We start from the raw sequence: 56,907 nt of genomic DNA, 5'->3' as shown, positions 1-56,907 counted from the left end.
TTCCTGGCCATCAAGGTGGTGGGCGCGGCCTACCTGTTCTACATCGCCTGGCAACTGTGGCGCGCACCTGTGAGCGAGGCCGTGGTGGCAAGCGATCACCCAGGCGGCACTTGGCGCCTGGCGCGCCAGGAGTTCTGGGTGGCGGCCGGCAACCCCAAGGCCATCCTGATCTTCACCGCCTTCCTGCCGCAGTTCGTCTCGGTCGGTAGCAGCACCCCGGTGAGTGAGCAGTTCCTTTGGCTGGGTGTGTTGTTCCTGCTGCTGGAATGGGCGGCCATTGCCATCTACTCAGGCCTGGGCGCCTACATGCAGCGCTGGTTCAGCCAGCCCGGCCCACGCCGGATGTTCAACCGGGTCAGCGCTTCCTTGCTGGGTTGCGCGGGCCTCGGTCTGCTGGCTGCGCGCCGCTAGAACTGCCAGCGCACGCCCAGGTTAACGCCGCTGGCTTCCTGCTGGCGGCTGTCCAGGTTGGCGGTGTACTGCACGCCGCCATGCAGGCTCAGCGCTTCGTTGACCTGCGCGACCACACCGCTTTCCAGTTGCACTGAGGTATAGCGGTAATCGGTCTTGATCTTGTCTGCGTCATCGAAGCTCAAGGTGTCGCGCCCACCGTCGCCGTGCCACAGGTTGACCTGCGCATAGGGCTGCAACAGGCGCCCGCTGCTCCCCGTGAACGCACCCTCCAGGCGCAGGCCCAAGCGGCCGGTCAGCTCGACCTGGGCGTCATGACGGATGCGCGAGACGCTGTCGCTGGCGCTGTCCAGCGTGACCTTTTGCGCAATCAGTTGAGCTTGCGGTTCCACGCGCCAGCGCTCGGACAGGGTGATGGGGTAGCCCGATTCCAGTGAAGCTGTCCAGGCGTGGCCGTCGAGGTTCAGCGTGTCGCCACGCTCGGAGCGGGCGCGGCCATCCAGGCGGGTGTATTGCAACACCGCGTCCAGGTACGCGCCCTGTGGCCCGACCAGCGTCCAGTAGGTGCCCACGCTGTCGCCATCGAGTTTCAGGTCGCCCACGCTGCGGTCGTGAACGGCCAGGGCAAACCCTTTGACGTCGGCGTCCAGGCGGCTATGGCTTACGTAGATACCGACATGCTGGCGGTAACCGTTCTCGCCAACCTTGGCATACAGGTCCTGGCCCACCTTGAAACCGTACAGGTCGCCATCCAGGCTCGGGCTGACCGTGCCGCTCCATTGCTGGCGCAGCGTGCCGCCGTAGGCTTGCCCCCAGCTGGCGGGCAGGGCGCTTTCACCCTGCAGTAACAGCTGGTCGCCCTGGCGTTGGTGGAAGGTGCCCAATGCCTGACGGGCGATGATCGCGGCACCCCGTGGCGCGGCGGCATACACCGGGACCTCGGGGCGGTACAGCGGCAGGCTTTGGCCCTGCACCGGCGCCGGCAGCTCGGCCTGGCCGGGCGCTGGCGCAGCGACGGGCGGGGTGACGGCCGGGGCGATCACGGGCGGCTCGCCCGGTGCCGGCACAGGGGCTGGGGCGGGTGGCGCAACCAGCGTCGAGCGCAGGTACCAGCTGTTTTCACTGCCGGCAGTGACGCCCCCTTTGAACAGCCGATAGTCGTAGGCTCCGGCCGATAGCCTTTGGGTCTGTACAAAGGCGGTGGCCGTGCTGGTGGCGCCGTCACGGGCTTCGACCACCTGGATGCCGTTCTGCGCCGTCGCCGCACCTGCGCCGTTGAGGTTGTTGATGAGCACCTGGGTAGAGCCGGCGATGGCGCCGCGGCTGACCACCAGGCGATCGGAAGCAGCGCCATCGCCGGCCAGCACGCTGTTCAGGCGCAGGGTGCCGTTGATGCCGGTGTAATCGCCCTCGATGCGCAAGCGGCCCATGGCATCATTGCCGGCGGTGAGGTCAAGTGTGCCTGCGTTGCTGATTGCGGCGCGCTGGCCTGGGGCAAACGCAGTGATCACCCCTTGGCGTGACGTGATGCGGCTGCTGGCGTCGAGGGCGAGGCTGCCCGTGCTGCTGTTGCTGTCGCCCAGTACCAGCGTGTCATCCAGTGCCAGCCGGCTGCCGTTGTTCAGCGCCACGCGTTCCCAGTTCACATAGTGGGCACCGCCTGCCGGCTGGCTGGCATCGAACGTCAGGCTGTCGTTACCTTCGCCGCCGTCCAACGTGATACTCAGCACCTCGGGCGTAAGGCCTTTGAGCAGTGCCGTGTCATCACCTGGGCCGGCATCCACGCGCCCGACAATACGGCCTCCGTCCCAGGTGAAGCGGTCGTTGCCAGAGCTCAGCAACACATCGCCGCCAACCTGGCCACCGTGTACCAGCACCTGGTCGTCGCCACCGCTGACGCTGATGTTGCCACCGATGTTGCCCTCGAAGACTTCGATGTAGTCCTTGTCGAAGGCCGTGATGACATTCCGGTCGACGCTGCCGCCACGCATGATGAAGGTGTTCTCGTCCAGCCGCATGTTGACGTTGCCGATACGTCCGTCGTCCATTTCGGCATAGTCGCCGCTGTCGAACGTGCCCCTGATCCAGCCGCCGCTCATGTGAAAGGTGTCCAGGCCATCACCCTGGTTGAGGTTGCCTTCGATGACGCCGCCGCTCATGACGAAGTCATCGATGCCGGCGCCCTGGTTGACGTTGCCGCCGATGCTGCCAGAGCCCATGTCGATGCTGTCTTTGCCGGCGCCGAAGGTTACGTCGCCGGTAATGGCGCCGCTACCGGATGCCGGGAATACCAGGCGGTTATCGCCGCTGCTGTCCACCAACGCGGGTGCGGTGCCGCTGTCACAGGTGTAAGTGTCGTTACCCGGGCCGGGTGCGAAGGTGCAATTTGCTTGGGCGGGCGTGACCATGCCCAGCAGCGGGAGCGAACCCAGGGTCAGCATCAGGCGTAGACGCATCAGGAAAACCTCCATTCACCAGGGAAACCTGCGCACCACGCGTGGTGCACAGGGTTACCGGGGTTGTATAGAGGAGTGCGTCACGACCACAACTGGCAAAAATGTCAGGTGGCAAAGGGCTAGCGCGTTAGTCGCGGTAGAACGTTTGCACCAGGTGGTAGCCGAATTTGCTCTTGATCGGCCCGTGTACCACACGCAAAGGCTTCTTGAAGATCACCTGGTCGATGGCGCCGACCATCTGCCCGGGGCGAATTTCGCCCAGGTCACCACCGCGCTTGCCCGATGGGCAAAGAGAGCACTTTTTGGCGAGCACGTCGAAAGCCTCACCGTTGGCGATGCGCTGCTTGAGCTTTTCGGCTTCGTCAGCGGTCTTGACCAGTATGTGGCGGGCTTGGGCTTTCATGGGCTACCTGTGCATCGGGGAAAAAGGCGGCATTATGCCTGATTGAATCCCGTTGAAGCGATCGCGCCCAAATGGCCGCGATGAATGTCAGCTCTTCAGCTCAGCGCGATCGCGAAACTGATCAAGCGCCTCCGGGTTGGCCAGGGCATCGGTGTTCTTCACCGGCCGCCCATGCACCACATCGCGAATCGCCAGTTCCACCAGCTTGCCACTGATGGTGCGCGGTATGTCGCTGACCTGGGCGATCACCGCCGGCACATGGCGGGGCGTGGTGTACTGGCGTATCACCTGGCGGATGTGCTGGCGCAAGGCTTCATCCAGCTGCAGGCCGTCTTGCAGGCGCACGAACAGCACCACCCGCACATCCCCGTTCCAGTCCTGGCCGATGGCCACGCTTTCCACGACCTGTTCGACTTTTTCCACCTGGCGGTAGATCTCCGCCGTGCCAATGCGCACGCCGCCCGGGTTGAGCACGGCGTCGGAGCGACCGTGGATCACCATGCCCCCGCTGGCACGCTGCTCGGCGTAGTCGCCCTGGGCCCACACACCCGGAAACTGGCTGAAGTAGGCATCGTGGTAACGGCGACCGTCCGGGTCGTTCCAGAAACCGAGTGGCATCGAGGGGAAGTTGCGCGTGCACACCAGCTCGCCTTTTTCGTCCACCACGGGCTGACCCTGCTCGTTCCACACCTCCACCGCCATACCCAGGCCCTTGCACTGGATTTCGCCACGACGCACAGGCAGGGTCGGGTTGCCCAGCACGAAGCAGGAGACAATGTCCGTACCGCCCGACATGGACACGAGCCACAGGTCGGCCTTGATCTTGTCGTACACATAGTCATAGCTGTGCGGTGACAGCGGCGAGCCGGTGGACAGCAGCAGCCGCAGGCTGGTCAGGCAGTGGCTGGTGGCAGGTTCCAGGCCTGCCTGCTCAAGCGCCGCCAGGTACTTGGCGCTGGTACCGAAAGCGTGGATACCCTCGGCCTCTATCAGGTCCAGAAGGCGCCCGGGGCCTGGGTGGAACGGCGAGCCGTCGTACAGCACCAGCGTGGCACCCACCGCCAGGCCGCTGGCCAGCCAGTTCCACATCATCCAGCCGCAGGTGGTGTAGTAGAACAGCACGTCATCGGCCTTCAGGTCGTTGTGCAGGCCGTGTTCCTTGAGGTGCTGCAACAGCACGCCTCCGGCGCGATGGACAATGCACTTGGGGACGCCAGTGGTGCCACTGGAATAGAGGATGTACAGCGGGTGGTCGAACGGCAGCGGGGTGAAACGGGGCTCGCCGCCGGGCTGGAAGAAGTCATCCCACAGGCTGACGTTGGCTGCCTGGAATTCGTCGGCACGCGTGCCTTTGCGGGTATGGGGCACCACGATCAGTTGCTCCAGGCCAGGCAACTGCGCACACACCTGGTTGACCTTGGTCACCTGGTCGATGGCCTTGCCAGCATACTCGTAACCGGCGCAGACGATCAGCAGCTTGGGTTCGATCTGGCCGAAGCGGTCGATGATGCCGTGCACGCCAAACTCGGGCGAGGAGGTAGACCAGACCGCGCCAAGGCTGGTGCAGGCGAGCATGGCCACCAGTGTTTGCCAGGTGTTGGGCATGATGGCGGCTACCCGGTCGCCCGGGACGATACCTGCAGCCTTGAATGCCGTTTGCAGCCCGGCCACCTGTGCGGCCAGTTCGGCATGGGTAAACACTTCGCGTTGGCCGTCTTCGCGCACGGCGACCACGGCCGGGCGGTCGTCGCGGCGGCGCAGCAGGTGTTCGGCAAAGTTCAGGGTGGCATTGGCGAACCACTGCGCATCGGGCATTTGCGGCCCTTCGCTGAGCACCTGGTTGGGCGGAGTATGCCAATGAACGTGGAAATACTCGGCCAGGGTTTGCCAGAAGGCGGGGCGCTGTTCGATGCTCCAGCCGTGCAGGGCCTGGTAGTCGTTGAGTTGCAGGTTGTAGCGCAGGTTGACCCGGCGGCGGAAGGCATCCATCCGGCTGGCCTCGATCTGCGTTGTGGACGGGCGCCAGAGCACATCGTTCATGCCGAATCTCCTTTACCGGAACAAAAACAGGCTCAGGGCAGGATCAGCCTTGTGGTGCGAAGAGGCTGACCCTGCAGAGAAAGCGGTCCTGCCTACTCTACTTTAGCCTTCTGCACATCCTGCGATGCCGACCACACGCGGTAACGCACTTCGACATCCTTGGGCACATACACCACCACCGGCAGCTTGCTGTTGTAGCGCAGCAGGAAGCCATCGCCGACCACCGGCACGAAGGCCTCGGTCTTCTTGCTGTCCGGGCAGGCCATCAGCGTGCTGGCCGGGCCGCTGACGTTGTCCAGGCGGTAGTAATCGTAGCCCCAGCCTTCCAGGGTGCGTGCTTCCAGGTTGCCGCCCAGGCGCTGACGATTGCAGTCGACCTGCAGCGTCTTGCCAGCCAGGATTTCCAGTTTATAGGCCGACTCGTCGGCCTGGGCCGGCAGGTGGATAACCTGCCGGGTGAAGCCTTTTTCCGCCTCGGGGTAGGGCGCGATGTCCTTCAGGCTGGCGGCCATCGCAGGTGCGGCGGCGGCCAGGCTCAGGGCCAGAATCGCGGTCATTGGGGTAGGGCGCATAAGGCCTCCTTGCTGATAAACGAATGCGGGACCGTTGCCAGGCCCAGGCCGCCCGTCACTGGGCCAACCAGCCACCGTCGACGTTCCAGGCGGCGCCGCGAACCTGGCTACCGGCCTCGCTGCACAGGAAGAGTACCAGCTCACCGAGGTGTTCGGGGGTGACGAAGGCCAGCGATGGTTGTTTTTCTGCCAGCAGATCGTGCTGCGCTTGCAGCCGATCTCCACCCTGGGCCGCACGATCGTCGATCTGCTTTTGCACCAGCGGTGTCAGCACCCAGCCTGGGCAAATGGCATTGCAGGTGACGTGACTGGTGGCGGTTTCCAGGCCTACCACCTTGGTCAGGCCGACCACACCATGCTTGGCTGCCACGTAGGCTGCCTTGCCCATCGAACCGACCAGGCCATGCACCGAAGCGATATTGATGATGCGCCCCCAGTTGCGCGTGCGCATGCCCGGCAGCGCCAGGCGTGTGCCATGGAATACGGCCGACAGGTTCAGGGCGATGATCTTGTCCCAGCTTTCTGGCGGGAACTGCTCAACCGGTGCCACATGCTGGATACCGGCGTTGTTGACCAGGATGTCGACGCCGCCGAATTCACGTTCGGCCAGGTTGAACAAGGCCTCGATCTGGATCACCTCCGACAGGTCGGCCGGGTGATGCACAACCTTCACCCCGTGCCGGGCCATTTCCGCCATGGCGGGGCCCGGGTCGCCAAAGCCGTTGAGCACGATGTTGGCGCCAGCCCGGGCCAATACCTGGGCGATGCCCAGGCCAATGCCGCTGGTGGAACCGGTGACGAGTGCAGTTTTGCCTTCAAGGGTCATGCCATGCTCCTTAGACGATGCCAGTGGCGTAGAACGTGGCGATCACCACGAACACCGCCAGGGTCTTGATCAGGGTAATACCAAAAATGTCCTTGTAGGCCTCGCGGTGGGTGAGGCCAGTCACCGCCAGCAAGGTGATCACCGCGCCGTTGTGCGGCAGGGTGTCCATGCCGCCGCTGGCCATGGCGGCCACCCGGTGTAGCACTTCCAGCGGGATGTCGGCCGCGTGGGCGGCGGCAATGAAGGTGTCGCCCATGGCCGCCAGGGCGATGCTCATGCCGCCCGAAGCAGAGCCGGTGATGCCGGCCAGCAAGGTCACGGTGATGGCTTCGTTCACCAAGGGGTTGGGGATGCCGCGCAGGGCATCGGCCAGCACCAGAAAACCCGGCAGCGAGGCGATAACCGCGCCAAAGCCGTATTCCGAGGCGGTGTTCATGGCTGCCAGCAAGGCACCACCCACCGCGCTTTTGGTGCCTTCGGCCAGGCGTGTACGAATGGCGCCAAAGGCGCACACCAGGACCATCAGGATGCCCACCAACAACGCGGCCTGCACAGCCCAGATGGCCGTCAGCTTGGCCACGTCGCTTTGTACCGGTGCGCTCATGCCTGGCAATTGCAGGCTGTGACTGGGGCCGTACCATTGTGGTATCCAGTGGGTGAACACCAGGTTCATCACCCCCACCAGTATCAGCGGCGACAGCGCCAGCCAGGGGTTGGGCAGGCTCAGGTCGGCAGCGGTTTCCGGTTCGTTGCGCAAGTCGGTGCCATAACCTTCACCGGCGCGCAGGGCCTTGTTGCGCTGGCGCTGCAGGTAGGCCATGCCGGTAAGGAACACGAACAGCGTGCCGATCAGGCCCAGCCACGGTGCGGCCCAGGCGGTGGTGTTGAAGAAGGTGCTGGGGATGATGTTCTGGATTTGTGGGGTGCCGGGCAGGGCGTCCATGGTGAACGAGAATGCGCCCAGGGCGATGGTGGCCGGGATCAGGCGTTTGGGGATATTGCTCTGACGGAACATTTCGGCGGCGAACGGGTACACCGCGAACACCACCACGAACAGCGAAACACCGCCGTAAGTGAGCAGGGCACAGACCAGTACGATGACCAGCATCGCCTGGCGGGTGCCGAGCAGGCGGATGGCCGCGGCGACGATCGAGCGGGAGAAGCCGGACAGCTCGATCAGCTTGCCGAACACCGCGCCCAGCAGGAATACCGGGAAGTACAGTTTGATGAAACCGACCATTTTCTCCATGAACACCCCCGTGAACGCAGGGGCGACGGCAGCCGGGTCGGTGAGCAGCACAGCGCCGAGGGCGGCGATGGGGGCGAAGAGGATTACGCTGTAACCGCGGTAGGCGGCCAGCATCAGCAAGGCCAAAGCGGCGAGTGCGATGAGCACGGTCATCGGGGTGGGTCTCCTGGGTGAGTCTTGTTTTTATCGTTGAACAGGAGATAGCGGGAATCGTGCCAACTATGTAACTGGCTGATTTGTAAGGGTTAAAGGGTTTTGTTAGAAGTCTATGTCTACCTTCAGAGACGCCAGGGGCTGCGTTACAGCCCATCGCTGGCTTGCCTGTGATAAAGGGCGCACCTCTGGCGGCAATCTCAAATCAGAAACAAAAGTCTCCAATCAGAGACCAAGTGCCGCCATCTTCTTGTACAGCGTCGACCGCCCCAGCCCTAAGGCTGCCGCGGCCTCTGGGACTTTTCCTCCCTGTTCGGCCAGCGCCCCGGCAATCAGGCTGCGTTCAAAGGCCTCGCACGCGTCACGGTAGCGCTGTCGGACGGGCGCTTCAGCCAGCGGGCTCAATGGCCCCAATGCCGCACGCAGGTCCGCCACCCCCAACCGGGGCTGATCCGCCAGCAGGGTCGCGCGCTCCAGCACATTGCGCAGCTCGCGAATGTTCCCCGGCCACGCATGCCTGGCCAGCAGTTGCTGCGCTTCAGCTTCCAGCTCGTACTGGCTGCCCAGCTCAGCCAATATGGCCTCGCACAGCGCGGGCAGGTCCTCAAGCCGTTGTCGCAACGGCGGGACTTCGATCGGCAGCACATTCAGCCGGTAATACAGGTCGGCGCGGAAGGCCCCGCGGGCCATGGCAGCCTGCAGGTCGATGGAGGTGGCGGCAATGATGCGCACATCGCTGCGCAGCATCTGGTTCGATCCTACCGGTTCGTATTCCTTTTCCTGCAACACCCGCAGCAGCTTGCTCTGCAGGGCCAGCGGCATGTCGCCGATCTCGTCGAGGAACAGCGTGCCGCCTTCGGCCAGTTGCAGCTTGCCGCTGCGGCCTTTGCGGTCAGCGCCGGTAAAGGCACCCGGCGCGGTGCCGAAGAATTCGGCTTCCAGCAACGTCTCGGGGATGGCGGCGCTGTTGATGCTGACAAAGGCTTTGTGTGCCCGTGCTGACGCTGCGTGAATGGCGTGGGCCAGCAGCTCCTTGCCGGTGCCGGTTTCGCCCAGCAGCAACACGGGCGAATCACTGCCGGCGCCACGCCGGGCGCGTCGCTTGGCTTCCAGGCTGGGCGCGCTGCTGCCTACGAACTGGGCGAAGCTGTATTTGGCCTGGCGGGCGCGCAGTTGCGAGCGGGTCGAGGCCAGTTCCTGCTGCATGCTGGCGTAGCGCTTGAGCAGCGGCGACAGGCTGCGCAGTTCGTCGAACAGGGCAAAGCCAATGGCACCGATCAGCGCGCCCTGGTCATCGTGGATGGGCAGGCGCATGACCACCAACGGCTCGTTCGGCGTGTCGAGCATGTCCAGCAGGATGGGGCGGCCATTGCTCACCACGTCGCGCATCAGGCTGCCGGGGATCACTGTTTCGCACGGCTGGCCGATGGCACTGGCAGCGTCGGCCAGGCCAAAGCGCCGAGCGTAGCGTTCGTTCATCCAGACGATGCGCGCCTGGCGGTCGACGATCACCGTGCCTTCGCTGGATTGTTCGATGATCTCGAACAGCGAGCGGATTGCCAGTTGCCGTACCTGGGGGTAGTCCTTGAGGCTGTTGCTGTCGTGCATGGGTGAACATCCTGAATCATGTATTGGCACAAGCCCGCGAAAAGGCCTGGCCTGAAAACTCATCGTCGGGGGTCAAACGCCTCACGCAAGGCATCCCCGATAAACACCAGCAGTGACAGGATCACCGCCAGCGCAAAGAACGCGGTAAAGCCCAACCACGGCGCCTCCAGGTGCTGCTTGCCCTGGGTCACCAGCTCGCCCAGCGAGGCGCTGCCCGCTGGCATGCCAAAGCCCAGAAAGTCCAGCGCGGTCAGTGTGGTAATCGCCCCGGTCAGCATGAACGGCACATAGGTCAGCGTGGCATTCATGGCATTGGGCAAGATATGCCGCACCATTACCTGACTGTCCGGTAACCCCAACGCCCGCGCTGCCTTTACATACTCCAGGTTGCGCCCACGCAGGAACTCGGCGCGCACGACGTCGACCAGGGTCAGCCAGGAGAACAGCGCCATGATCCCCAGCAGCCACCAGAAATCCGGTTCGACGAAACCGCTGAGGATGATCAACAGATACAACACGGGCAACCCCGACCATACCTCCAGCAAGCGCTGGCCGAGCAGGTCGACCCAGCCCCCGTGGTAGCCTTGCAGGGCGCCTGCCGCCACGCCAATGAGCACACTGACCACGGTCAGGGCAAAGGCGAACAGCAGCGATACCCGCGTGCCATAAAGCACCCGCGCCAGCACGTCACGGCCTTGGTCGTCGGTGCCTAGCCAGTTGCTGGCGCTGGGCGGGCTGGGGGTGGGCACCTGCAGGTCGTAATTAGGTGTGTCGGCACTGAACGGGATAGGTGCGAACAGCATCCAGCCACCCTGTTCAGCGATCAGTTGGCGCACATAGGCGCTGCGGTAGTCGGGCTGAAACGGCAGTTGCCCGCCGAACTGCTGCTCGGTGTAGCGTTTGAGCGCCGGAACGTACAGCTCGCCCTTGTAGCCCAGCAGCAGTGGCTTGTCGTTGGCCACCAGTTCGGCGCAAAGGCTCAGCAACAGAAGGCCGGCAAACAACCACAGCGACACCCAGCCCAGGCGGTGGCGGCGAAAACGTTGCAGGCGACGGCGCGACAGGGGCGATAGCATCAGTGCGCCCTCGTATCAAAGTCGATGCGCGGGTCGAGCAGGGTGTAAGACAGGTCACCGAGCAGGCGAATCAGCAGGCCCGCCAGGGTGAAGATGAACAGCGTGCCGAACACCACCGGGTAATCCCGCGATACGGCGGCCTCATAACTCATGCGGCCCAGGCCATCGAGCGAGAAGATCACCTCGATCAGCAACGAGCCGGCAAAAAACACCGTGATCAGCGCCTGTGGCAGCCCGGCCACCACCAGCAGCATGGCGTTGCGCAACACGTGGCCATACAGCACGCGGCGTTCGCTGAGGCCCTTGGCCCGGGCAGTGACCACGTATTGGCGGGAAACCTCGTCGAGGAAGGCATTCTTGGTCAGCAACGTGAGGGTGGCGAACCCACCGATCACCAGGGCCGCGACCGGCAGCACCAGGTGCCAGAAGTAGTCGGCGACCTTGCCCAGCAGGCTGAGCTCGTCGAAATTGTCCGAGACCAGGCCGCGCACCGGGAACCAGTTGAGCGAAGTGCCGCCGGCAAACAGGACGATCAGCAGCAATGCGAACAGGAACGAAGGCAGGGCGTAACCGATCACGATCAACGCGCTGCTCCAGGCATCGAAGCGGCTGCCGTGGCGCATCGCCTTGCGGATGCCCAGCGGAATCGACACCAGGTAGGTGATCAGCGTGGCCCAGAAGCCCAGCGACAGGGTGACCGGCAACTTGTCGAGAATCAGGTCGGTGACTTTGGCGCCGCGGAAGAAGCTGTTGCCAAAGTCCAGCCGGGCATATTGGCCGAGCATCAACCAAAGCCGCTCGGGGGCGGATTTGTCGAAGCCATACTGGCGCTTGATCTCTTCGATCAGTTTCGGGTCCAGGCCGCGTGTGGCCCGGGATTCGCCATGGACCACTTCAGTTCGCGCGCCGGGTGCGCCGCCACCGATGCCCTGCAGGCGCGCCACGGCCTGCTCCACCGGCCCACCCGGCGCGGCCTGGACGATGGCGAAATTGACCAGCAGGATTGCCAGCAGCGTCGGGATGATCAGCAACAGACGGCGCAGGATATAAGCGGTCATGGCGAGGCCTTCTGGCGTTCGGCCATCTGCGCGTTGGTCAGCGGGGTAGGGCTGACCTCCCACCAGGTGTCCAGGCCCTCGTCATAGGTGGCCTGGACCTTGGGCAGGCCGAAGCGGTTCCACCAGGCGGTGGAGCTGCCCGGCGGGTAGTAGTTGGGGATCCAGTAATAATTCCATTGCAGCACGCGGTCCAGGGCATGGGCGTGGCGCAGCATGTCGGCCTGGGTGTCGGCGCGGACCAGGCCGTCGATCAGGTGGTCTACGGCCGGGTCCTGCAAAACCATCAGGTTGTTCGAGCCGGGGTCGTGAGCGGCCGCCGAGCCAAAGTAGTTGTACAACTCGGCGCCCGGCGACAGGGTGACCGGGTAGCCGGTGACGATCATGTCGTAATCGCGCGCCATCAGCCGGTTGACGTACTGGGCCGAGTCGACATTGCGGATGTTCAGGCTCACGCCGATCTGGGCCAGGTTGCGCTTCCACGGCAGCAGCAGGCGTTCAAGGCCCGCCTGGCCATTGAGGAACGTGAACGCCAGCGGCGTGCCCTGGCTATTGACCAGGCGGTCGCCTTCGGGGTGCCAGCCGGCTTGTTCGAGCAGGGCCAGGGCCTGCAACTGCTGTTGACGGACGATCCCCGAGCCGTCGGTGACCGGGGCGGTGAACACCGTGGTGAACACTTCATCTGGCACTTGGCCGCGCAAGGAGCCGAGCAGCTTCAACTCGCCCGCATCCGGCAACTGGCGAGCGGCCAACGGCGTATTGGAGAACACGCTTTGCTGGCGGATGTACAGGTTGCGCATCATCTGCCGGTTGCTCCACTCGAAGTCCCATAACATACCCAGCGCCTGCCGCACACGGCGGTCCTTGAACTGCGGCTGGTCGAGGTTGAACACGAAACCCTGAGCCACTTGCGGTTTGGCCGGGCCCAGGTGGGCGCGCTGCAGGCGGCCGTCGTCCAGTTGCGCACCGTTGTAGCCCAAGGTGTAGGCCGTGGCGGAGAACTCACGGTTGTAGTCGTAGCCACCGCCTTTGAGTACCTGGCGCGCCACTTCGGTGTCGCCGAAGTACTCGATGCGCAGCTTGTCGAAATTGTAGCGGCCACGGCTGGCCGGCAGGTCACGCGCCCACCATGTCGGGTCGCGTTCGAAGGTGATGCTGCGGCCGTTGTCGATGCGCCCGATGCGGTATGGCCCGCTGCCAACCGGCTTGTCGAAGCCGGCACCGTTGGCAAAATCGCGCTGCTGCCAGTCGTGCTCGGGCATTACCGGCAGGCTGGCGAGGTCCAGCGCCAGGGTGCGGCCGTGCTCGGGCTTCAAGTCGAATCGCACGCTGTGCAGGCTTTCTACGGTCACGCGGGCCACGTCGGCGAACTGGGTCCGGTACTTCAGGCTGCCCTTGCTCATCAGCAGTTCGAAGGTGAAACGTACGTCTTCGGCGCGCACCGGCCTGCCATCGGCGAAGGTGGCGCGTGGGTCGATGTCGAAACGCAGCCACTCATCATTGGGGCCGCGCTCCATGCGCCGGGCGATCAGGCCGTAAACGGTATAGGGTTCATCGTAAGAGCGTACCGCCAGTGGCGCGTACAACAGACCATCGACTTCGCTGACACCGATGCCTTTGTCGATGTAGGGGAGGATATGGTCGAACTGGCCGATCTCGATGGCCGAACGGCGCAAGATGCCGCCCTTGGGGGCGTCGGGGTTTACATAGTCGAAATGCCGGAAGCTGGCGGCGTAGCGGGGGGCTTCGCCGTAGACCGTGAGGGCGTGGGTGGGAGCGGCCTGGACCGTAAAGCCCATGCACGAAAATACAAGCCCCCACAATACTTGTGGGAGCGGCTTTACCCGCGAATGCGTCGGAGCAGGCAACGAGGTTGTCTGGTCTGGCCTCTTCGCGGGTAAACCCGCTCCCACAGGGGGGCTGATCACCGGGAGGGGTGAATCAGTCCTGGCGGCTGGTCACTTCCAGCAGGTGGTAGCCGAACTGGGTCTTCACCGGGCCTTGCACAGTGTTGACTGGGGCGCTGAAGACCACGGTGTCGAATTCCTTGACCATCTGGCCTGGGCCGAACGAGCCCAGGTCACCGCCCTGACGGCTGGACGGGCAGGTGGAGTTGGCTTTGGCGATTTCAGCGAAGTCGGCGCCTGCTTCGATCTGGGCTTTGAGTTCGTTGCACTTGTCTTCGCTGCTGACCAGAATGTGGCGGGCGGTTGCACGGGCCATGGGTACTGCTCCTTGGGGGTAAAAAGGCAAGCCTAGCGCACTTGTCCGGGGTATGTCTCGCCAGGCTTACAACCTTCGGCCTACAGTTTTTGTGCCGCCTCACGCAACAGGGTTTCGGTCGAGGCCCAGCCCAGGCAGCCGTCGGTAATCGACACACCGTATTTCAGCGTGCCTTTGCCCAGCGCCTGGCAGCCATCGAACAAGTGCCCTTCGATCATGACGCCGACCAACGAACGGTCGCCGGCCAGGCGCTGTTCCAGCACATCATTGAAGACCGCTGGCTGGCGCGCCGGGTCCTTGCCGCTGTTGGCGTGGCTGCAATCGACCATGATCCGTGCCTGCAGACCGGCCTTGGCCAACGCCTGGCGGGCCATGGCGATGCTGTTGGCATCGTGGTTCGGGCCTTTGTGGCCGCCACGCAGTACAAGGTGTGTGTCCGGGTTGCCCAAGGTCTCGATGATCGCCGGGTGGCCCTGTGCATCCATACCGAAGTGGCGGTGTGGGTGGGCCGCGCTGCGCATGGCGTCGCTGGCGATGGCGATGCCGCCGTCCGTACCGTTCTTGAAGCCGACCGGCAGCTCCAGGCCACTGACCATTTCGCGGTGGATTTGCGATTCGGTGGTGCGTGCGCCGATCGCGGCCCAGGCCAACAGGTCGTCGAAGTAGCCGGCGGCCATCGGTTGCAGCAACTCGGTAGCAATTGGCAGGCCGCGTTCGATCATGTTCAGCATCAGCCCGCGGGACAAGGCGATACCCGAGTGCATGTCGTCACTGCCATCGAGGTGCGGGTCGTAGGCCAGGCCTTTCCAGCCTACTGTAGTACGCGGTTTTTCGACGTAGGCGCGCATCACCAGCAGCAGCTTGTCGTTGACTTCGCGGCCAAGGGCGGCCAGGCGGTCGGCGTATTCCAGGGCCGAGCGCGGGTCATGAATCGAGCAGGGGCCGACGATGACCAGCAGGCGCGGGTCGCGGCCTTCGAGGATGTTGCGGATGGCCTGGCGATGGGCCTGGACTTGCTGGGCCAGTTCGCTGGGCAGTGGCATCTGTTGCTTGAGCAGGTGCGGGCTGGGCAGGCGTTTGCTGACAGTGGTGTTGGCCGCTTGCGGCTGGGTCAGGGGCAGGGCGAGGCTGGAAGCGTGCATGGCGTTTTTCCCTGGGCGGACAGCGGGTTCAAGCCCGCATGGTCGGCCCTATCGAGGTGTTCGACAGATCGTTGAATTCGTATTGGCTGCTGCATTGCCACCTGTAGAAGACCGATCGGAGGCGGCAGGCTGGCCCGAACGGGATTGGCTAAATCGCCAGGCGGAGGTGTTTGCGTAGTAATAAGTGGCGTAGTTCATGAATCTGTCCTCAAGGTGAATCGGTGTTGGTCAAAGGCCTGAAAAGCAAAACCCCCGGTCGGGAGGCCGACCGGGGGTTTGAGTATTCTCATGTTCGGCGGCCCCTCGAAGGTGGGCGCCGGGTGGGTATCGGCGCCTAGTGGCTAAACCAATACCCAAAGTAATAGCTGGCAGGTGCCACGCAGCCGGCAACGGCCAGCACAGGGCGCAGGCTGCGACCGGTGTGGTTGGCGGGGTTGCGGGTGTGTTTCGGCATGTTGCTCTCCAGTGAATGAGCCCGAGCTTACTTCAGTTCGTGCGGGCCATTCAATGGATAAATGCTATAGGGTCGATCATTTATTTTTGTACTGACTGGTTCAATGGCCGTAGCGCCCGACCAGACTCTGCGCCCCCAGGGCGTGGCCTTGCAGCAGTTGCAGCAGGCCGCTGCGGTCCAGCCCCTCGGGCAAGGTACCCAAGGGCAGGTCGGTGGCAATCAGAGTCAGGGCGTAATGATGGGGGTTGTCGCCGGCGGGTGGACAGGGGCCGCGGTAGCTCTGGGTGCCACGGGAGTTGCGGCCCACTGTCACGTAGGGCCCGCTCAACCCCGCCATGCCTTCCTGGAGCCCATCCTGTTCGGGATCGATGTTGTAGGCCACCCAGTGCACCACACCCACGCCCTTGCCACCGTCCGGGTCGAACATGATCAGGGCCAGTGATCGCGTACCTGCGGGCAGGTTGTCCCAGCTCAGTTGCGGGGTTCGCTCTTCACCGGCCCCACATGCTGGGTCCTGGCCGACCTGTTGCAGGGCAATGACGCCGCCATCGGTGAAAGACGAGGAACTGACCGACATCGCGCCTTGGCCGCCCGCGGCGGCTAACGCTGTGCAGGGCAGCAACGCAGCGAACAGCCAGTGTCTGAGGTGCATGGTCAATCCTTGGCAGGGCGTCAAGGGCTTAGTCTAGTCCAGGTCTGCCTCAGCGGCTGTCCTGGTCCTCGGCAGTGCCTCCGCTGGCTCCGGCACCAGAGCCGGTGGCTTCGCCGGTGCTGTTGGAGCCGCCAGAGGCACCGTCGGCGGCATCGGCGTTGCTGCCGGTGTCACTGCTGTCGTTACCTTTGCTGCTACCGGGGCTGTTGACGCTGCTGCCTTCACCGGCAGTCTTGCCGCCGGACTGGTCAGTTTGCGGATGGCTGTCGGTATGGGTGTCGGTGGCGGCGAAGGCAGCGCCGGTGAGGCTGGTCAGGGCCAGCGCCAGGCACAGGGACAGCGGGCGAATGCGGATCATGGGACTTCTCCTTTGTGCAAGATCTGTCATTCGTTTGGCTGGCAGCGGCTGGCGGGGTGCCTTCTGGGCGACGAGTGGCAATCAACAAGATTCCGAGCGCTGTGCGGGTGCCGGGGTTTCGACCGGCTCCAGCGGCGGATGCTCCTGCGCCGCATGCATCAGGTCTTCGGTCACCCGCAACTCGGCACCGGTTGGCGAGAAGGTGGTCGAAGCGGTGAACGGCGCCGGGTGCTCTGCCGCCGGGCGCTTGCCGCGGCGCCACATGAAGAAGCACACCATGGCCAGGTTGACCACGGCAAACGCCCAGAACAGCCCAGCCTCGCCAAACTCGGTCATCATCGGCGAAATGGCCACCGGTGCCATGGCCGAGCCCAGCGAGTTGATCAGCAGCAGGCCCTGGATCATCGGCACCAGCGCATCGGACGGCGCGCGGTCGGCCGCATGGCTGACCGCCACCGGGTACAGGGTGAACACGCCACCACCCAGCAGGAACAGCATGGCCGGCAGCAGGAACGAGTCCGATGGCAGGAACACCGTTACAAGCGACAGGACAACGCACAACGCGGCCAGCGCGAGCAGCACATCGAGGCGGTCCTTGCGGTCGGACCAGCGCCCGACCGGGTATTGCAGCAGCATCGCGCCAAGGATCACCCAAGCCATCATGTTGCCGACCTCACCCACCTCCAGGCCGATGCGCTGCAAGTACAGTGGCAGCAGGGCATAGATGCCGGCAATCGCTACGCCCGAACCGAAGCAGCCGACCAGGCCCGACGGTGCCACGCCCAGCAACTGGCGGGGTTTGAGGGGTTCGACCTGGTCCAGCAGCGGCGACACCCGCGGCAGGATCACGATCGGCAACACCGACAGGGCGGCCAGCACGCCGGCCAGCATGAACGGGGCGGTATCGCCTAGCTGGGTGATTTCGCCAAGGCCGGCCTGGGCGATTACCCCGGCGCCGTAGAAGGCGATCATGTACAGCGCCAGCAGGCGGCCGCGGATTTTCGCGTCGCCGGCCAGCAGCAGCCAGCTTTCGATCACCAGGAACACGCCCACTGCGGCCCAGCCGTTGATAAGGCGTAGCACCGACCACCAGGTGACCTCGTAGAACAACCCTTGCAGCAGGATGGTCACGGCGATCAGCGAGGCGAAGCTGGTGTAGGCGCGGATGTGGCCGATGCGCAGGATCAGCCGGTCGTTGAAGATGGCGCCGAGGGTCAGGCCGATGAAGTAGGTCGACGAGACGATACCAATGGTGGTTGCAGACTCACCGGCGGCGCCCAGGCGCAGGGTGGTCAGGGAAGACATGAAGCCGTTGCCCAGGGCAATGATGAACAGCCCGAGCAGGGGCGCCAGCGCCATGGCCAGCAAACGCGGAGACATACGTACCTCTAGTTGGATGAGCGGAATGAGCACCTTCTCGGCGCGCACACCGGCTCGACCCGGCAAGGGGCGAGTGGCGACACGGATGCGACCTGGGCAAGACTCAACCGCTGGGCGTTATGGGAGATGGGCCGGGCGGGGAGGGTTGAGCCTACTTCACATGTGCGTTCATGTGTTCAGGCGCTGACTCTGTCATTGCTACTGGTTGCCACCGTTCAAGGCGACGGGCGAAAAGGAAGCGGGATTCTACGGGCTTGGACGCTTTTGCCCAAGGGGCCTGGGTGTGCGACGAGACGCCGCAGTCTCAGCGCGACATGAACATGTCTTCCACAGACATTTTCGATGGCGGCGCCTGCGTGCGGTGAGATCGGCCCGGTACTCTCACTGAGTGCGGCATAATGCTGAACCCCACCAAGGAAGGCCCCCCATGTTCGCGTCGCTGTTCGCAGTCCTGGCCCCGGTTTTCATCGTCGCCGGCATTGGTTTTGCCTGGGCCCGCAAGGGCCTGGATTACCCCACTGATTTCATCGCCCGGGTGGTGATGACCGTCGGCACACCTTCGCTGGTACTGTCCACCCTCAGTCGTACCGACCTGGACCCGAATGCCTTTACCAGCATGGCCGTGGCCTGCTTGCTGTGCACCTTGGGATGGCCTTGGCCGCTTTGCTGGTGTGTCGCGCGTCGGGCATGCACTGGCGGGTACTGCTGCCGGCATTCATGTTCCCCAACACCGGCAACATGGGCCTGCCGATCAGTCTGTATGCCTTCGGTGAGCATGGCCTGGCCCTGGCCGTGGCATTTTTCCTGACCCTGTCGATCGTGCAGTTCACCATCGGCATGGCCATCTCCGGCACGGCGGCTTCGCTCAAGGCGTTGCTGCGCAACCCTATCATCATCAGCCTGGTCGGCGGCATGCCCATCATTTTTCTCGATTTCGAACTGCCGCGTTGGCTGGCCAATACCGCAGACCTGCTGGGCGGCATGACCATTCCGCTCATGCTGCTGACCCTGGGGGTGTCACTGGCCAGCATTCGCCTGCGTCACGTGGGCAGCGGCATGCTGCTGGGCGGTTTGCGCATTGGCCTGGGGGCTGCGGTGGGCTGGGCAGTGGGCGCGGTACTGGGTATGGACAGCCTGGAGCGTGCGGTGCTGATGGTGCAGTCGGCGATGCCGGTAGCCGTGTTCAACTACCTGATGGCGGTGCGGGCCAACCGTGAGCCAGAGCAGGTGGCGAACCTGGTGATGTGTTCTACGGTGCTGTCGTTTGCCTGGTTGCCGGTGGTGCTGGCTTGGTGGATGTAAGCGATAGGCAACGACAGCAATTTCCGTTGAGTCAATGCGCAAGGCTCACAAGGCCTTGGCCAAAAACGCGGCCGTGCGGCTGTCGGTACATGCCGCCACCACCTGCGGCGTGCCGCTGACCACCACCTTGCCCCCGGCATCGCCAGCCCCCGGCCCGATATCGATCACCCAGTCGCTCTGCGCCACCACTCGCATGTCATGTTCGACCACCACCACGCTATGCCCGCTTTCTACCAGGCGGTTCAGCTGTACCAGCAGCCGGTCGATGTCCTGCGGGTGCAAGCCGTTGGTGGGCTCATCCAGCACATACAGGGTCGCCCCGCGGGCCATGCGCTGCAGCTCGGTCGCCAGCTTGATCCGCTGCGCTTCACCACCGGACAGCTCGGTGGCCGGTTGGCCCAGACGCAAGTAGCCCAGGCCGATATCCTGCAGCACCTGCAGGCAACGGCGGGCACGCGGTTGCTCGGCAAAAACCTGCAGGGCCTGGTCGACGGTCAACTGCAGCACTTGCGCGATGTTCATGCCTTGCCACCTCACCGCCAGGGTTTCGGGGTTGTAGCGGGCACCCTGGCAGGTCGGGCAGGGCGCGTACACGCTGGGCATGAACAGCAGCTCGACGCTGACGAAACCCTCTCCCTCGCAGTTGGCGCACCGGCCCTTGGCAACGTTGAACGAAAAGCGCCCGGCGTCGAAGCCCTGTGCCTTGGCCTGCTCGGTCGCCGCGAAGCATTTGCGCACGTGGTCGAACAGGCCTGTGTAGGTGGCCAGGTTGGAGCGCGGCGTGCGGCCGATCGGCTTCTGGTCAACTTGCACCAGCCGCTTGATGCTGCCAAGCCCGGCGCTTACGTGGCCGCTGCTGGTCTGTTCAGGTTCGTCTTCCAGGCTTTGCGCTTCGGGCTCGCTAGGTTGCTCGGCATGGCCCAGGTGTGCCCCCACCAGTTCCAGCAGGGCCTGGCTGACCAGGCTGGATTTGCCCGAGCCGGAAATACCGGTAACGGCGGTAAAGCAGCCCAACGGAAATGCGGCGCTCAGGTTATCGAGGTTATTGCGCGTGATGCCTTCAAGCTTCAGCCAGTCGCGTGCTTGGCGGGGGGCGCGTGTGGCCTGTACCGGGGCATCGAACAGGTAGGTGCGGGTGCATGACTGTTGCACCTCGGCCAGGCCGGCGGGCGGCCCGCTGTAGAGGATGGTGCCGCCGTGTTCGCCGGCAGCTGGCCCTACATCCACCAGCCAGTCGGCGCGGCGCATGGTGTCCAGGTCATGCTCCACCACATACACCGAGTTGCCAGCCTGTTTCAGGCGCTGCAGGGCTTCGAACAGCGCTTCACTGTCGGCCGGGTGCAAGCCGGCCGACGGCTCGTCGAGTACGTAAACCACCCCAAACAGCTGCGAATTCAGCTGGGTGGCGAGGCGCAGGCGTTGCAGTTCACCAGAGGACAAGGTCGGGGTGCTACGCTCCAGGGCCAGGTAACCGAGGCCGAGGTCAAGCAGCGTATCAATGCGTTCGAGCAGTTCTTTGGCGATACGTTGGGCCGCCAGGCGTTTTTCCAGTGTCAGCTCGTCCTGCTGCCGGGTCAGGTAGTCGGCTGCCGCCACCTTGCGGAACACCTCAGCCAGCGCCTGCAACGACAGGTGCGACAGTTCGGCGATGTCCAGCCCGGCGAAGGTCACGGCCAGCGCTTCGCGCTTCAGGCGTTTGCCCTGGCACAGCGGGCAGGGGCTGGGGCGCATGTACTGGGCCACACGCTTGCGCATCTGCGCGCTCTGCGAGTGCATGAAGGTATGCAGCACGTAACGCCGGGCACCCATGAACGTGCCTTGATAGCTGGGCTCCAGCTTGCGCTTGAGCGCTTCGCGGGTCTGCGCCGGGGTCAGGCCGGCATACACGGGGGCGGTGGGCGTCTCTTCAGTGAACAGGATCCAGTCGCGCTGCGCCTGAGGCAGGTCGCGCCAAGGGATATCGACGTCATAGCCCAGCGTGACCAGGATGTCGCGCAGGTTTTGCCCTTGCCACGCCATTGGCCACGCCGCCACCGCACGCTCACGAATGGTCAGCGACGGGTCGGGAACCATGGTCGCTTCGGTCACCTCGTAGACACGGCCCAGGCCATGGCACTGCGGGCAAGCGCCCTGGGGCGTGTTCGGAGAAAAGTCTTCGGCGTACAGCATCGCTTGCCCGGCCGGATAGTGGCCTGCGCGTGAATACAGCATGCGGATCGAACTGGACAAGGTGGTCACGCTACCCACCGAGGAACGTGCACTCGGTGTGCCGCGTTGCTGCTGCAGGGCCACCGCCGGCGGTAGCCCGTCGATGGCATCGACATCCGGCACGCCAACCTGGTCGATCAGGCGCCGGGCATAGGGCGCCACCGATTCGAAATAACGCCGCTGGGCTTCGGCATACAGCGTGGAGAACGCCAACGAAGACTTGCCCGAGCCAGACACGCCGGTGAACACCACCAAGGCATCGCGGGGAATATCGACATCGATGTTCTTCAGGTTGTGCTCGCGGGCGCCACGGACGCGGATGAAACCGCTTGGGGTGGTCGGGCTTGGAGGCATGAAGCAGTCCTTGTCTGAAGCTGAGCAGTGCGCTCAAGTTAACAGCAATTGCAGCGCCCTTGCGTGGGCAGCAGTCAAGGAATCTACCCGATGGAGTCGGTGGGGTGGCAGGGCGCCGGCTGTCTTCGCCTTACCTGACGTCCGTCTCAAGGCTTTTATTGCAGCCCCTAGCGGGTACCCAGCACATCGCGGATGTTGTCCACCACATTGTTGTCCTTGATCACGTCACTCAACCAACCTTCCAACGGCATGTTGCCCCACTTGATCGCACGTTCGATCAGGTAGGGTACCGGGCTTTGCGGTTCGCTCTGTTTGAAGTACTGGGCGATGCCCGCAAGCATGGTGAATGCCTCGTCGCGGGTCAGCGGGGTGGTGCGCAGGGCTGCAGGCGCGGTCGTCGGGGGCGTGGCATTCATCGGTTCACCTGCTTCGTGGAGGTTGGCGCCCGTGGCCTGTGGCTGTGCTTCCTCCGGGATGGCGGGGTGAAGCTCTACGCCGCGGTCCTTAAGCAGTTTTTCCGCCAGCTGGCTGGCACGCGATAGCATGTCGGCAAGGCTGGCAAAGCTGGGCGCCTCGTGGCCGAACAGGCGGTCGGCGCTGGCCTGCAGGCGTTTGCATGCATTCAGGCTGGTAGCGATCTGCTGGGCCTTGGCGCGCAGGTAATCGGTGTCGGTAAGCGCTACCGAGCGCTGGAAGATCTCGGCGTTGATCTTGCCTTCGTTCAGCGCTGTCTGCATTGCCTTGGGGTTTTGCAAGGCGAGGTTTTCTACATGGCGTGACTCGTCATAGCGCAACACGCCAAAATGCTGCCCTTGGATAATGGGCAAGCCACCGGCAATGTCGGTGAGCGTGGTCTTCAACCAGGACAGTCGCGCCGCGCGCTCGTCCAGGCCGTCTTCGAGGGTGGGATACAGCGTTTCCCAGAACGCAACCAGGAGCTGTTCGGTCAGCTCGAGGCCAAAGGTGATGCCTTCGAAGTGTTCACGCTGGGCCAGCCCCTCGCAGAGCCAGGCCACCAGCATCAGGTCTTTGCTTTGCTGCGCAAGCCCTTGAGCCGACAGGTTGATCACCTGCTCCCAGTCGGCAGTCTTCAAGTCGGTTTGCCAGTCGCCCTGGGTCAGGTAGTCAGGGTCCGCCCGGCGTGCCTCCTTGATCTGGTCGAACAAGGCAGAGAAGCTCAAGTCTTCACCACTGCCACCCTCGATAGGGGCGACCAGTGTGGCCAGCGAGAGGTCATTGAGAATTTCAGGCATAGAACACTCTGGACATGGCTAATGAACAGCGCGCCAGAAAACCCGGCGCGCTGCGGAACACAGGCCGCCGAAGCGGCCCATGGTTCGGTACGTGCTTAGGCAAACACTTTGTTCGCGGTGCGGTCCCAGCCACCTACGATGTTGCCGCCGGCCTGGCCGTCGGTGCGGTTCTGCTGGGTGTAGGTGGTTTTGATGCGGGCAAAGTTGAAGCTGATTTCTTCAACTGGCAGGTCGCTGACCGCCTTGTCTTCACCACTCTGGTTGCCACCGGCGACAAACCTGACCGAAGAGACCACCACTTCTTCCATGTCGATGGTCAGGTAGGTGACCTTGTCGCCACCGGCGCGGTTCACGTTCAGCTTCAGCTTGGCGATGTGCTTGCCGGTGCAGCAGTGTTCGAACAGTTTGGCCGATGCCTTGTCGACTGCCTTGCGGATCTTGAAGTCGCTCAGGGCTACGCGCTCGGAGGACGCACCGCCCGAAGAGCTGGCGGTTGCCGACGTAGCCTGGGTGGCGCCGTACTCGTAGCCCAGCACTTCGATCCAGTCCTTGTGTTTTTCATCCAGTACTTCGCCTGGGATGCCGTCGATTTGGATATACGCGTCAAATGCCATTGTGAAACTCTCCATTAACAACATGTAAAGGGTTGCTCATGCGCCCCTTGGTTTTGACCTCGCCGGGCGTGCCGGCAGAGGTAGCTTGCCGCCGCCCGGGCCTCATCCTGTGAGGCCCCAGCGACCGGTTATTGCGGCGTGGCTCAGTTAAGCCCACGCACTTCGATTTCCACCCGGCGGTTGGGCTCCAGGCACTTGATCAACTGCGTTCGCGGTTGTTGCATGTCGCAGTTGACCAATGGCTTGCGGCTGCCTTCGCCCTGCGCGACCACCAGCTCGGCAGGTACGCCCTTGCCAACCAGATAGGTGCGGATGGTTTGCGCCCGTTGTTTCGAAACCTGCAGGTTGCCCTGGCTGTCACCCAGTTGGTCGGCGTGCCCCGAGATGATGATCTTGCCGATATTCGGGGTGTTCAGCAGCTTGCTGGCAATTGCGCTCAGCTGATGCTGGCCTTCGTTTTTCAGGCTCTGGAAATCGGCGCGGCCGAAGGCGAACAGGGTGTCGGATTCCAGCGTGATGGTCTCGATCGCACGCAGTGACTGGGCCCGCAGGCTGTCGATGTAGTTGCGCGAACTGGACATCAGGAAGGCGTTGTCGAGGATGCGCGGTACATCTGGCTCACGGATCTGGTCGCTGTAGAACGTGATCTGGCGGCTGGCATACAGGTAGTCCTGGTTGCCACCGGCCTCGCTGCCAGCGGCGGCCATGCTCTTGCCGGTATGGCGGGCGATGGCCGGGTACCAGTAGTCCGGCAGGTGCGCCTTGAGAAACGCCGGGTCGGCATGCTCGCGCTGGCCCGGAGAAAGCATCACGTAAGTGTCCAGGGCCGCCTTTCCGAAATTGGCGATCGACTGGGCCCGGTTGTCATGGGGCAGCGCCTCGGCCTCCACGCTGTCAATGCCGCTCACTGGCTGCAGCTCACGGGTGTTGCGCTGGTAGACCTTGAGCGTGGTCAGCAGGTACAGGGTGCGGGTCAGATTATCGGCCGTGGGCTTTAGCATCACATTCTGCAACGTGGCGAAGTAGCGGTCGCGCAGCAGCGGCTCGACCTCATGGCCCTGGTACAGGCCCAGGCGCATGCCGAGGGGCACGCCCTTTGCGTGGTGTTGCTCATGGTAGTGAGCAGCCCAGAAGCGCAAGCGGTCGAGGCTTCGCCAGGCGGTGTACTGGCCGCTGGCCGCCTGGTCGTCGGCCTTGGCCTGGGCCAGTTCGCCGGCAATGCTGGCCAGGGTGGCGCGGTTGTTCAGGTACGACCAGCCCCACAGGCTGCACAGCACCAGTGCCGCCAGGCCGGCAGCGCCCACCCACCCGGCCTTGCGCCGGCGTTCACGGTGGTTGCTGGTGTACAGCGCCACCAAATGCTGGTCGGGAATGATCACTTTGCGGAACAGGCTGTTGATGAACAGCGGCGCCGGCTGGCTGCCAGCAGTGCCCGTTCCTTCTGCGTGTTCGAGCGCGAAGCGTTCGGCCACATGCTGGCCGTGGCAGCCCCACTGAGCCTCGTCGGCCTGCAGCGCCGCGGTAAAATAGAAACCGCGCAGCATTTCGGCATTCTGGTAAGGGTTGGCACGCAGCAGGCTGTCGACGAACTGATGCAGGCGCGGCTTGAGCGCGGCCAGCTCCAGCGGGAAGCGGTAGGCGGCGTTGTTCTGCCGAGTGACTTGTATGTCCTGCTGCACCAGCTGCTGGCTCGCCATCTGCCCCCAGTAACGGGTCAGCTCGTCCATCGCATTGCTGAAGCGCTGGCCCCAGTCGGCTTGCTCGTACCCCTTGTGAGAGAAGGTTTTACCCATCACTTCACCACGCGCGGCGTCGTCCAGCTGGCGATAGAACGCGGTGAAACCAGGGATCAGGTCGCACTTGGTGAAAACCAGGTAGATTGGCAGGCGCACTTCAAGCAGCGCGCAGCTTTCCTGAATGCGTTCGCGCAGGCGCTTGGCCACGCGCTCCTGGTCTTCGACCGAGCCATGCAGGATATCGGCGATGCTGACGCTGACGATCAAGCCGTTAAGGGGGCGGCGCTGGCGATGCTGGCGCAGCAGTTGCAAAAAGCCGCGCCACTTGCCGGCTTCCTCGGGGCTGTTCATGTAGCGCCCGGCAGTGTCCAGCAGTACCGCTTCAGAACTGAAGAACCAGTCGCAGTTGCGCGTGCCGCCCAGGCCCGCGACCCGCACGCCTTCGCGCTCGGCATAAGGGAAGTTCAGGCCCGACTGCAGGATCATCGTGCTCTTGCCGGCGGCAGGCTGACCAATGACCAGGTACCAGGGCAGGGCATACAGGGCATCCTTGTTCGAAGTACCGCGCGGCTTGTTGCTGTGCAGGCGCTCGATGCCCTGCAGCAAGCGCTCGCGCAACAGGCTGACTTCTTCCCGGTCGGCCGGGGCTGCACTGAGTACGGCCTGGTCGGCGTCGTCGCGCAGCAGGCCTTCAAGGTTGTGGTGCTGACCCACGCCGCGGTACAGCAGCAGTACATAGCCCGCCGACAGCAGCAGAAACACGCCGATCCCGGCCAGCAGGCTGTGCAGCGAGGCGAAGCCGAAGGCTCGGCCGATGGCCCAGACCAGGAAGATCGCCAGGAAGAATGCCACGCCCAGCAGGTAGGGTTGGTAGCGCAGGCAGTAGTACTTGAGCTTGTTCATACAGGCGTCGCATCCAGTGCATCGACGAACTGGTCGATGACATGTTCAAGGGGGCGGTCGTAATCGTGCAGCCGTGGCACCGTTGTCAGCGGGCTGAGCAACTCCAGGTGCTGGCACGGGTCGGCACAGCCACTGAGCAGGCGGTAGGCACAGCTGGCGTGGCGCGCCGGGAAGCAATACAGCTGCGGGTGCATGAAATCGTCGGCCAACAGGCTCACTGCCGGCAGCGCTCGGTGTTCGCTCATGCGGGCCAGCCAGGTCAGCCACAGGTCGGCAGTGGGGTTTTTAAGGCCACGTTCGGCCGGCAACGGCAATTCGATGCCGCCTGCAAAGTCGCCCAGCAGCGAGGCACGGCCGAGCTGCAGGTGGGCGAGGGCAGTGGCACTGTCGAAACCTGGCCAGGACCCATGAAGGGCACGGGCCACATCCGTGAAGCTGAAATCATGCAGGAACTTGGCGTGCACCCGGCGGAACAGGTCCAGGTCCTGGCCCTGCAGCGGGCGCAAGGCCTTGATCCGTTCGAACAGGCGGGTGCAGTCGGCGCCTTGCACGGCCTGGTGCAGCATCGGCTTGATCTGCGCGCTGAACAGCTCGCCAAGCGTGAACGGGTTGACCAGCCCAGTACTGTCATCGCCCTTGAGCAACTGGAAGATGAAGAACGGGTAGCGCCGCTGGCTGGCATCGCGCGAGCTGAGCAGGCCACCCAGTAGCCAGTTGCCGTTGCGTGCGCGGTAGGTGAAAAAACACATCGGCAGCGCGTCGAACAACGCCTGCCAGTCATCGCGGTAGCGCATGGCTGCCAGCGATGACTGCAACCAGGCGTCGAACTCGCAGACTTCTTCCGCCGCCCCATGCAGGCTGACGAAATCTGCGCTCGACGGCAGCTTGCCGAAGCAACCAATCATTGCGCGCCCCTGCTGTTGAGGGCGCTCAGGGCCTTGACGTCACCCAGATCGGTCAGCTTGACCCCGCCGAAGTTGCGCACGACAAGGCTTACGCGGCCGCTGGCGGTGTTCCAGCTGAAGCGTTGCTGAATGCCGTCCAGGTCGTCGACCCGAGCGCTTTCGTTCATGCGCAGCAGGCCCCACCGCCCTGGGAAGTCGAACACGGTGACCCGTGTGCCGCTCAGGGTGACGACGTCCAGGCGCGCGCCCGGCGCGGTGCTGGTGCCCGGCCAGGCGAAGCGGTTCCAGCTGCTGCGGCCGTTGCGGTAGTGCTGCTCCTGGCCATCGAGGGTGAAGACGATGTCGGTGAAGTTGGCCGAAGGTTCCAGCATGATTTCGAAGCCGTTGTCACGGTCCGACAGGCTGGCGATCACCTGGCCCACGGAGCTGGCCTTGTCGATGCTGTTGAGCATGCCAGGGTTGACCAGCGCCGGCCCCTTGCCATCGCCTACACCCAGACCTTCACCACCGGCCAAGTTGCCGATTTCGTTGCGTTTGAAGGCCGGCAGCAGGCCGCTGTCGGGATCTACGAAGCGTTGCAGGTCTTTCACCGAAGCCTCGTTGCGGCTGCTGCCGGCAATCGGGTAACGGTGTGCCATGACCTGCTCCCAGGGCTTGGCGATCTGCTGCGCCCAGGCCTTGGCGATCTGCTCGCCGGCCGGGTCGCGCAGGGTCGCCCAGGCATACTGGATGGGCAGGCTGAACAGCCCCTGCAGCGAGCGCGACAGGCCATCCTGGCTGGTGTCGACGCTGCTTTCCACGTAGTTGCGCACGGTGGTGATTTCGCTCGGCTGGCCTTCCAGGGTCTCGCTGATCAACTGTTTGCTGCTCTTGCCCACATCCTGCGAGCGCTGGATGTTGTTCATGCGCACCTTGAGTTTGCGCAAGGCGGCCAGGTAGCGATCCATGATGGTGCTGTCGGCGCCTTCGGCGTTGTTTTCGGCGAACACCCGTGCCACCGGCTCGAAGCGCTTGGCCAGGCTGCCGTCGTCCACCGCCGGCAGGGCCGGGGCGACGTTGGCAGGCAGGGTGTCGTTGGCGTCGAACAGACCGGTGACCTTGCTCCAGAAACCGTCATCGCGGGGGGTGCCGGGGGCCGGGATGGCTTGCTTGACCGGCAGGTCCCACTGGGTATTGTCGTTGACCGCTTGCAGCAGGTTCTTCACTGGCGAGTTCTGCACGTCGCTCAACAGCCCCAGCTCCCGGGTCGCCGAGGCCAGGTCGGCGAAGTGGCGTACGCCAACGCTGCTGACCATCTTGTACCAGGCCTGGGTGTAGTCGCGCTTGTAGCGGGTCATGAACTCGCGCACGAAGTTGGCCTTCTGCACGATGGCATCGCCGCCTTCGCCGTCCAGCACCCAGTCCGACTCGTTGCGCAGATTGCCCGACACCAGCTTGATCAGCTCAGGCTTGACGAAGGTGTCCCAGCCCTGGCGGGTGTAGATCGCCGGCACACCAGCGGTTCCGTACAGCAGCGCGCGGCCTGGTTGCGGGACCAGGTCGTTGAGGCTCAGCGCCGGGAACTGCCGGCTCGACTCGAGCTGCAGGCGCAGGTACTCGCGATCGACCAGCGAGCTGGAGATCATGAACGACTTGAGGTTCTGCCGGGTTTCGTTGATCAACTGTTCGTTGCGCGGCAACGACGGCGCTTGGCCCTGCTCCAGCAACTGCACGTACAGCGGGGCATTTTCCGCGATCACGCCAGCGTCGGCCGGGGTGCCTTCGGCGGCGGCGCTGGCCCAGGCCTGGGGCAGGCTGGCAGCGACGAAGGCCGGGTCTGGATGGGCCTGGGGCTCGGTCAGCAACAGGTACAGCTTGAGGGTGTTGTAGGCCTCGATGATCGAGGCCACCTGCTGCTCGTCCAGGCGCCCGAGCATTTCTTCGGACAGTGACAGCCCACCGGTGGCGGCGGACAGCTCGGCGCCATCGCTGGCAGTGGCCAGGTTGACCTTGACGGCATAGGCGCCAGCGCGGGTGTTGCCCAGCGCGGCCTGAGCCCTGGCCGCAATGGCAGGGGCCAGCGGCTTGCCATTGCGCTTCTTCGGCTGCGGGGGCGGGGTGAATTCCAGCTCCTGATTGATACCGTTGGCGAAGGTGTTGAACGCCCGCATCTGCACTTGCAGGCTGCGTGCGATCGGTTCCAGCGCCTGGCTGCGCAGCTGCGCCAGGTAGGCGCTGCGGGTCACCTGGTGAATCGCCTCGCCCTGGTACAGGCCGCCACCCAACTGCAAGGGCACTCCCTGCAGGCGATGGGCCTCGACGTTGGCCATCTGCTCACGCAGCACTTCCAGGCCCTTGCCTGCGGCCAGCTGCTGCTCGCGGTCTGCTGCCTGCTCGATGTGCGCCAGCTGCCCACGCAGGCTGTCCAGCCACTGGCGGTTATTGGCGAACGACAGCGCTTGCCAACCGATGAACAGCAACCCGGTGGCGGCGGCCAGGCCCAGTAGCAGCGGGCTGAACGCAGCCTGGCGGCCCAGGCGCGACTGATAAAGGATCAGGTCGCGATCGGGGAAGATCACCTGGCGGAAGGTGTCGGTGATGAAGTAGCTGCGGTTGCCCAGGGCCTTGCCGACGTGCCCGGCCTGCTCATCGTAGGCGGCCTGCAGGGCGAATTCGTCGGCGATGACGTCTTCATAGACCTGCCCCAGTTGCTGCCCGTTCTGCAGTGCACTGGTGAAGTACAGGCCACGTAGCAGCAGCGGGGCACCGCCGCGATGGCCGCGGGTGAAGTGGTCGAGGAATTGCTCGAGCACACCGCTGAGGGCGGCGAAGTACTGCGGGAAATTCAGCAGGGTGCTGTCGGCCTCGGCACCGAGGGCGATCATCTGTGCGTCGACGTGCTGGCGAATATGAGCCTGCAGTTTCTTCAGGCGCGTCTGCAGCACGGCGTGCAGGCCGTTGGTGCGGATTTCCGAAAGGCCAAAGGTCATGCCCAGCGGCTGCTGGCGTTCGTGCAGGTCGAGGCCGTCGAAAGCCTGGCTGAAACCCGGCAACTGGTCGGTCTTGCTCAGCATCAGGTAAACCGGCGGGTTGGCATCGAGGCATTCGGCGTATTCTTCCACCCGTGCCACCAACTGGGCCGCCAGGGCATTGCGCTCATCGCTGTTGGCCGCCAGCAGCTCGGGCAGGCTGACCACAAGCACCAGGCCATTGATCGCCGCTTTGCCGCGCTGCTTACGCAGCATGCGCAGAAAGGCCGAGAACTCGCTGGCCGACTGGTCGTCGCGCAGGTAGCGCCCGGCGGTGTCGATCATCACGGCGTCGGGGCTGAAGTACCAGTCGCAGTGCTGGGTGCCGCTTTCGCTGTCGTTGGCCGTAGCGATGCTGGCCGACAGGCCGGAATGGGTCAGCAGCGAGGTCTTGCCGGCCGCCGACATGCCAACCACCAGGTACCAGGGCAGGTCGGACAGGGCCGCCTTGCCGCCGCCACCCGCGGAGCGGTCGGTGCGCAGCATGGCGATGGCGTGCTTCAGGCGCTCACGCAGCACCTGCTGGTCACGGAACTCGCCAGTGGCATTCCACGAGCGATCGACCTCGATCTGCAGCAGGTTCTCCAGGTTGTGTTCGGCACGAATGCGCTGGTATTGGCGCAGCACGATTACCAGCAGGAAGCAGGCACTGATGATTGCCAGCGCTTCAGGCACGTGATGACGCAGCCACGGCACCAGCGGCGCGGCCAGCCAGCAAATCAACAGGCTAGCCAGCCACAGCAATGGCAGCAGCACCCAGAAACTTTTCAACAGACGCAGTAATGTTTTCATGTCTTCCTGACTCGGCTACCGGGCATGTGCTCAGGCACTGAACAGCTGGCGGATTTGTTCGGACAGGGCGGCGACGTCCTTGTCCAGCAACCAGTCCAGCGTCAGGTACACGGCGACGCAGACCAACGCGATCAGCGCCAGATACACCCACAGCGGTACTTCATGGCGCAGCATCTGCGACACCTGGTCGGGCAGTGCCCAGTCCGGTGACAGGGCTTTGGGCGCCTTGCGGTAGCGGGCGATATCCTGGCCCAGGGTATTGGCCAGGTAACGCAGCTGGTCCTTCTGGCCGAGGCTGAACTTGCCCTCGAAGCCCAGTGCCAGGCACAGGTGGTAGACCTCGAGCACGTCGATGTTCTGCTTGACGTCGGCGCGCAGCGCATCGACCTTCTCGAAGAACCCTTCGCCGGCCAGGTGCACGCCGAAATAGCGGAACTGCAACGGCTGCAGTTCAAAGTGCCGACGCAGCGCGTTGTCGTCCGAGCGCAGTACGCTTTCGTCGAGGAAGGCGCACAACGCGTATTGGGTGTCCTTGACCTGCTCGACGCTGTAGTTGGCGGCACGGGCATCACGCTCCAGGTTGGCGAAGAAGCGTTCGACGCTACCTTCGAAGGCCTGCACCGAGGTGACCTGGCGGCCGCGACGTACGATCAACGCCATGCTGATGAAGTCCTGGACCAGGTCCTTGAGCGTCGGTTTGTCGCTGGCGGCCGGGACGGCGCCCTGTTGCAGTAAGGCTTCGGTCATTTGAGCACCGCCATCAGTTCAAGCTTGAGGTTGGTAAAGGCGCTGGGCGCATAGAAGCAGATGGCCTGGGCGCTGATCATTCGCTCATACACAGTGCCGTGTGGTTCGATGGCGAAGTACTGGTTGTCCAGGCGCACCGGAATCGCGTTCGGCAGCCGCGCGGCATGATTGAGGGTGACACCCGGCATGGCGCTGTTGACCACCACTTCAATGTCTTCCGGCGAACCGACCTTGAAGGCACGGGGCACCAGCTCCAGCAGGCTGGCGCCGGGCATGTCGGCATGCACGGCGATATAGAAGTCGGCTTCGGCCAGGCGCGGGTCGTGCAGTTGGCCTTGCCAGTGCGATGGCTTGGTCTGGGTCAGGTTGATGACAATGCACTGGTTGGGCACGACGTTGTCGAGCATCACCCGGATCATTTCGTCGAGCTTGACCAGCGACGCGGCCGGGTCGTGGTGGTCGTACTCGGGGATGTCGCTGAGCTGGGTGTCCAGGGTGAAGGTCAGCAGGCCGCCGGCCAGGTCGCCCAGGAACAGGTACAGGCGCTCCGGGTGCAGGCGCGGGTGGGCCAGTAGATGCGCCAGCTGCGGGTGGGCACGGTTGACCGTGTTCAGCAGCCAGAACAGGGTCACATCGCTGGAGCCGAACTCGGCGATCTGGTCGGCGCGCTCGCGGCGTCGGCCGGAAAGCGCCTTGCTCTTGGCCTGCAGGGCGCCGAGCAGGCGCTTGCCGATGCCGGCAATGGTCTCGTGGCTGCCCAGGTGCAAGGTGGGGTGGACGAAATGTGGGTCAACGTTGAAACCGCCCATGCTGTTGCGTGTCAGCTTGGCCAGTGGGCAGTGGCTGTAACCGTCGAGGCTGTCACCGTCGACCAGCAGTACGACGTTCAGGCGCAAGCTGGTGATTTCGTTTTCCAGCTCGCCTTCATTAAGGTCGGGCAGGGTGTCGAACTGCTTGCGGAAACGCCGTGCGGCCTTGTGTTCGTGGCCATCCTCGACGTAGTTGAGGCCGAATGGCTCGGGCAGCTTGAGCGCGGCATACACCTTCAGGTCGTTGGCCTTGAGCAGGTCCTTGAGGTCGCGCGCGGCCGGCAGCGGATCGTGCTGCGGCGCGTCGTAGAGGCTGCCATCGGGGAACACCAGCTTCAGGCGCTTGAGCTGCAGTGAACCATTGGCCAGGGCGTCCTCGTCCACCTGCAGCGCCTGAACCCCCCAATGGAAAGGGGTGCTGCGCAGGGTCGCCTCAGCCAACTGGTGCTGATGGAATTCGTCCTGATACTGGAAGTGCTGGGGCAGCAGGAACATGCCTTCCGACCACATCACCCGGCTCTGCTTGCTCATTTGACGCTATCCACTAAAGAGTTGAAGGTTGAATCCATGGCGTTGCTGGCCGACTGGCTGGCGGCGTCGGTGGCTTTGTCGATGGCCGCGTCCTGCACCTTGTCGGTGAGGGTCGCGTCGGCATCCTTGGCCTTCTGCGCAGCGGCCAGCTGGTCGGCGGTCGGCGGTTTGTTCAGTACGTCCACGCCCCGCATGGCGCTGATTTCGGTGTTGTCCACCAGCACCCGCAGGCCGTCGGAGGAGAACCAGATACCGTCCTTGCGCAGCGAGTTGGCGTCGAAGGCGACTTTCCAGCGCGCGTCCTGCTCATCGCGGAAGAACGCCGCCACGCCGACGTAGCGCGCGTTCTTGGCCAGCGGCCACTGGTCGATCTGGCCAATGCCGGGCAGCAGGGTGATCTCGCGGGTTTCCACCAGGGTGTTGCCCAAGGCTTTTTGCGGGGCGTCCCACAGGGTCTCGGCATCGGTAGCCGCGAAGCGCTCGAGGTCGGTCAGCTGATACACGCGCATCACCACCGACAGCGGCTTGCCCTCGGCGTCGGGGTTGAGCTGGTTGCCGCCGTCGGAGGTCAGGATGACCTTTTCGCTGTCGGCCAGCATGTCGGCCGCCCAGCTGTCTTCCATGCGCTTGCCGATACGGTCGGTGACCCCGCAGCCGGCCAGCGCCACCAGCAAGGCGGCTGCGGTCAGGCGTTTGAGGACGATGTGCTTGTGTTGCATGACGGCAAAACCTCCGGGTACTGGTCAGGCCAGGCGATAGGCGAAATCGCCATCGCTGCCCAGCTCGATCGCAAGGTGCTGGATCGGCGTGTCCTGGGCCATGCGCTCGAGCACGCGCTGGGCGAGTTCGGGCATCAGGGTCTGTGACAGGATGTTGTCGATGTTGCGTGCGCCGCTGTCGACCTCGGTGCAGCGGGCGGCGATGGCCTTGACCAGCGCCTGGTCATAGCTGAGCTCGGCCTGGTGGTTGCGGGCGAAGCGCTTGGCGATGCGTTCGAGCTTGAGGGCGACGATGCGCTCGAGAATCTGGTCCTGCACCGGGTAGAACGGCACGATGCTCAGGCGACCGAGGAAGGCCGGCTTGAACACATGGTTGAGCTGGTCGCGCAAGTCTTCGACGATCGCCTCGGGCGTCGGCAGCTCGGTGGCGTTCAGGCAGGTCTGCATGATGCGCTCGGTGCCGGTGTTGGAGGTGAGGATGATCACCGTGTTGCGGAAATTGATCTCGCGGCCTTCGCCATCGTCCAGCACGCCCTTGTCGAACACCTGGAAGAACAGTTCCAGCACGTCAGGGTGGGCTTTTTCCACCTCGTCGAGCAAGACCACGCTGTACGGCTTGCGGCGCACCGCTTCGGTCAGCACGCCGCCTTCTCCGTAGCCGACATAGCCGGGTGGCGAGCCCTTGAGGCTCGACACGGTGTGGGCCTCCTGGTACTCGGACATGTTGATGGTGATCAGGTTGCGCTCGCCGCCGTACAAGGTGTCGGCCAGGGCCAGGGCGGTTTCGGTCTTGCCGACGCCGCTGGGGCCGAGCAGCAGGAACACGCCAATCGGTTTGTTCGGGTCTTCCATGCGCGCTCGGGAAATCTTGATGCGCTTGCCGATCTCGTGCAGGGCGTGGTCCTGGCCCAGCACGCGTTCACCAAGCAGGGCCGGCAGGCGCTGCACGGTATCGATTTCGTCACGCAGCATCTTGCCCAGCGGGATGCCGGTCCAGCCGCTGATGACCTGGGCGATGGCGCCGCTGTCGACCAGCGCATGGACCAGTGGCTGGTCGCCTTGCACGCGCGCCAGCTCGGCACGCAGGGTATTGAGCTGCTGAGCGTCGGCATCGTTGGCGGCGTCCAGCGCCTTGAGCTGTTCGACCAGCTCCAGCTCCTGCTGCCACTGGGCATTGAGTTGCTGTTCTTGTTGCTGCTCGGCCTGCAGGGCAGCCTGCAGCGCTTCCAGGCGGCGGGCATGGTCGTGCCCCTTGCCGGCTTCGTGGCCGAGCACGCCGATTTCTGCTTGCAGGTTGTCGATCTGCCGGCGGCAGTCTTCCAGTGCGCCGGGCAGCGAAGATTGCGCCAGGGCAATGCGCGCGCAGGCTGTGTCGAGCACGCTGACCGCCTTGTCGGGCAGCTGGCGGCCGGTGATGTAGCGGTTGGACAGGCGTACCGCCTGCACCAGCGCTTCGTCCATCACCGCCACCTTGTGGTGCTCGCGCATCTTGCCGAGCAGGCCGCGCAGCATGTGAATGGCCTTGTCTTCGTCGGGCTCTTCCACTTTGACCACCTGGAAGCGGCGGGCGAGGGCGGCGTCCTTCTCGAAGTACTTCTTGTATTCGGCCCAGGTAGTGGCAGCGATGGTGCGCAACTCGCCACGGGCCAGGGCCGGCTTGAGCAGGTTGGCGGCATCGTTCTGCCCGGCCTGGCCGCCGGAGCCGATCAGGGTGTGGGCTTCGTCGATGAACAGGATGATCGGGTGCAGGCTGCGCTTGACCTCTTCGATCACAGCCTTGAGGCGGTTCTCGAACTCGCCCTTGACCCCGGCGCCGGCCTGCAACAGGCCCAGGTCGAGGGTGTGCAGGGCAACGTCCTTGAGCACCGCCGGCACGTCACCCTGGGCGATGCGCAGCGCCAGGCCTTCGACCACGGCGGTTTTGCCGACCCCGGCTTCGCCCGTGAGGATCGGGTTGTTCTGTCGGCGGCGGGTGAGGATGTCAACCATCTGCCGTACTTCGAACTCACGGCCCAGCACCGGGTCGATGCGGCCTTCGCGGGCGCTTTGGGTAAGGTTGACCGTGTACTGGTCCAGCGCTGGGGTCTTGCCGCTGGCCTTGCTCGACGTGCTCACTGGCGCTGCTGGGCTGGCCAGCGGGCTGGCCTGCCTGGACTCGGCGCTACCCTCCACCAGCGCGGCAAGGTTCAGGCGCAGGTCATCGGCATTGATTTTTTCCAGCTCCGGCGCGGAGGCGATCACCACGCGACGCAGTTCAGCATCGTCAAGCAGAGCCTGCAGCAGGTGAGCGCTGCGCACCTGGCCTACGCCGTATTCGATCGAGGCCAGCAACCAGGCTTGCTCGATCATGCGGGTAATGTGCGGCGACAGCGCCGGGGTGCGGGTATTACCTTTCTTGAAGGTGCCCAGGGCGGTGACCAGCTGCGCTTGCAGGCGTTCGGCGACGACCTCGTAGTGGCGCAGGATCGGCGCCAGGTCGCTGTCGTTGTTGTCGAGCAATTGCAGCAGCAGGTGCTCCACTTCCACGTCGTAATGGTGCTCGGACAGGCACAGGGCCGCCGCGCTTTCGGTGGCCGTGCGGCTGGTTTCGTTGAGCTTGGCGAACAGAGACTTCAGGTTCACAAGGCGACCCCATCGTATGGAATGTGGAAGACGGCGCAACGCGAAGGCTCCGCGTCACGACCCGGGCGTTTGAGCCAACCCAGCCAGCCCAGGGCGACATTGCCGCTGCGGCCCAGTTGGGCGCGTGGCACCGCCTCGCGCTTGAGGCGCGGGGCAATTTCGAAATCCAGCTCGGCACCTATATAGAAGCGCACGAGCTCGACCAGCTTGCGGTAGCAGGCGGTGCCAGGCTGGAAGCGCTGGTAGTCGGCCAGGCTCAGCGGGCCCAGCTCGATGCGGATGCACGACTGGTAGTCCCAGACCCGGTTGCCGGCGACGGCGCTGTGGCCGAGCTGGGCATTGCGGCGGCCAAGCTGGGTGCATTGTTCGGGCTGCAGGTGCAGCCAGCGCCCGGCGAACGGCTGGACCTTGATCGGCAGCGAGAAATAGAAACCGAGCATGCGTTCAAGGTTCAGCGCATTGCGCGGTTTCTGGCTGAGCAGGCCGGCAAAATAGCTGAACAGCTCACGACGCAATGCGGACGGTTGCTCTTCGAACTTCAGCTTCTGGGCGCGCGGCCCGAGGCCAACCAGGTTGAGCAGGTAGCCATCGAAGCCCGAGGTGCCATTGCGCTCGTGCTCGATGTGGAATTTGTATTTTTGCCAGGCCTCGTAGAACAGCGTGGTCATGCGGTGCGAGAAGATGTCGAGAAACGCATGGGCGGCATCGTCGCGATACTGCACGTGGCGCTCGAGCAGCAGCTCGGTGTACGGGCGTGGCAGCACGCCCGACGGCCCGACCAGGCCCATGAAGGTGACCTGCACTTCCGACAGCGGCAAGCCGGCCGGCGACACCTTGCCTTCGCGCTCGAAGTGCAGGTCGCTGACCTCGCTGGCCGGGAACGCCAGCGACAGCTGGGTACGAAAACGCAGCGGGTCTTCGTGCGGCCGGGTTGCCAGGTCCATGCGCCCGGTGCGGCTGTAGTGCAGGCGGAGCAGGCGCACCAATTGGAAGAATTCGAATCGGTGCGGCTCGGCTCGGGCCTGATCGATCAGACCAGGGGCTGATCGCCGGTGCGTGCTGGCCATTGTACGACTCTCTTTTCTCGTTGTTGGGTGCGCAGGGTCAGTTGGGTGAAACTGTTCATCGAGCAGTACTGGCCGAAGAAGTGGTCCAGCACTCTGCCAAACAGAAACACGCCGCTGCCGATGAACTGGCTTTCGTCCAGGGTCAGGGTGATGCCGACGCCGCGCACGAAATTTGGCCGCGGGTGGCCAATGCGCGCGACCACCGGTTCGCTGCTGATCGCCTTGATGCCGTTGATCTGTTTGCGAATGGCGGAGACATTGCGGTAGTTGTACAGCGACAACAGCTCCAGCAGCACTTCGCGGCCCTGGCTGACCAGCGACAGATGGTTCAGCGACAGGTGGGCGATCAACCGCCAGATCAGGCCCTTGCCCAAGGGCACACGCACCGTGGCGGTGGGCTTGCGCAGGCAGCGGATATCCTTGATCACCGCGTTGGCGGGAATGGTGAAATCGCCCCGTTCGCCACCGAACGGCAGCATCAGCGGCACGTCGCGGTTGCTGCAGGTAAGGCCGATGCTCAGGGTGTCGCTGCTGGCATCAATCAGCTCCAGATCGCGGTCGACCACGCGGATGCTCATGGCAGTGGCGTCGCCCTGGTTTCGCCGGCGCGCGACCCAGAAACTGCTGTGTGGGTCTTGCTCACCCCGGGGTTCGAAAAACGGCTGGCAGGTGGCGACCTGGTCGATACCGCCGAGTTTGCGCACCCGCCGTACCCGGTCGATCGAGACCACCTCTGCAGCGTTGTGCAGCCGTGTGTCAGGGGTAACCGGGTATTCGTGCTGGGTGTGGGTCAGCTTGATCGGCTCGGCCTGCTGGCGGAACAGGTTGATGATCGGCGTGCAGTTGAGCTTGAAGTTGTTGCGCCCGATGTTCTGGGTCAGCCGCGCCAGGCGCTCGCTGAGGTCGTAGTCGGAGAAATAGAAGTTGACCTCTACCTGCTCGATGGCCTTGCCCTGCAGGATGCGGGCAAATCCACTGAGGTCGAAGAACATGAACTTGTCGGGGAAGGTGAAATACTCGTGCAGCAGGCGGTAGCCCAGGAATGAGCGCTCGGAGTAGTCCACCAGGCCTTCGTCACGGGCGTAGCCCACGGTGTTCAGGGCATCGGCCGGCAGCGCCACTTCGCGGCGGCGGCCCTGGTCGTCGAAGCTTAGCGTGGCCTTGGCGAGGTTGTTGAACAGCAGCTCGTACAGCTGCAGCATCAGGGTTGCTTCGCCGTCGAGGAAGAACCGCAGGCGGTTCATGTCCATCTGTCCGAACAGGGCATCGCCCGTGGCTGCCAGGCGGATGCGCAGACGAGCGACCAGGTCGGCGCTGTGCCCGTTGAAGGCCGAGCGTTCCATTTCCGTGAACGAGGCCTGCTGCACGGCAATCGGCCACAGCTCTACTGGGTAGCAGGTGCGGAACTTGCACACCACGCCTTCCACGGGATTGGCATGCATCTCGGTATGGCGCGCCACGCGGTAGGCTTCGGTGACTTTCTCGTGCCTGCCCAGGCTCAGTTCGACAATCGACATCGACGGAGTAGGGCGCAGGTAGTGGGGGTACAGCACCTCGAGGAAGGATTCGACGATTTCCGGAAACTCGTCATCGAGTTTCTTGTGCACCCGCGCAGACAGGAACGAGAACGCCTCGATCAGGCGCTCGGTGTGCGGGTCTTCGCAGTTGTCGCCTTCGATCAGCAGCCGCGAAGCGATCTTCGGGTACTGCGCGGCAAACTCCTGGCCGAGAAAGCGCAGGTGCGACAGTTCCTTTTCGTAGTAGGGCAGCAGTTCGTCGAGCATCAGTTGAGGTTCTGCACTTTGTATTCCTGGGTGTTGACCTGCAGCACGGCGTCGAATGACACCTGGCGGCTGATGTCCTGCAGACGCAATACGGCGTCCACGCGGAAGGTCAACATGCGATGGCCGTTCTGCTGGGCCAACAGCTGAACACGGACCCGGCGAAAGCGCCGGTCTCCGGTGCTGATCGCCCGCTCCAGCTGTTGCTGGATCAGGCGACGATCGTGCGGGTCGAGCACGCTGCGGCTGATGAAGTCCGGCATGCCGTATTCAAGGATGGAACCACCGAGCTGGCTGAAGCCGTCGAGCTCTTCGGCGACCAGGGACTGGCGGGTGTTCACCAGGACTTCGAGGTCGCGGACGATGCTGGCCTTGTACTCGGCCAGCGAGCAGGTGCGCTGCGCTGCGGGCTCGGCCGACTGGTAGGGACGGTCGTCCAGCAGTCGGTCGAGCAGCGAGGGCAGCAGGCGGGCCTGGTTACTCATGTGTCATCCCTGTACACAACGGCCTGTCAGCCGCGCGCGCCCTGTGGCAGCTCGGCAACCAGCCGCAGCGAGGCGGTCAGTTCATCCAGCTGGTAGTGCGGGCGCAAGTAGGTCACGGCCTTGTACACGCCTGGCTTGCCGGGCACTTCGAACACCTCGGCGCGCGCTTCGCGCAACGGGAACTTGGCCTTGGCCTCCTGGCTGGCGGTGTCGTCGAGCAGCACATAGCTGGCCAGCCACTGGTTGAGGAAGCGCTCGACATCCATGCGCGAGGCAAAGCTGCCGATCTTGTCGCGCATGATCGCCTTCATGTAGTGGGCGATGCGCGAAGTGGCGAAGATGTATTGCAGCTGGGCCGACAGGCGTGCGTTGGCGTTGGCGATGTCGGTGTTGTACTGCTTCTGTTTCTGCGCCGACTGGGTGCCGAAGAACGCGGCATAGTCGGTGCCCTTGCAGTGCACCAGGGGGATGAAGCCCAGGTCCGACAGCTCTTTTTCGCGGCGATCGGTGATGGCGATTTCCGTCGGGCACTTCAGGGCGATTTCGCCGTCGTCGGTCTTGAAGGTATGGGTCGGCAGGCCTTCGACCAGGCCGCCGCCTTCCACGCCGCGGATGGCCACGCACCAGCCGTAGCGGGCGAAGGCGTCGGTTACGCGGGTGCCGAGGGCGTAGGCGGCGTTCATCCACAGGTACTTGTTGTGGTCGCGGCCATCGACGCTTTCGACGAAGTTGAATTCTTCCACCGGCGTGGTATCCGGGCCATACGGCAGACGACCGAGCACGTGGGGCAGGGTGAGGCCGACGTAGCGCGAGTCTTCCGAGGCGCGGAACGACTTCCACTTGGCGTATTCCACGGTGTCGAAGATCTTCGCCAGGTCACGCGGGCCGGACATCTCGGTGAACGAGTCCCAGCCGAACAGCTCGGACGAAGCGGCCGAGATGAACGGCGCGTGCGCCGCCGCCGCGACGTGCGAGATCTCTTCGAGCAGGTACATGTCTTCGGGGTTGCGGTTGAACTCGTAGTCACCGATCAACATGCCGAAAGGCGCGCCACCGAAGGTGCCGTACTCTTCTTCGTAGACCTTCTTGAACAGCGCGCTCTGGTCGAATTCGCTGGCGGCCTTCAGGTCGCGCACCAGGTCTTTCTTCGAGGCATTGAGCAGGTGGATCTTCAGCGTGGTGCTGGTCTCGGTCTGGTCCACCTGGTATTTCAGGCCGCGCCAGGAGGCTTCCAGCTGCTGGAACTCGCGGGCGTGCATGATCTCGTTCATCTGCTCGGAGAGCATCGCGTCGATTTCGGCGATGCGCGAATCGAGCACGGCGATCAGGTCCTTGCTCGGGGTCATCTCACCCTCGAGCACCTGGTTCACCAGTTCGCCAATCAGGTCGCGGGTGCGGTTGCGCTCGGTGTCGGAGCGGGCCACGCGGCTTTGCGAAATGATGCTGTCGAGCAGCGAGGGCTGTGGTGCGAAGTTTTCCACTTCGACCAGGTCGCCGGCCTGTTGCGGTGCGGTTTGCTTGTCGGTCATGTTCGGGCTCCTGCTCAGGCGCGATCGTCGCTGGACGGGTCTTTCACTTCGGCTTCACGGCCGAATTCCTTGCCCAAGGTCTTGAGCTTTTCAGTGTTCTGCAGCACGTCCATCAGCAGCTCTTCGAGCTTGTCGTTGCCGCCCATCTTGTTGCGCAGGTCGGCCAGCTTGTTGCGCACTTCCAGCAGCTTGCGCAGCGGCTCGACCTGCTTGACCACGTTCTGTGGCTCGAAGTCTTCGAGGCTATTGAAGTTCAGTTCCACGCCCAGCTGGGTACCGTTCTTGGCCAGGGTGTTGTCGACGCGGTAGGTCAGGCGTGGCTTGATGCCCTTGAGCACACCGTTGAAGTTGTCGCGGTCGATGTACACGAACTTGCGGTCCTTGAGCTTGGGCAGCGGCTCCAGCGGGTTGCCGGAGAAATCACCCAGTACGCCGACGACGAAGGGCAGCTCCTTTTTCTCGATGGCATCGCCGATGTCCACGTCGTAGGTGATATGGACCCGAGGCGCGCGAACGCGGTCGAGTTTGTGCTGAGTGCTTTCCTTCTTCGCCATCGTGTTCTCCAGTGCGAGCAATTCGCTGCGAATCATTGCGCGGCCCGGTACCGGGCGCTGCGCGTTACAGTCCTTCGATCGTCAGCAGCAGGCGCTGACGGATTTCGTCGTTCATTTCCAGGATGTTGTCGCGGCCTACCAGTTCTTCGAAGCTGGTGTTGCCGGCAATCTGCGTGCTGCTGCGGATGACCGAGTCGTCGGGAAGTTCCGAGCGCACCGGCGAGCTGATGACGCAGAACGGCAGGTCGCCAAAGCCCTTCAGGCGCTCGAAGCTCAGGCCGTAGCGCAAGCCCTCGAACAGCCGCCCAAGGCCAGGCGACTTGCTCAGGCAGTAGAACAGCACCAGGTAGTGCATCACGAAGCGGTACAGCTCGGCGCTGCTGCGGTTGGGGTCTTTGATGACATTGCGAAACCGCGCCAGGTCGAAGGCGTGGAAGCCCACAACCCAGCGGGTCGGGCTGGTGATGCGGATGACCTGGCCGCTGTGTTCCAGGGTCTTGTCGTATTCCAGCGGGAACAGTTCGGGGGTGGTGCTGATCAGGTTCAGCGGTACTTCCAGCTCGGTGACCAGCTGGAACGGCGCGGCCGAACCGATACGTTCGTAGAGTTCGACCAGGGCCTGGAAGTGGCCCTGGGTTTCGCGTCCGCTGCTGCGCTGTGCGCCTTGCAGGTATTCGCCAAACAGGGTTTGCGGACGGATCAGCGGTGCCACGGTGGCAAGGTAATCCGCCGCCTGCGCCTTCAGCGCATCGGAGATCGCCCGCGTTTGGCTACGCAGCTTGATCAGTGCTTCGACATCGAATGTCTGTGTCATTGGTGCATCGTCCATGTGCCTGCTTGATCGTCCTGAAACGCCGGTGGCGTGGACCTGAAAAATCGCCTTTCGGCTGCAGCGAATTTGAGTGCTGGCATATGAATATTGTGTTGCCAGCAATGCCGAGTAGGGCACCTCGCTGCGGAAGAAGTTCCGGCGAGGGGGGCGATTTTTTCCCCGTTTTGTGACGCTGCGCAATAATGGCGCTGTGATATTGACAGCGTGTCTTGGGCGCAGGAGATGGGGGCTCAAGCCCTAAAGACTGGGTACGAAAGGGGCTGGAAAGCGATGAAAATCGGCGACAAAAGTTTTTTTCAAAAAGTGAATCAGTTCTCATTTTGTGCGCCGGCCGCGTGCGTGCAGCGTGGTGGGGAAGCGCGTCAGGATGATGGCAATGCGACCGGTTTCGTCGCGTCCGGCGGGGAAACTGTATTGTTCAAAATCTAATAGCTAGCGCGATGCCCGTAGGAGCGGGTTTACCCGCGAATAGGCCGGACCTGCCGGCCACTATCCCTGGTCATTCACCGTCACAGCCGCCACCGCATTCGCGGGCAGCCTGCCCGCGAACACCGGCGCAGCCGGTTTCATCCAACTCAACGACCATCGACCTGTACGCAAACGTCTCTGCCATCGATTGCCTTGCATGGCCAATTGTCGTTGATGTAATGATCCGGCTTGAAGCACACCCGTTCATCGTTGACCCAGAACATCTGCCAACCGGAGCCCGAGATCCTGAGCTTCGGGCACGACCAGTAGTCCTTTGCCGAAAGCGTGGCTGTGGTCAGCGCAATCATTGTCGGAGCAACGATAACCATCAGCACAACTGTCAGTTGCAGCGAGCGTAGCTGGAACCCATGCAGCCAAGAGGTTTTTGGTGGGTCAAACTTTCGACCGGTCCATGCGGCGATCAGGCTGGCAACGATCAGGCAAGGCCCCAGGGGAATGAATGCAATCATGAAGAAAGCTTTGAGTGGTGTTTCCACGACCGGCGCATTACGGTAGATCCGGCCGTAGAGGGGCACGATATCTGTCCATAAGGCGTACACCGCCAGTGCTCCCATGGCGAGCATGGACAGCATCAGACCGATGGCCGTAAGCCGGAAAAGAATAGGGGACCTTACGTAGAGTTCGGGATGGTCTTTCATGTGTGCCTGAGCATTCCCTGGCTGCCGCGGATCAAACCGGCATGGCTGAACAACAGGTTCAGCACGTTATCACAGGACCAGGCACTGGACCTTTGCCGATGCCATGGTGCGCTGGTACCGGCAGGGTGAAAACCGCGTCAACGGCCGTTGCTTCGACATCGGCAATGTCACCCGCGCAGCCTTGGAAGGCTGAGAGGCCCAGGGGGCCTGACTGGATGGGCATCATCAAGGCCTCGACCGCAGGCAATGGTATCGTTGATACGCCAATGGCTCCGTTACCCAATTCATTCTCAAAGAAATCCCATGATCGATCTAAGAAGCTCAAACGCATTGCTGGCCGACTACGTGCGACGTTATGCGCATCTGTCGCCGGAGCCCTCCCGGCAGTTGCAGCAGCGGATGGACTCCACCTTGCAGTCTGATGCACTGGCGGCGCCGGCGGTCAAGCCAAGCTGGCTGCACTCCAGGGCCTGCACATTGACCGCGGAGCAGGCACTGGACCGCGCCAAGGGCGCGCTGCTTGGCCTGGCCATCGGCGATGCGGTCGGCACCACGCTCGAGTTCCAGGCCCGCGACAGGGGGCAGGTGAGCGACATGGTCGGGGGTGGCCCGTTCAACCTCGTTGCGGGTGAGTGGACTGATGACACCAGCATGGCGCTGTGCCTGGCAGACACGTATGTGAGCAAGGGCAAGTTCGATTACGCCAACTACGCAGATGCCTTGGTCCGCTGGTACCGGCGCGGGGAAAACAGTGCCAACGGTCGTTGTTTCGATATCGGCAATGCCACGCGCAATGCCCTTGAAGGCTGGCTGCGCGAGGGTATTACCTGGCAAGGCAACTATGACCCCTCGACGGCTGGCAATGGCTCCATCATCCGCCTTGCGCCTACGGCAATCTTCCGCCGGCACTCGCTGTCGGCAAGCTGGTGGGAAAGCGTCACGCAAAGCAGCGTGACCCACAACGCCGACGAGGCAGTGAACTGCTGTCAGCTGTTTGCGGCACAGCTGCATCTGGCGCTCAATGGTGCAGACAAGGAAGAGGCCCTGGCCCCAGCGGTGCGTTCGTTGCGGCCTCGCCCGATGATCATCAATGCGGGCGAGTACAAGCAAAAGAGCCGCGAACAGATCCGCTCCTCCGGCTACGTCATCGATACCTTGGAAGCGGCACTGTGGGCCGTATGGAACACCGACAACTTCAAGGACGCGATCCTCCTGGCCGCCAACCTTGCCGATGATGCCGACAGTGTCGCGGCCACCGCCGGCCAGTTGGCGGGTGCGCTGTACGGCGTGTCCGGCATGCCGCCGGAGTGGGTGGAGAAGGTTGCGTGGTCGCAACATATCCAGGAACTGGCAGCCAAGCTCTTCGATCTCTCGCCGCAGCATGATGAACTGGACGCATTGCTTTATGGCCAGCCTTGACGGTTCGGGCAGAAACTGTGAAGTACGCCACGAATCGAAACCAGAGGAACGCTTCGCGACACGTACCTGAGGCAGGAGCCGTATGCGGTAGTTCCGCACGTACGGATCTGTGCGGGGGGGGGGCAGCGAATCTTCTGCTTGAGTGTTTCGGTGTTCATGGTCAGTCCTGATTGGGGTAAGGGACTGCACCACTTCACCGCAGCGTGAGATGGCACCACTCATTTGTTGGTAGGGTCAAACGGTCATGCAGTGTCGGATTTCGTCAGCATTTATCTATGTGGCACTAGATGGCCGTGCCCCGATTTTTTCCCGGCTTGATGATTAATAATTCATCAAGTTGTCTTTTGCGGCATTTTATCACGAAAGCCAGCGCCGCATCAGGGTCATCCATGAAGGCATCAAATGTAGCTGGAGCAATGGCGAAATACTCTTCGTATTCAACCATGCCGTTGCTGACGGGGAACGAAACGTAATACTGACTAGCGTCTTCTTCGATGCCGATTGAGTACATGTGCTGACGACTGATGAAAAGATCTTTGAATTTCATAGGGGGCCTTCAAAAAAGGGGAGCGGTATTGAACCTCTTGGCGGCAATACTCGCCGCGTCTATGACGACTTCACTGTTGCCGTCAGGTAGCTTGCCACCAGGGATCCAGAATTCGTTAGCACCGGCTTCATTTCCCGATGGAATCCGTAGATTCAACTGCTTCGGATCAGGGATGTCTACCGGGACCAGTGCATTGGTATCAAGGAAATTCTCAGGCTAGCCAAGGGCTTACTCCAACGCGCGCTTCTCACCTGCTGTCTTGGCAAGTAGTTCGGTTGCTTCGTGGCCTAGCATGATGAACGACGTACTATCTTTCTGTGCGATGCCGTATTTCTCAAGGTTGGTCTGGGTCATGAAGCGTGAGGCGCCATTTTGGAATTGGGCCAAATGTTGCGCGACATAATCTGGATCTGGATAGGTGGTGGGGGTCGGGCATTTCGCCTTTGGCGATCGCAAGAATATCCTCTTCGGTGAATCCACGTTATGAAACATTTTTCTCCGCCAGTGGAGCTGATGCGTCAGGTAGCGAGACAGTTCGAGTGGGAGCTGTCGGGCATGGGCTCTGATCGATACCTCAAGAACCTTCTGTGACGGGCCATTCGGCGATTGCCGGGTCGCCTCCGGGCGCCAGTGAGGAAGATGAAGGATGGCGATATGACATTGCCTTGCAGGGCGGTATTGCCCCGTTTTCCTAGGCCTGTAGTGAGTTGACAGGGCAGCTTTTGCCGGTGTTTCCTTTGGGCCTTTCTGCCTGCCTGGCATTCGGGAATGTGAATCCTGTCGCACTTATTTCAATGCATGATGGCACTTTCCTTTCTGCAGGCAGTCGCATGATTCCGCAAGCACGTTATGCGCGCATGCAGAATACGCCCGCAAGATCAGGGTTGCAGCTGAGCATCGCAAGCGCGTGCTGGCCGTGTTTTCAAGGAGATTTCGCATGATCATGGACTTGGCCTCCGCGCTGCTGTCGCCACAGAACCGCCGCCTGTTCAAGTTTCACAACCTGGCCAACCCCGAGCAGGAGCTGCTGCTGGAAACCTTCAAGGGCACCGAAGCCCTGTCGTGGGCGTTCAACTACGAACTGCTGCTGGTCTGCGAAGACTCCGGCGTGCCGCTCATGATGGGCTAGCAAGTCAGCATCGAAATCGAAGTGGCCAAAGGCGGCTCGCGCTACATCGCATATGTTGGACAGCATAGCGCCTAGCCCAGAGTATCCTTGAGTGATGACGCAACCGGTTGGGGGACTGACTTGGGCGATTATCTGATTGGGAAAGATTGAATTAAATGTTTACGACCGAACGGTTTTTTGCGCGAATTTGGGCCTTCTGGTTTTTAACGCTTATGATTTCAGTGTTGACACTTGGGGTGGCGCCGAAGATTGTTTTTGTGCCCATGGCTGTATCGTCTTTTGTTACATTTTGCTGGTGCGTGAAATGCGCCTATCGTTCGGAAAGATTTGCTGATTTTGCGTCCTTACGTCTCTGTTTCAGCTTGACTGCCGTGCCGCTTTTTGCCTTTGTCCTGTCAATGGCGATAACGTACAAACAATCAAAAATGGGAGGCGTAGCGGCGCTTGCGATCAGCGCCGTGCCGCTCATTCTTACTGCGTTGGCTTTCGCATTGGCCTATGGGCATCGAAGCAAGGCGAGTTCATTCCTGTTACGCGGTGAGCGGGTAGAAGTATTCGAACCCGAGCAGGCCAATTCGTGGGTTGTGGGCGGGCTTGGTGCAGGGTTGAGTAGTCTGCTGTATCCGACGATAAAGAACTATAATAGTTCTATGGCCGTGGTGCTGTGTGTGATGGTTTTCATTTCGCTGTATTTGGTCTTCTATAATCGCACCAATATCGCTTCGTTAAGGGCGTTAAAAGAACGCGAGCGTCGTGAGGCGCGTCAATACACATTTCTTGAGATCGAATATGTGCGTGCGTTACGTGACGCTTCATGGTTGGCTCGGGTTTTTGCACTCAAGAGCCGAAAATAAGCGATATTAGACGCCAGTTATCCAGGAAGTGTGATGTTGACTTGCCGTCTCGACTCGCGAATCTTCCAGGGTAAGACGGTACAAGACCTAGTTGGCGAGGTATTTGCAGGTTTTGGCAGCTTGGCAAAGTGCGATTTCCGCCTGAACAAATCGTTGAAACCTTATAGCTACTGCAACCCGGAAAGATCGCCGTTCGTACCTTTGACTATAGTCAGTCGCGCAATTTCTTTCCGGTGATCATGCAGAGGCTCAATGAACAGGGGGATGTAATCGGCAGACTTATAGCCCTGTGACTTGAAGAAGTTGGCAGCAGTATCCTGGTTGCCTCGTATATTGGTGTCCTGCCAAGTTGCCCGTTCGAGCAAGCTTCTTGTATGTTCTCCATCTTTTTCTAATCGTGATTTTTATTTTTGGCTTGGAATTTCTTAAAGGAACTCCACTCCTCTCCATCAATCAATGCCATGTAAAATTCTGCAAATAACTGACTGAGATTACGATCGTCCTGTAAGTTGGTCTCCGGTAAGTAGCGGTAACCAGGTATGTCTCTAGCCTCCATGGGGGCATGAATTTTTCCATTTTCAGCTTTTAATAAGAGGCCGCGTAGGGTGTTGAGCATCAGCTTCGCATCGGAATTTTGATCTTCGAGAGCCTCAAGTTTTTCACGAAGCGCTGTAGCGGTAGCCTTCAGTGTGTGCGTGTTCATTGTCTATCCTAGTTATCAATAGTGCCTATGAGCTTGGTGGTCGACCACTCATTACGGTTAGGGGTAAGATATTGAAGTGCGCCACCCGCCCTGTCAATGTTACCTCCAGATTCGGTGGTAGTCGCAGTTTGCGGCACGTAGCTTTTGCAGATATAGCCCACCATCAGGGCTGTCGAGATACTCATTAATCTGTTTGTTGCTAAGACCTCGGGTGCAAAAGTCTCTGCATGTTTTAGTTGTTGATCGTGCGCTACAAAGTCAGGGTCCTGTTTCGCATGAAGCTCTCGCAAGCGCTTCGGCTCGACCTGGCTGATGGGAGATGGTCCTTTAAGGAAACTCCGAACAAGTTGCTCATCAGTCGGAAATGGGCGGCTTTGGGATGCCGAAAAGCCCGATTTTCAGTCGCTGATTATTGGATAATCAAGGCAAAGCCTTGGTATCTGGACTCACGGGCGCACCTCTCCCCGCACTCGCGCACTGCCCGCCGCATCCGCTTCAACGCTTGCGCACTGACTCCCGGAAGGAAGCTGGTAAAAAGCTTGTTCTGCTGGCCGATTGCCTTCCTGGGTCTAAAAGTGAAACCAAGGAAGGTAAAGCTCACATGCGGATACCCTGCGCGTCGATTGCTGTCCTTGCAGTACACGATTTTCGATTTCTCGGGATGCATCGTGAGGCCACAAACCGCTAGACGTGAAGCGATTGAACGCATCACGTGTTCTGCTTGCCTCTGGCTACGACAATGCACTACCGCATCATCGGCATACCGGGCAAAAGGACAGTTTGGGCTATTTCGTTGCATCCATGCGTCAAAGGCGTAATGAACTCATGAAAAGATGGCAAGGCTGCCCGCCCATCATCCCTGGGAGGGTTTCTCCCCCATGCGCGCCTTGAGCTTGTGCAGGGTAGGGGCTCGCCCCCGGAGAGCTCGATACGAAACTCGGCGAAGGCGTGCTCGAGATCGGCATACTGCTGCAGCCCTTCTTCGGTGAACAGATAGCTTCCGGGGATGTCACGCCATTCCATCGGGGTGCGGATCCGCTGCTGCTTTGCCGCGTTCAACAAGAGCGGCAGCTCTACACTCAACTTCATGGCGGCCGGGTCGTGTGACTTCAGCCGGTCAATGATGACACGCAGCGCTATCGATTTTTGCCGGAGTGCGTAAATGTCCATCGTGGCTCAGTCTGCTGGGTGTAGGGTTTATAGCTTTCGTCAGTGACTGCGCCCGATGTTCAGTGGCTGGCCTGATCGAACGTCGGCAATCAATCGGGCAGTTGAATTTTGAGGCCATGAGCCGACTGGATGGCTACGTAATAGGCGTCTTTCAGTGCTCTGGCCAACTCGGGGTCATTTTCTTCGAATTCTTTCGAGGCAATGGCACCGATACTGAGTTGGTGGAGTTTCGATTTATCTTGCTCACGCCCTTCGAACACGGCTTTCACATAGTCAAGTTGGTTTAGTAGCATCCCATAAATGGGGTAAGCGGGACAGGCCTTGTTCCGCTGCGCGGTAATGTCGATAGCCTTCTGTACATAGCCGAGGGGGGTTGTGGGTTTCATAATGCACCTGGTGTTATCAGTTTGAAGAGCTCGCGTTGGCCAGAGGTCATCTGCCGAGCACCGCCAATGGCGTTATAGGGTTGGGAAGGAACGGACCAGGTATCCAGTACCGGTGCCGAGGTACTCCTCAGCAGCGTGACCTTCTCAGTGCTCTGATAGACGTTCACGATCTTGGGCACGATGGTTTCCGTTTTGTAGATCTGGCCAAGCGGGTTGATCCCCAGTTGCCCTGGCACCACGTCAGGGGTAGGAGAGTACCACATGCCTTGCCGGCCGCCGGGCACCTGGAATTGCCAAAGTGTCTTGCCCCGGTTGATTGTTTCCGTGAAGACTGGTTGAGTGAAGTCCAAGCCGTTCATGTAGCCTTCGTAGTCGGCAGGCTTATAGCCCTGTGACTTGAAGAAGTTTACAGCAGTTTCCTGGTTGCCTCGTATGTTGATGTCCTGTGCCAAGTTACCCGTTCGAGCGAACTTCTTGTTCAGGTACTCCCTACGGGAAACTTCCGTTAAGCCTGGCTTATCCGGTGCCTGAGCAATGGGTGGTCGATCGGGTAGTGGTCGCAATGGCTCCGGTTGCGCTTGTGCACGAGAGATCGGTGTGGCCTCTTTGGGCTGCAACTCCGGCTGCGCCAACAGTTTCTGCTCATTCTTCGCCAACCAGGCTGCCAGCTGCTTGTTGGAGATCTCGGCCTGCAGCCGAGCGCTCCGGGCGGCAATGCTTTCCATGCTGCTCATGACGCCGGCCTTCATCTGGCCCCGAGTAAGGTAGGTGACGATGGCTGTCAGTAACAGCAACACCCACTGCTCCTGCCCGCGAGCAAGCTGGCGTGCAGCACGCTCGACACGCTCCTGGGCCTGCGCCGCGGAACCGCCGCTCGGGTCCAGGCCAGCGGGCTTGAGGCCATCCTCGGCGAACCAGGCCGTGGTCATGCCTTGCTGAAGGGTCGACAGGCAGGCCCTGATAAAAATACTCGGCGATGGCGGACAGCCCCAGGCCCATGAGGATCAGGTTGCCGACCTGCAGGCCAATGCCGGCGCCGGCCACCGCGCCCGGCGCCGCGCCGACGCCAAAGGCGAACGCCCCGGCCACCACACTGATCGCCCTGTGGAACCTGAGGATGGCTCGAAAACAGCTGATGGGTATGGGTGAACTGCGCGCTTAAAAGAGAAATCTGGGCGAAAAGCCTCTGAAAACATGACGCATTGAGCGCTTTTTCGATAGATAGCCTGCGTGACGGGGAAATATCAACTCACCGTCTCCGCGCGGCAAGTTGACGGAGCATCCCAAGGTGACACGAGATGGAAGAGCTGACTTACGACAGCTATTGATGGCCTGATTCGAGGAATGTTTCAAGGCTCGCGGATTTATTAACTCAGTTGTTTTCTGTGTAGCTGTCAGGGGTGAGGCTGAAGCCCGGATGGCTTACGCAAGTCAGCGGGGTGGGGGCGGCGAGCAGCCTGAATTTGATGGAGATTGGAGTGAAATGGCTCATTTGAGCGCTTCCAATTGTTTGATGATTTCTGTATTTGTCATGACTTCCTACAAGTAGCGACGTGGGTGTGGGTATTAGAATTACTGGCGCCCGTCAACCTGGATGCAGGCATTTTTATCACTCATGCGCTTGCAAGGCCAGCCGTCACGGGTATAGGAATCAGACTTGAAACAATACCGCTCATCATTGATCCAGCACACCTGCCAGGCAGATCCTGAAGTCAACAGCTTCTGGCAGGGTGTGTACCCCTTCGCCCACAAGCCCAGCGTCACAAGTATCCCAAGCGTAGGCGCTATGTAGAACATTGACCACAGTGTCCTGTGAACGTTCTTGGTAATGCTGGTGTATGGGCAAAAGATGGCGCAATGCCATCTCATTCATAACGGCTAATGCGAAGGATGAGCGATATTCATAGTTGACAGAGTTGCGCATTCCAGTGTTTCCTGCGCCCTCTACACTCGGCCGGCAAATCCATTTGTGATCTGGTTGGCATATTCAGGTGTTGTTGGGAACTTTGCTTGCCTGCATAGGTCGCAGCGCCTGAGACGTGGGCCGATACTGCGCAGGTCGCGCAAGCAGGATTTTTGACAAGGCGTGAACAGAATCGTGAACAGAATCTATCCCTGTACCGCAGCCGACCCCATGGGCCTCGGCGGGCAAGACGGCCTTCTCGGGCAGGGTGACCTGCCATGGCCAAGTGTTGTAGCAGCCAGAACCTACGCCAAGATGGATGTAGGCGGCCTTTATTCGGCTGATGACATGAGTGCCGCCGAGTTTCTTGTTGCTGAACTACGGTCGTCCGAAACGCAGTTGAGTGCTGACGAAGCCGAAGAATACGCGCAGTTACTTTATAGCCTGATTGCAAAAATGGAAAAATCGGGGCGTTTTGCCGCGGATGAACTGCTGGCCATCAAGGAGAAGGCCGAGAAGATTCCAGTCGTAGGGGCACTATTATTTTCAACTGCAAATTTACCCGGCACGCTTGCCAACGTTGCTGCGCTAGGCCATGCCGCATCCAAAGCCACCAAAGTTGAAAACCTGCTGAACATGACGGATGCCACGCGCGGCAAGCTGAAGAAGTGGGCAGCGTCACGTGGCAAACCCGGCAGTGTATCTGCCGCCAGGGCCATGAAAGGGCGCCTGAAACTGGTGCGCATGGGCGGAAACCTCTACTTCGAAATACCCGCCAATAGCCAGGCAAGTTTGTACAGGCTGCCCGGTCGGGGCAGTAACCTGCATGTGGCTGCTTTCAATACCGCCAAGGCGATGCGTGCAACTGCCCATATTGACTCGGCCGGGTACAGCAGCCGTGGCGTAGGCAAAGTACTGACGGGTGCCAAATTAGGCGGCGCATTGGCGTTCGGCCCCCAGGCTTACCTAGATGCGACGGAGGCAAAAAGCGTCTCGGAGTTCTTCCAGAAGTCAGCTTACACCCAGCCGACCAATGCATTGGCCTTTGGTGTCGGTGTATTGGTCGGCGGGCTAACAGGGCCGGCTATAGTCGTGATTGCCTTGTCTTTGGGTGCGGGTTTGGCAGTTCAGTTTGTCATGAGTGATGATTTTTCGGGGCTGGGCACTACCCTGGGTAATTTCTTGACGGGGAAGGATTAAATGTTTACCACAGAACGTTTTTTTAAAAAAATCTGGTCGGTGTGGCTGCTGGTCGTGATATTGGCCCTGATGATGACCGGAGTGGCGCCGCCATTCATGGCGGTGCCGGCGATCCTGATCATTATCGTTATGACGCTGTGGTGCATCAATTGTGCTTACCGCAGTGAGCACTTTGTAAGTTTCGCGAATTTGCGCATGTTCTTCAATATGTCAGTTGCACCAATGTTCGCATCGCTGCTGACACTGGGTGTTACCTACAAAAAAATGAAGTTGGGAGCGGCGACTTCTTTGATGTTAGGGCTCGCACCCGTCGTGCTGGTGTTGTTGACCTATGCAATGGCTTATTACTGGCGCAGTAAAAGTGATATTCTCCACTTTAAAGGGCAGCGCGTGGAATCCATCGAGCCGCCCCAGAAAGTTCAGTGGTGGCAGGCGGGTTTGGCGGCGGGCTTGAGCAGCGTGATCTATCCGCTGATGAAAAGCCATGACGTGCCGGCCACCGGGTTGATCTACTTCTTTGCGCTAATGTCCGTGTTCATGGTGTTTTACAATCGTGACAAGATCAGTGCACTCAGAGAGCTGAAAGTGCGCGAAGCGAAGGAAAACCGTCAATACACATTCATGGATATTGAAACTATTCAGAGCATGCGTGCTGCCTCGTGGTTGGGCAGGCTTTTCGCCGTACGGGCGCGCTGATGTTCACCGTTACAGGGAGTAAATTATGCTAACTGACGTTCTTTCCATGCTCGCGCCGCAAAACAGGCGATTGTTCAAGCTGAATATCCTGACACAAACAGCCAACGATGAGTTTTTGCTGGAGCACTTTTCCGGCACTGAAGAGCTTTCCAAACTCTATGAATTCGATCTGGCCTTGCTCAGCCAACAGAGCGATGTAAAGCTCAAGTCACTGATTGGCAGCCAGGCCACGATAGAAATCGAGTTATCCAACGGCTCTTTCCGCTACATTAACGGCTATGTTCAGCGGTTTAGCACCCAAGGCAGCGACGGCGGCTATGTGCGTTATGCAGCCGTGCTAGGGCCGTGGCTGTGGATGCTGACTTGCCGCTTCGATACACGCATTTTTCAAGAAAAATCGGTCCAGGCTGTTGTCAGTGAAGTGTTCGCCGGATTTGGCACGCTGGCCAAGTACGAATTTCGTGTAAGCAAGTCGCTCAAATCGCACAGCTACATTACCCAGTACCGCGAGAGCGATTTCAACTTTGTGCAGCGCTTGCTTGAGAGCGAAGGGCTTTTCTACTACTTCGAGCACACGGCCGACTCCCACCTGATGGTCATCACCGATGACTCCAGCACCTTGTTGCCGCTGCCCGAACAGCCGCAGATTCGCTACCACTCCGCGTCGGTTACCGAAACCGCTGATTCCATTACTCAGTGGCAGTCAACGCGGCAGCTGCAATCCGGTCAAATTGCCGTTCGCACGTTCGACTATCGCCAACCGCGCAACTTCCTACCTGTGACCATGCAAAGCTTGAATCAACAGGGCGATGTGGACAGGTTCGAGATTTATGATTTCCCGGGCCAGTACACCCATGGCAGCTACGAAGATGGCGAAGCCATCGTACGCAACCGTATCGAAGCGCTCGAGTTGATGGGCAAGACCTTCTACGGCGAGAGCAATTGCCGGGCCATGAAGCCGGGTTACACTTTTGAGTTGATCCAGCATTATCTGCACGACACCGGTGACGCCGAGAACCGTAAGTTTTTGTTGCTGAGCGTGGAGCATCGCGGCAGCAACAACTACATGACTGGCGACCAGGCCGGTTACGTCAACCGATTCGTGTGCGTGCGTAAAAAAATCGCATACCGCCCGCAGTTAAACACCCGCAAGCCTTTGATCAACGGCCCGCAGACCGCCATCGTTGTCGGCCCCCCAGGCGAGGAAATCTTCACCGACGAACTGGGCCGGGTAAAGCTTCAGTTTCACTGGGATCGCCAGGGGCAGTTCAACGATCACAGCTCCTGCTGGGTACGTGTCGCCCAATCCGGCGCCAGCGGCGGCTTCGGCAGCATTCAGATCCCACGCGTAGGCGACGAAGTGGTGGTGGTGTTCCTTGATGGCAACCCGGACCGGCCGCTGATCATGGGCAGCCTGTACAACAGCACCAACACCCCGCCATGGTCGCTGCCGGCGAACAAGACCCAGAGTGGCTTCCTGACCCGGTCGATGAAGGGCGACGGCGGTACCGCCAACTTCTTCCGCTTCGAGGACAAGGCCGGCGCCGAGCAGATCATCATGCATGCCGAGCGCAACATGGATACAGAGATCGAGCTGGATGAGACCCATGATGTGGGGAATAACCGCTCGATTACTGTTGGTGGTACGCACACCGAAACGGTCAAGAAAGACACCGTGGTGCAGGTGACCGAAGGTTCCTACACCCTGCAGGTCGACAACCAGTTCATCCAGGTGGCCGCCAAGCAGCACATCATCCTGCAGGTGGGCGACAGCAGCATCACGCTGACCCCGGAAGGCATCGAGATCAAAGGCAAGGTCATCGTGACCACCAGTACCGACACCACCCAGATCACTGGCGCCGCAGTGCGGATCAATGACTGAGGCAAGGTTCATGTACAAGCCCTCGATCTACGACCGCATCTCTGCCAGGCGCGAAGCGCAAGAGGAGTCTGCGCGGCTGGCCAGTCTGGCGGAAGCTGCTCATGTGCCCGAGGCTGTGCCCGAGCCGGAACCGCTGCCAGCCGTGTTGCAGGATTTCGCCAGCGCTTTCACCTTCGCAGGGTTCTCCTTGCAGTTTCCGCTCGGCTTTCGTTTTCGCGACATCCAGACCACCCTCGAGCATGAAGGCGAGCCGGTCAGCCTCAGCATCCGCCGCCGTGATGTACCCGCCAGGCAGCCGCTGGAGCAACTGTTCCAGAGCGCAGTCGAGGCTTTGCGCGAATTGAACCCGCAACTGCGCGTGATTCGCCAACGTGATTGCCTCCTGGCTGGGAACCCGGCCAAGGTCGTGGACTTTCACTTCAATGCCGGCCACGAGCCTCGGCACGGTCGCCTGGTCGGCGCACTGGTGCCCATCGCCGGCAGCGATTCGCTGCAATGGCTGGATATCTCCAGCGTGATCGACCCCAGCAAGCCCGGCCTGAGCCAGTGGCTGGCCGAGTTCGACCGCATGCTCGATGGCTTCGCGCAGGGCTGACCCCGATTTTTTCGCTATCAGGAATTTTCATCGCATGGATTACGAATTACAGGAAGGCGGCATTGCGCTGCCGGCAGGTTTCGAGGACCGCACGGTCAACATGTTCGTCCTGGGTGCCAGTGTTCCAGCACCCTTGAGCATCACCATCTCGCGTGACACCTTGCTGCCGGACGAAGCGCTGCAGGCCTATGTCGATCGCCAGGTCAAGCTGCTCACCTCCAAGCTGCGCGGCTACACCCGCATGGGCAACAAGGCCGTCACGCTCTCGGTTACCGCACCCATTGCCGGTATCCAGATCGACGCCTATTACATGAACCAGGGCCGCCCGCTGTACCAGCGCCAGGCGGCCTTCATCATCAGCCCCGGGCGTGCCCTGATCTTCTCCACCACTGCACAGGCCGACTTCAGTGCCCAGCAGAACCAGGACTGGGACAACCTGTTGGCCAGCTTCACCCCGCGTGCCCCGTCCGAAACCAGCGCCGAGTCC

Annotated in this window: 48 protein-coding genes and 6 pseudogenes (1 of these 54 only partly in view); 13 read left to right on the top strand and 41 right to left on the bottom strand. The window is 61.9% G+C overall.

The features are described 5' to 3' along the window. Positions 1-411, top strand: partial view of a LysE family translocator gene (locus BJQ17_RS19775; RefSeq protein ID WP_003248288.1) — the 3' portion only. The gene continues 213 nt to the left of window position 1, outside the view; 411 of the gene's 624 nt are visible here — the last part of the coding sequence; the start codon falls outside the window, past its left edge; its stop codon occupies positions 409-411. Here the strand turns inward: BJQ17_RS19775 and BJQ17_RS19770 are convergent. The 15 genes from BJQ17_RS19770 to BJQ17_RS19700 form a co-directional block, all read right to left on the bottom strand. Next, on the bottom strand, positions 408-2,882 hold the full coding sequence (locus tag BJQ17_RS19770; RefSeq protein WP_070096529.1) for an autotransporter outer membrane beta-barrel domain-containing protein: 2,475 nt from the start codon (positions 2,880-2,882) through the stop codon (positions 408-410). The two genes, BJQ17_RS19775 and BJQ17_RS19770, sit on opposite strands and share 4 nt — an antisense overlap. A 112-nt stretch (positions 2,883-2,994) precedes the next feature. Next, the gene (locus tag BJQ17_RS19765) at positions 2,995-3,270 is read right to left on the bottom strand and encodes a peptidylprolyl isomerase (protein WP_004576651.1); all 276 of its coding nucleotides are present in this window, start codon (positions 3,268-3,270) and stop codon (positions 2,995-2,997) included. Positions 3,271-3,357: 87 nt separating this feature from the next. Next, positions 3,358-5,310 carry an acetoacetate--CoA ligase gene (locus BJQ17_RS19760; protein ID WP_070096528.1) on the bottom strand — a complete coding sequence of 651 codons (1,953 nt, stop codon included), beginning with the start codon at positions 5,308-5,310 and terminating at the stop codon, positions 3,358-3,360. A 92-nt stretch (positions 5,311-5,402) separates the two neighbouring features. Continuing rightward, entirely contained in the window at positions 5,403-5,882 is a 480-nt protein-coding gene (gene eco, locus BJQ17_RS19755) for a serine protease inhibitor ecotin (protein WP_033725262.1), read from the bottom strand. 55 nt (positions 5,883-5,937) lie between these two features. Then, complete coding sequence (gene hbdH, locus BJQ17_RS19750; protein ID WP_060544984.1) at positions 5,938-6,708, bottom strand: 3-hydroxybutyrate dehydrogenase; 771 nt, start codon at positions 6,706-6,708, stop codon at positions 5,938-5,940. A 10-nt stretch (positions 6,709-6,718) separates the two neighbouring features. Next, positions 6,719-8,110: a GntP family permease gene (locus tag BJQ17_RS19745; RefSeq protein ID WP_004576648.1), complete on the bottom strand. Its 1,392-nt coding sequence runs from the start codon at positions 8,108-8,110 to the stop codon at positions 6,719-6,721. Positions 8,111-8,335: 225 nt separating this feature from the next. Then, positions 8,336-9,718, bottom strand: a complete 1,383-nt coding sequence (locus BJQ17_RS19740) for a sigma-54-dependent Fis family transcriptional regulator (protein ID WP_070096527.1) — start codon at positions 9,716-9,718, stop codon at positions 8,336-8,338. Between the two features lie 59 nt (positions 9,719-9,777). Continuing rightward, complete coding sequence (locus BJQ17_RS19735) at positions 9,778-10,794, bottom strand: ABC transporter permease (protein ID WP_070096526.1); 1,017 nt, start codon at positions 10,792-10,794, stop codon at positions 9,778-9,780. Next, complete coding sequence (locus tag BJQ17_RS19730) at positions 10,794-11,852, bottom strand: microcin C ABC transporter permease YejB (protein WP_003248306.1); 1,059 nt, start codon at positions 11,850-11,852, stop codon at positions 10,794-10,796. The genes BJQ17_RS19735 and BJQ17_RS19730 overlap by 1 nt, the downstream gene beginning before the upstream one ends. Next, a complete protein-coding gene (locus BJQ17_RS19725; protein WP_070096525.1) occupies positions 11,849-13,648 on the bottom strand; it encodes an extracellular solute-binding protein in 1,800 nt (599 codons plus the stop codon). Before BJQ17_RS19725 ends, BJQ17_RS19730 begins: the two co-directional genes overlap by 4 nt. Positions 13,649-13,790: 142 nt before the next feature. Continuing rightward, on the bottom strand, positions 13,791-14,072 hold the full coding sequence (locus tag BJQ17_RS19720) for a peptidylprolyl isomerase (protein ID WP_003248318.1): 282 nt from the start codon (positions 14,070-14,072) through the stop codon (positions 13,791-13,793). 80 nt (positions 14,073-14,152) lie between these two features. Then, positions 14,153-15,214, bottom strand: coding sequence for a 3-deoxy-7-phosphoheptulonate synthase (locus BJQ17_RS19715; protein WP_003248320.1), 1,062 nt, complete (start codon positions 15,212-15,214; stop codon positions 14,153-14,155). A 554-nt stretch (positions 15,215-15,768) separates the two neighbouring features. Further along, the gene (locus BJQ17_RS19710; protein WP_070096524.1) at positions 15,769-16,320 is read right to left on the bottom strand and encodes a YbhB/YbcL family Raf kinase inhibitor-like protein; all 552 of its coding nucleotides are present in this window, start codon (positions 16,318-16,320) and stop codon (positions 15,769-15,771) included. A 49-nt stretch (positions 16,321-16,369) separates the two neighbouring features. Then, positions 16,370-16,678: a hypothetical protein gene (locus BJQ17_RS19705; RefSeq protein ID WP_003248325.1), complete on the bottom strand. Its 309-nt coding sequence runs from the start codon at positions 16,676-16,678 to the stop codon at positions 16,370-16,372. Between the two features lie 81 nt (positions 16,679-16,759). Next, positions 16,760-18,058, bottom strand: coding sequence for an MFS transporter (locus BJQ17_RS19700; RefSeq protein ID WP_003248327.1), 1,299 nt, complete (start codon positions 18,056-18,058; stop codon positions 16,760-16,762). A 427-nt stretch (positions 18,059-18,485) separates the two neighbouring features. Here BJQ17_RS19700 and BJQ17_RS19695 point away from each other — a divergent pair. Next, a pseudogene (locus BJQ17_RS19695) lies at positions 18,486-19,360 on the top strand (AEC family transporter). A gap of 45 nt (positions 19,361-19,405) precedes the next feature. Here BJQ17_RS19695 and BJQ17_RS19690 read toward each other — a convergent pair. From BJQ17_RS19690 to BJQ17_RS19615, 16 genes are all read right to left on the bottom strand, one after another. Further along, positions 19,406-21,922 (bottom strand): excinuclease ABC subunit UvrA, encoded by a 2,517-nt coding sequence (locus BJQ17_RS19690; RefSeq protein ID WP_070096523.1) that lies wholly within the window; start codon positions 21,920-21,922, stop codon positions 19,406-19,408. Positions 21,923-22,089: 167 nt separating this feature from the next. Continuing rightward, positions 22,090-23,175 carry a type VI secretion system protein TssA gene (gene tssA / locus BJQ17_RS19685; RefSeq protein ID WP_004576643.1) on the bottom strand — a complete coding sequence of 362 codons (1,086 nt, stop codon included), beginning with the start codon at positions 23,173-23,175 and terminating at the stop codon, positions 22,090-22,092. Positions 23,176-23,270: 95 nt separating this feature from the next. Further along, positions 23,271-23,789: a type VI secretion system tube protein Hcp gene (locus BJQ17_RS19680; RefSeq protein ID WP_003248334.1), complete on the bottom strand. Its 519-nt coding sequence runs from the start codon at positions 23,787-23,789 to the stop codon at positions 23,271-23,273. A 143-nt stretch (positions 23,790-23,932) separates the two neighbouring features. Continuing rightward, complete coding sequence (gene tssM, locus BJQ17_RS19675) at positions 23,933-26,428, bottom strand: type VI secretion system membrane subunit TssM (RefSeq protein WP_014860346.1); 2,496 nt, start codon at positions 26,426-26,428, stop codon at positions 23,933-23,935. Continuing rightward, positions 26,425-27,333, bottom strand: a complete 909-nt coding sequence (gene tagF / locus BJQ17_RS19670) for a type VI secretion system-associated protein TagF (RefSeq protein ID WP_070096522.1) — start codon at positions 27,331-27,333, stop codon at positions 26,425-26,427. Before tagF ends, tssM begins: the two co-directional genes overlap by 4 nt. After that, positions 27,330-31,133 carry a type VI secretion protein IcmF/TssM N-terminal domain-containing protein gene (locus tag BJQ17_RS19665; protein ID WP_070096521.1) on the bottom strand — a complete coding sequence of 1,268 codons (3,804 nt, stop codon included), beginning with the start codon at positions 31,131-31,133 and terminating at the stop codon, positions 27,330-27,332. Before BJQ17_RS19665 ends, tagF begins: the two co-directional genes overlap by 4 nt. A gap of 30 nt (positions 31,134-31,163) precedes the next feature. Then, on the bottom strand, positions 31,164-31,880 hold the full coding sequence (gene icmH / locus BJQ17_RS19660) for a type IVB secretion system protein IcmH/DotU (RefSeq protein ID WP_070096520.1): 717 nt from the start codon (positions 31,878-31,880) through the stop codon (positions 31,164-31,166). Beyond that, positions 31,877-33,220, bottom strand: coding sequence for a type VI secretion system baseplate subunit TssK (tssK, locus tag BJQ17_RS19655; protein WP_070096519.1), 1,344 nt, complete (start codon positions 33,218-33,220; stop codon positions 31,877-31,879). Before tssK ends, icmH begins: the two co-directional genes overlap by 4 nt. Then, positions 33,217-33,939 (bottom strand): type VI secretion system lipoprotein TssJ, encoded by a 723-nt coding sequence (tssJ, locus tag BJQ17_RS19650; protein WP_004576638.1) that lies wholly within the window; start codon positions 33,937-33,939, stop codon positions 33,217-33,219. Before tssJ ends, tssK begins: the two co-directional genes overlap by 4 nt. Before the next feature lie 24 nt (positions 33,940-33,963). Further along, positions 33,964-36,561, bottom strand: coding sequence for a type VI secretion system ATPase TssH (tssH, locus tag BJQ17_RS19645; protein ID WP_070096518.1), 2,598 nt, complete (start codon positions 36,559-36,561; stop codon positions 33,964-33,966). Further along, positions 36,558-37,628, bottom strand: a complete 1,071-nt coding sequence (gene tssG, locus BJQ17_RS19640; protein WP_003248350.1) for a type VI secretion system baseplate subunit TssG — start codon at positions 37,626-37,628, stop codon at positions 36,558-36,560. The genes tssH and tssG overlap by 4 nt, the downstream gene beginning before the upstream one ends. Next, positions 37,592-39,412, bottom strand: coding sequence for a type VI secretion system baseplate subunit TssF (gene tssF / locus BJQ17_RS19635; RefSeq protein WP_070096517.1), 1,821 nt, complete (start codon positions 39,410-39,412; stop codon positions 37,592-37,594). Before tssF ends, tssG begins: the two co-directional genes overlap by 37 nt. Continuing rightward, positions 39,412-39,894, bottom strand: a complete 483-nt coding sequence (gene tssE, locus BJQ17_RS19630) for a type VI secretion system baseplate subunit TssE (RefSeq protein WP_003248355.1) — start codon at positions 39,892-39,894, stop codon at positions 39,412-39,414. The genes tssF and tssE overlap by 1 nt, the downstream gene beginning before the upstream one ends. Positions 39,895-39,920: 26 nt before the next feature. Next, positions 39,921-41,423 carry a type VI secretion system contractile sheath large subunit gene (gene tssC, locus BJQ17_RS19625; protein ID WP_003248356.1) on the bottom strand — a complete coding sequence of 501 codons (1,503 nt, stop codon included), beginning with the start codon at positions 41,421-41,423 and terminating at the stop codon, positions 39,921-39,923. Between the two features lie 14 nt (positions 41,424-41,437). Further along, positions 41,438-41,977 (bottom strand): type VI secretion system contractile sheath small subunit, encoded by a 540-nt coding sequence (gene tssB, locus BJQ17_RS19620; RefSeq protein WP_003248358.1) that lies wholly within the window; start codon positions 41,975-41,977, stop codon positions 41,438-41,440. A gap of 64 nt (positions 41,978-42,041) precedes the next feature. Further along, the gene (locus BJQ17_RS19615) at positions 42,042-42,791 is read right to left on the bottom strand and encodes a hypothetical protein (protein ID WP_070096516.1); all 750 of its coding nucleotides are present in this window, start codon (positions 42,789-42,791) and stop codon (positions 42,042-42,044) included. Positions 42,792-43,079: 288 nt separating this feature from the next. Here BJQ17_RS19615 and BJQ17_RS31750 point away from each other — a divergent pair, with 288 nt between their 5' ends. Then, positions 43,080-43,238 (top strand): hypothetical protein, encoded by a 159-nt coding sequence (locus BJQ17_RS31750; RefSeq protein WP_003248363.1) that lies wholly within the window; start codon positions 43,080-43,082, stop codon positions 43,236-43,238. Positions 43,239-43,384: 146 nt separating this feature from the next. Here BJQ17_RS31750 and BJQ17_RS19605 read toward each other — a convergent pair whose 3' ends face one another. Continuing rightward, entirely contained in the window at positions 43,385-43,936 is a 552-nt protein-coding gene (locus BJQ17_RS19605; protein ID WP_003248365.1) for a hypothetical protein, read from the bottom strand. 88 nt (positions 43,937-44,024) lie between these two features. Here BJQ17_RS19605 and BJQ17_RS32610 point away from each other — a divergent pair. After that, positions 44,025-44,187, top strand: a pseudogene (locus BJQ17_RS32610) (ADP-ribosylglycohydrolase family protein); the annotation flags it as partial. 52 nt (positions 44,188-44,239) lie between these two features. Continuing rightward, the gene (gene tri1, locus BJQ17_RS19595) at positions 44,240-45,355 is read left to right on the top strand and encodes an ADP-ribosylarginine hydrolase Tri1 (RefSeq protein ID WP_070096515.1); all 1,116 of its coding nucleotides are present in this window, start codon (positions 44,240-44,242) and stop codon (positions 45,353-45,355) included. 283 nt (positions 45,356-45,638) lie between these two features. On the opposite strand, the gene BJQ17_RS19590 is transcribed toward tri1, so the two are convergent. Together BJQ17_RS19590 and BJQ17_RS32185 are read right to left on the bottom strand one after the other, a co-directional pair. Then, a complete protein-coding gene (locus BJQ17_RS19590) occupies positions 45,639-45,902 on the bottom strand; it encodes a hypothetical protein (protein WP_004576635.1) in 264 nt (87 codons plus the stop codon). Positions 45,903-46,130: 228 nt separating this feature from the next. After that, the gene (locus tag BJQ17_RS32185; protein WP_254913440.1) at positions 46,131-46,256 is read right to left on the bottom strand and encodes a hypothetical protein; all 126 of its coding nucleotides are present in this window, start codon (positions 46,254-46,256) and stop codon (positions 46,131-46,133) included. Positions 46,257-46,839: 583 nt separating this feature from the next. Here BJQ17_RS32185 and BJQ17_RS19580 point away from each other — a divergent pair. The 3 genes and pseudogenes from BJQ17_RS19580 to BJQ17_RS32605 form a co-directional block, all read left to right on the top strand. Further along, a pseudogene (locus BJQ17_RS19580) lies at positions 46,840-47,028 on the top strand (type VI secretion system tip protein VgrG); the annotation flags it as partial. 158 nt (positions 47,029-47,186) lie between these two features. Then, complete coding sequence (locus tag BJQ17_RS19575; RefSeq protein ID WP_003248379.1) at positions 47,187-47,885, top strand: hypothetical protein; 699 nt, start codon at positions 47,187-47,189, stop codon at positions 47,883-47,885. A gap of 33 nt (positions 47,886-47,918) precedes the next feature. After that, a complete protein-coding gene (locus BJQ17_RS32605; protein WP_121783557.1) occupies positions 47,919-48,122 on the top strand; it encodes a contractile injection system protein, VgrG/Pvc8 family in 204 nt (67 codons plus the stop codon). Here the strand turns inward: BJQ17_RS32605 and BJQ17_RS32180 are convergent. The 7 genes and pseudogenes from BJQ17_RS32180 to BJQ17_RS31735 form a co-directional block, all read right to left on the bottom strand. Further along, positions 48,053-48,250, bottom strand: a complete 198-nt coding sequence (locus tag BJQ17_RS32180) for a polymorphic toxin type 46 domain-containing protein (protein ID WP_003248382.1) — start codon at positions 48,248-48,250, stop codon at positions 48,053-48,055. The two genes, BJQ17_RS32605 and BJQ17_RS32180, sit on opposite strands and share 70 nt — an antisense overlap. 26 nt (positions 48,251-48,276) lie before the next feature. Next, positions 48,277-48,588 (bottom strand): hypothetical protein, encoded by a 312-nt coding sequence (locus tag BJQ17_RS19565; RefSeq protein WP_003248386.1) that lies wholly within the window; start codon positions 48,586-48,588, stop codon positions 48,277-48,279. 472 nt (positions 48,589-49,060) lie between these two features. Next, positions 49,061-49,411, bottom strand: a pseudogene (locus BJQ17_RS19560) (reverse transcriptase domain-containing protein); the annotation flags it as partial. 30 nt (positions 49,412-49,441) lie between these two features. Next, positions 49,442-49,758: pseudogene (locus tag BJQ17_RS19555) on the bottom strand (hypothetical protein). An 89-nt stretch (positions 49,759-49,847) separates the two neighbouring features. Then, the gene (locus BJQ17_RS19550) at positions 49,848-50,144 is read right to left on the bottom strand and encodes an immunity protein Tsi6 family protein (protein WP_070096513.1); all 297 of its coding nucleotides are present in this window, start codon (positions 50,142-50,144) and stop codon (positions 49,848-49,850) included. Continuing rightward, positions 50,141-51,233: pseudogene (locus tag BJQ17_RS19545) on the bottom strand (polymorphic toxin type 46 domain-containing protein); the annotation flags it as partial. The gene BJQ17_RS19550 and the pseudogene BJQ17_RS19545, both read right to left, overlap by 4 nt. Before the next feature lie 586 nt (positions 51,234-51,819). Further along, positions 51,820-52,068, bottom strand: coding sequence for a hypothetical protein (locus BJQ17_RS31735; protein WP_019751687.1), 249 nt, complete (start codon positions 52,066-52,068; stop codon positions 51,820-51,822). Positions 52,069-52,230: 162 nt separating this feature from the next. Here BJQ17_RS31735 and BJQ17_RS19530 point away from each other — a divergent pair, with 162 nt between their 5' ends. The 5 genes from BJQ17_RS19530 to BJQ17_RS19510 form a co-directional block, all read left to right on the top strand. After that, positions 52,231-53,247 (top strand): hypothetical protein, encoded by a 1,017-nt coding sequence (locus BJQ17_RS19530; RefSeq protein ID WP_070096512.1) that lies wholly within the window; start codon positions 52,231-52,233, stop codon positions 53,245-53,247. After that, positions 53,248-53,943, top strand: a complete 696-nt coding sequence (locus BJQ17_RS19525; protein ID WP_003248399.1) for a hypothetical protein — start codon at positions 53,248-53,250, stop codon at positions 53,941-53,943. A 25-nt stretch (positions 53,944-53,968) separates the two neighbouring features. Beyond that, on the top strand, positions 53,969-55,825 hold the full coding sequence (tssI, locus tag BJQ17_RS19520) for a type VI secretion system tip protein TssI/VgrG (RefSeq protein ID WP_033725266.1): 1,857 nt from the start codon (positions 53,969-53,971) through the stop codon (positions 55,823-55,825). A 10-nt stretch (positions 55,826-55,835) separates the two neighbouring features. Beyond that, complete coding sequence (locus BJQ17_RS19515; protein WP_070096511.1) at positions 55,836-56,420, top strand: hypothetical protein; 585 nt, start codon at positions 55,836-55,838, stop codon at positions 56,418-56,420. A 34-nt stretch (positions 56,421-56,454) separates the two neighbouring features. Beyond that, positions 56,455-56,907, top strand: a 453-nt coding sequence (locus BJQ17_RS19510) for a DcrB-related protein (protein WP_070096510.1), incomplete at its 3' end; no start/stop codon positions are given.

The sequence above is a fragment of the Pseudomonas sp. NBRC 111139 genome (assembly GCF_001753955.1).
Classification (GTDB): Bacteria; Pseudomonadota; Gammaproteobacteria; order Pseudomonadales; family Pseudomonadaceae; genus Aquipseudomonas; species Aquipseudomonas alloputida.
The sequence above is the reverse complement of the archived record's forward strand: the minus strand, read 5'-3'. Positions and strand labels throughout refer to the sequence as shown.

Excerpts from the sequence above, each read along its gene's own strand:
- BJQ17_RS19770 (WP_070096529.1), bottom strand. The coding sequence starts at position 2,882 with ATGGAGGTTTTCCTGATGCGTCTACGCCTGATGCTGACCCTGGGTTCG.
- BJQ17_RS19765 (WP_004576651.1), bottom strand. The coding sequence starts at position 3,270 with ATGAAAGCCCAAGCCCGCCACATACTGGTCAAGACCGCTGACGAAGCC.
- BJQ17_RS19760 (WP_070096528.1), bottom strand. The coding sequence starts at position 5,310 with ATGAACGATGTGCTCTGGCGCCCGTCCACAACGCAGATCGAGGCCAGC.
- eco (WP_033725262.1), bottom strand. The coding sequence starts at position 5,882 with ATGCGCCCTACCCCAATGACCGCGATTCTGGCCCTGAGCCTGGCCGCC.
- hbdH (WP_060544984.1), bottom strand. The coding sequence starts at position 6,708 with ATGACCCTTGAAGGCAAAACTGCACTCGTCACCGGTTCCACCAGCGGC.
- BJQ17_RS19745 (WP_004576648.1), bottom strand. The coding sequence starts at position 8,110 with ATGACCGTGCTCATCGCACTCGCCGCTTTGGCCTTGCTGATGCTGGCC.
- BJQ17_RS19740 (WP_070096527.1), bottom strand. The coding sequence starts at position 9,718 with ATGCACGACAGCAACAGCCTCAAGGACTACCCCCAGGTACGGCAACTG.
- BJQ17_RS19735 (WP_070096526.1), bottom strand. The coding sequence starts at position 10,794 with ATGCTATCGCCCCTGTCGCGCCGTCGCCTGCAACGTTTTCGCCGCCAC.
- BJQ17_RS19730 (WP_003248306.1), bottom strand. The coding sequence starts at position 11,852 with ATGACCGCTTATATCCTGCGCCGTCTGTTGCTGATCATCCCGACGCTG.
- BJQ17_RS19725 (WP_070096525.1), bottom strand. The coding sequence starts at position 13,648 with ATGGGCTTTACGGTCCAGGCCGCTCCCACCCACGCCCTCACGGTCTAC.
- BJQ17_RS19720 (WP_003248318.1), bottom strand. The coding sequence starts at position 14,072 with ATGGCCCGTGCAACCGCCCGCCACATTCTGGTCAGCAGCGAAGACAAG.
- BJQ17_RS19715 (WP_003248320.1), bottom strand. The coding sequence starts at position 15,214 with ATGCACGCTTCCAGCCTCGCCCTGCCCCTGACCCAGCCGCAAGCGGCC.
- BJQ17_RS19710 (WP_070096524.1), bottom strand. The coding sequence starts at position 16,320 with ATGCACCTCAGACACTGGCTGTTCGCTGCGTTGCTGCCCTGCACAGCG.
- BJQ17_RS19705 (WP_003248325.1), bottom strand. The coding sequence starts at position 16,678 with ATGATCCGCATTCGCCCGCTGTCCCTGTGCCTGGCGCTGGCCCTGACC.
- BJQ17_RS19700 (WP_003248327.1), bottom strand. The coding sequence starts at position 18,058 with ATGTCTCCGCGTTTGCTGGCCATGGCGCTGGCGCCCCTGCTCGGGCTG.
- BJQ17_RS19690 (WP_070096523.1), bottom strand. The coding sequence starts at position 21,922 with ATGCCTCCAAGCCCGACCACCCCAAGCGGTTTCATCCGCGTCCGTGGC.
- tssA (WP_004576643.1), bottom strand. The coding sequence starts at position 23,175 with ATGCCTGAAATTCTCAATGACCTCTCGCTGGCCACACTGGTCGCCCCT.
- BJQ17_RS19680 (WP_003248334.1), bottom strand. The coding sequence starts at position 23,789 with ATGGCATTTGACGCGTATATCCAAATCGACGGCATCCCAGGCGAAGTA.
- tssM (WP_014860346.1), bottom strand. The coding sequence starts at position 26,428 with ATGAACAAGCTCAAGTACTACTGCCTGCGCTACCAACCCTACCTGCTG.
- tagF (WP_070096522.1), bottom strand. The coding sequence starts at position 27,333 with ATGATTGGTTGCTTCGGCAAGCTGCCGTCGAGCGCAGATTTCGTCAGC.
- BJQ17_RS19665 (WP_070096521.1), bottom strand. The coding sequence starts at position 31,133 with ATGAAAACATTACTGCGTCTGTTGAAAAGTTTCTGGGTGCTGCTGCCA.
- icmH (WP_070096520.1), bottom strand. The coding sequence starts at position 31,880 with ATGACCGAAGCCTTACTGCAACAGGGCGCCGTCCCGGCCGCCAGCGAC.
- tssK (WP_070096519.1), bottom strand. The coding sequence starts at position 33,220 with ATGAGCAAGCAGAGCCGGGTGATGTGGTCGGAAGGCATGTTCCTGCTG.
- tssJ (WP_004576638.1), bottom strand. The coding sequence starts at position 33,939 with ATGCAACACAAGCACATCGTCCTCAAACGCCTGACCGCAGCCGCCTTG.
- tssG (WP_003248350.1), bottom strand. The coding sequence starts at position 37,628 with ATGGCCAGCACGCACCGGCGATCAGCCCCTGGTCTGATCGATCAGGCC.
- tssF (WP_070096517.1), bottom strand. The coding sequence starts at position 39,412 with ATGCTCGACGAACTGCTGCCCTACTACGAAAAGGAACTGTCGCACCTG.
- tssE (WP_003248355.1), bottom strand. The coding sequence starts at position 39,894 with ATGAGTAACCAGGCCCGCCTGCTGCCCTCGCTGCTCGACCGACTGCTG.
- tssC (WP_003248356.1), bottom strand. The coding sequence starts at position 41,423 with ATGACCGACAAGCAAACCGCACCGCAACAGGCCGGCGACCTGGTCGAA.
- tssB (WP_003248358.1), bottom strand. The coding sequence starts at position 41,977 with ATGGCGAAGAAGGAAAGCACTCAGCACAAACTCGACCGCGTTCGCGCG.
- BJQ17_RS19615 (WP_070096516.1), bottom strand. The coding sequence starts at position 42,791 with ATGACACAGACATTCGATGTCGAAGCACTGATCAAGCTGCGTAGCCAA.
- BJQ17_RS31750 (WP_003248363.1), top strand. The coding sequence starts at position 43,080 with ATGAAAATCGGCGACAAAAGTTTTTTTCAAAAAGTGAATCAGTTCTCA.
- BJQ17_RS19605 (WP_003248365.1), bottom strand. The coding sequence starts at position 43,936 with ATGAAAGACCATCCCGAACTCTACGTAAGGTCCCCTATTCTTTTCCGG.
- tri1 (WP_070096515.1), top strand. The coding sequence starts at position 44,240 with ATGATCGATCTAAGAAGCTCAAACGCATTGCTGGCCGACTACGTGCGA.
- BJQ17_RS19590 (WP_004576635.1), bottom strand. The coding sequence starts at position 45,902 with ATGAAATTCAAAGATCTTTTCATCAGTCGTCAGCACATGTACTCAATC.
- BJQ17_RS32185 (WP_254913440.1), bottom strand. The coding sequence starts at position 46,256 with ATGACCCAGACCAACCTTGAGAAATACGGCATCGCACAGAAAGATAGT.
- BJQ17_RS19575 (WP_003248379.1), top strand. The coding sequence starts at position 47,187 with ATGTTTACGACCGAACGGTTTTTTGCGCGAATTTGGGCCTTCTGGTTT.
- BJQ17_RS32605 (WP_121783557.1), top strand. The coding sequence starts at position 47,919 with ATGTTGACTTGCCGTCTCGACTCGCGAATCTTCCAGGGTAAGACGGTA.
- BJQ17_RS19565 (WP_003248386.1), bottom strand. The coding sequence starts at position 48,588 with ATGAACACGCACACACTGAAGGCTACCGCTACAGCGCTTCGTGAAAAA.
- BJQ17_RS19550 (WP_070096513.1), bottom strand. The coding sequence starts at position 50,144 with ATGAAACCCACAACCCCCCTCGGCTATGTACAGAAGGCTATCGACATT.
- BJQ17_RS31735 (WP_019751687.1), bottom strand. The coding sequence starts at position 52,068 with ATGCGCAACTCTGTCAACTATGAATATCGCTCATCCTTCGCATTAGCC.
- BJQ17_RS19525 (WP_003248399.1), top strand. The coding sequence starts at position 53,248 with ATGTTTACCACAGAACGTTTTTTTAAAAAAATCTGGTCGGTGTGGCTG.
- tssI (WP_033725266.1), top strand. The coding sequence starts at position 53,969 with ATGCTAACTGACGTTCTTTCCATGCTCGCGCCGCAAAACAGGCGATTG.
- BJQ17_RS19515 (WP_070096511.1), top strand. The coding sequence starts at position 55,836 with ATGTACAAGCCCTCGATCTACGACCGCATCTCTGCCAGGCGCGAAGCG.